Genomic DNA, 57,671 nt, shown 5'->3' with positions numbered 1-57,671 from the left:
TTTGGTTGGCTAAGTTTTGAATATCTTCTTTCAACTCAAACCCAATACCGTAAATTAAGCTATAGCCTTCACGAACCATACGGGTAATATTTGGAACGTAATCCTCTGGTGCATTGGATTGTGCATAATCAAATCCGTTTCCTTTCGATAGACCATGCTCTTCTCCCCATGCACTAATTCCTTCCCAAGCGGATTGGTTAAAGGATTTGTCATCTACCCCACCAATGTCCGTAACCATCGCAACGGAAAAATCAGATGAATCTTCACCTTCATTAGCGTTACTGTTGTCCGTATCGGCGGTTTCGTCACCGTTACCACTTCCGCAAGCGGCAAGTAGCGCCACAAGTCCCACAATCAATGTAATCCAAAACAACTTACTCTTTTTCATTGCAATGCCCCCTTATTCCTTTCTTTTCTCACAAAACAGTCATGATGGATGAATTTACTCACATATCTTTTTCTATAAATAGATTAATAGATATCGTAACCATTACTCGAAAAGATACTATGTCGATTCACCCTTGATGTCATACGTATCATGCCACAGTAACGTTGCAAATGAAAAGGTTTTCCACACAAAAAATAAGCAACAACCTGATTATTTATGACTACGCTTTCAAGGTTTTGTAAAAAAAATCAGTCTGTCCCTTATCAACAATCGATTATTTCAGTGATATATCGACCTTTTTCCTAAAAATCAACGAAATACTGAAAGCATTTACAACTGCGAGCATGCTACTAATGACATATGACGATTTTGTCATAAAATACTATATCACTATTAAGGTAATAAATAAATAGAAATGCTAAATTTTATTATTAAACTGCTATAAATGATCAATATTGAATCCATAGAATAAAAAATCAGGTCGCTAGCTCCACTACATCTTCATTCGATTAAATTCGAGTAAAGATGTAATAGGGCAGCTCCCTGACTCTTATCGTCCTTACACTGTAGGTGCTTGTTCCTCGGTTTCAGTATTCGACACTAGGACCGTGCGTGGCTTGCTGCCTTCGTAAGGCCCTACAATTCCTCTTGCTTCCATTGCATCAATTAGACGTGCAGCACGAGTATAACCGATGCGGAATCGACGCTGAAGCATCGATACACTTGCACTTTGAATTTCGATGACCAATTGGACGGCATCGTCATATAGTTCGTCATCCACCTCTTCGACGACTTCATTCGTATCCTCAGGAATCATTTCCTCTTGATAGGAAGCTTTCTGCTGATCAATACAATGATCAACCACTCGTTCTACTTCCGAATCTGATAAAAATGCCCCTTGGACACGGATTGGTTTAGACGATCCAACAGGGAGAAACAGCATATCTCCACGTCCTAATAGTTTTTCCGCTCCACCAGTATCCAATATCGTCCGAGAGTCCGTTTGAGAGGAAACACTAAACGCGATTCTAGATGGTATATTTGCTTTAATTACCCCAGTAATAACGTCTACCGATGGACGTTGAGTTGCGATGATTAAATGAATACCAGCAGCACGGGCCATTTGAGCTAGTCTTGTTATTGCATCTTCCACGTCACTGGAAGCAACCATCATCAAGTCAGCAAGTTCATCAACAATGACAACAATAAATGGAAGTTCCGGCTCTTCTTCTCCAGCAGTTTGATTATATTTGCGGATATATTCATTATAACCTTGGATATTTCTTGTTCCTGTTTCAGAGAATAAATCATACCTTCTCTCCATTTCTGCTACAACTTTCTTCAATGCGCGAGATGCCTTTTGTGGATCCGTCACAACTGGTGCAAGTAAGTGAGGAATACCATTATATACATTCAGCTCCACTTTTTTCGGATCAATCATCATCATTTTCACTTCATGAGGTTTTGTCCGCATTAATAAAGCCGTGATAATGCCATTGATACATACACTTTTTCCGCTACCGGTAGATCCTGCAATGAGCAAGTGCGGCATCTTGTTCAATTCGGTCAAAATGGCATCTCCAGAAATATCTCTTCCTAAAGCGACGAGTAGTTTCGATGACTTATTTCCCCATGTATCTTCCATAACTTCACGTAAAGAAACCATAGCAATATCTTTATTAGGCACTTCAATCCCGACTGCTGATTTACCTGGAATCGGTGCTTCAATACGAATATCCTTAGCTGCTAGAGCAAGAGCGATATCATCATGCAAGCCAACAATTTTGCTCACCTTTACTCCTGCTTCAGGATAAATCTCGTACTTAGTGACAGCAGGGCCTACATTTACTTTCGTAACTTTTGCTCTAACTCCGAAACTTTGGAAAGTCTTCTCCAAAGTTCTTACAGTTGCCTGCACTTGAGATTTATCATATTGTTGACTCGTTTGTTCTGGTTCATTAAGAAGGTCTAATGAAGGTAAGATATATTCAGGATTTTCACTTTCCACCTGTGAAAGAGCTGGTTCATCAATTTCATCTTCTTCCGTCGGTTCAGAAGTCTCCTTCACAGCTGGTGGAGCTTGCTCCTCTTTATAAGCTATCTCTGTAAAATCATTGATAAATGGTTCATGATCAGGCGTTGCGTCTTCTATATGCGGTTCAACAGCCAATACAGCTTCATCTTTTTTCTCTTTCTTATTCTTATTAACCGTACGCTGCTTATCTCTCAAACTAGAAAAATGCTTTTTGAAAAATTCTAGACACTTGGAAACCAAATCTCCAAGTGAAACATCTGTAATGAATAATAAGCCAATAATAATCGAAAAGATGGAGACGATAATGGTACCAGTATAAGAAAACAGGAAATATGTAAGTGCAAATAATATGGCACCAACCATTCCACCCCCAGTTTGACTGGATGGAACTTGTCCACCAATATACGATAGGAAAGAATCCCAAGTCGAAGCTAAGACTGAAATATTTTGATTCTCTCCTATGATTGGTTCATATATTTGAACATGTGTGACAAGTAAGACACCAGCAAACAATATATAAAACCCGACCATTTTTCTTGTAAAGTAATTAGGATATTTTCTTTTTATCAACAGAACAATTCCAGTTACAAATAGAAATACTGATGCCACAAAATACCATATACCAAAGAAAAAATGGAAAAAGTGTTCCAACCAACCTGGAATAGCTCCTTCACTAATCGCACTTGCTCCACTTCCAAAAATAGCTAAAAAGATATATAACAGACCTAATAATTCATATTTTAATAGTTTTGAGCTTTTCGTTGACTTTTTTCTCTTGCGTTTTCTTTTTGCCAACTCCTTCACCCCACATTGCTTTACTGATTTATAAAACCCTTACCTCAAATTTGGTAAGGGCTTATCAATTATCTCTTCCTATTATAGCATACTTTGCCAATTGATTTCTCTACTAATTATCAGAGATTGAATGATTAATGAAGCGGACTTCCAGGTTGATAATTTTCATTCAAGTAATCGCTAGGGTTGGATGAAATCAGCTGTGCTAATCTATATTCACCATTCGGATATTTGTCAATACAGAACATCTTTCCTTCATGGGTAACATAAGAGCGTTCAGGTTTAACTTCATCTTTATTTGCATACACTTCTTCTAACATAAGAGGCGTATATAGGATCACTGTAACAACCCCTTTTCATCCTGTTTATTTTCTTTAATCAATTCATTGATTTTCGCCAGTGCTTCTTTTATGCCACCTACCTCATCAATGAGCCCATGGGAAACCGCTTCTTTGCCTATAACATTTGTTCCAATATCTCTCGTCAAGTTACCTTTGGCGAACATTAATTCTTTAAAGGTTTCTTCTTCTATTTTGGAGTGGTTGATAACAAATTGGATGACACGATCTTGCATTTTATCCAAGTATTCAAATGTTTGTGGCACACCTATTACCAATCCAGTCAATCGGACCGGGTGGATCGTCATTGTTGCTGTAGGTACAATAAAGCTGTAATTGGTTGCGACCGCGATTGGTACCCCAATGGAATGACCCCCACCAAGTACAACAGAAACAGTCGGCTTGGACAAGGAGGCAATCATTTCTGACAGTGCCAATCCAGCTTCGACATCCCCACCCACTGTATTCAATAATACAATTAACCCTTCAATCTTTGGGTTTTGTTCGATTGCTACAAGCTGAGGCAGCAAATGCTCATACTTCGTTGTTTTATTTTGTGGAGGCAGCTGCATATGACCTTCCACTTGACCTATAATCGTTAATACATGAATATTCGAATCTCCTGCTTGTGGGACATTTGTTTGACCGAGTGCTTGAATCTTTTCCACTAACGTATCTGATGGGTTATTTTGTTTTTCTCCTGGATTTTCTTCTTTATTCATTCATACACACCCTCCACCTTTTAATGATTATCATTAGTATGTTCATTGATTACATATCCATGTATAACTCCTCAAAGAAACTAAAAAAGGACGTATGACCTTTCAGGTCACAAGTCCTTATCGATAAATAGGGATTTCCTCACTTAAACTGAACGTGTCATGTAAAGCGTTGACAGCAGTCGCCAAATTATTCTCATGCACTAAGACCCAAATCGTCGTATGGCTGTCTGCGGCCTGTAAAATTTGAATATCTTTCCTTGCTAGAGCAGATACTACCTTGGCAAGTATCCCAGGCATCCCACTCATACCCGCTCCGACAGCAGCCACTTTGGCGCAATCTTCTGTCACCTCAGCGTGGATATTCAACTTTTTAAAGATTTGCTTAGCATGACTTAAAATGGACACCGGGAGGGTGAATGCGATTTGATTTGGTGATAGATTAACAAAATCGATTGAAATCCCATGAGCGGCTAATGCTTTAAATATTTCCGTCATAGAGTATGTTGGATTTGCCCTTTTACTAATTTTTACTTGAGCAATTCCGGCCAAATGAGCAATTCCTGTAATTGGCTTATCCTCGATTTTAGCACTTTTCTGTAATGCCCTCTTACTTGAGATTAATGTACCCTTAAATCGTTTCGAAGTAGAACGGACATGAAGAGGAAGTTTTGCTTGCATGGCAATTTCTACTGCCTGTGGATGAATAACTTTAGCTCCTTGATATGCTAAATTACATGTTTCTGTATACGTGCAGTTTGGTAAAACCCGTGCAGAACTCACAATCTTTGGATCGGCTGTCATAATGCCATCTACATCCGTGAATATTTCAGCCTTAACTGCTCCTGTGGCGACGGCCAATGCTGCAGCTGTTGTGTCACTGCCTCCCCTTCCTATCGTGGTGATATCACCACTTTCGGTTTCCCCTTGAAATCCTGCCACTACAATACAATCATGTGTATCTAAGGCCTGCAAGATCCGCTTAGGGTTTACACTTTTTATTTTTGCATTTGTATGAGTGTCTGATGTAATAATACCTGCTTGGGCACCCGTAAATGCTGCTGCGTTTACTCCTGCTTCTTTTAATTCATTTGCTACAACTACGGCGGAAATGATTTCACCACAAGATAATAGAAGATCCAGTTCACGATCAGAAGATTTAGTATGAGGATAGTTTACTAATCCAAGTAGAGAGTCTGTTGCATAAGGTGTTGGTTGTTTACCGAGGGCTGATACGACGACGATTACTTTATTTTGAGTTTCAAGTGCATTTTTCACGTGATAAATTACATGTTTACGTATTTTTTTGCTTTGTAAGGAGGTACCACCGAATTTTTGTACTACAATTTGCATTGACACACCTCTTTCGTTAAATAACGCAGCTATAATTACTTTTCGTCTATATGATGAATGTAATTATAGCTGCCGTTTCAGTTCTTTATAACCAATTGTTTTTAACTAATGAATGAGCAATCTGCACAGTGTTTAAGGCAGCACCTTTTACGAGATTGTCAGATACAATCCATAAGTGGAAACCGTTTGATTTATCAGGGTCTCTTCTGACACGTCCAACAAAGACTTCATCTTTATCCGCTGAAGATAACGGAGTAGGATATACTTGTTCAGCAGGACGATCCTCCAAGATTACACCTGGTGCAGTTTCTAGGACTTTCCAGAAATCTTCAACTCTAACATTATCTTTATCAATTTCAATATATACGCTTTCCGCATGTGAAGTGAATACCGGTAAACGAACACATGTCGCTGCAACAGATAAATCTTCATCATGCAAAATCTTTTTCGACTCGTTGATCATTTTCCATTCTTCTAGAGTGTATCCTCCCTCGGAGAACACATCGATTTGCGGAAGTGCGTTAAATGCAATTGGGTAATGCTTTGCCTCAGATTTTACTGGCAATATGTTTGCTTCCATTGCATCACCATTAAGATGTTGTGCTGTTTGCTCTTCCAATTCAGCAATCGCTTGATCCCCTGCACCCGATACAGCTTGATAAGTGGAAACAATGATTCTCGAGAGTCCAAATGCGTCTTTGATCGGTTTTAATGCTGCGACCATTTGAATGGTGGAGCAATTCGGGTTTGCTATGATTCCTTGGTGGCTCTCGATGTCTTGTTCATTCACTTCAGGAACAACAAGAGGTACATTTTCAGCCATTCTGAATGCACTCGTATTATCTACGACAACCGCTCCACGTTGTACTGCTTCGTGAGCCAAAGCTTTAGATACAGACCCGCCAGCAGAAAATAATGCAATATCAACCCCGGAAAAACTTTCAGGAGTAGCTTCCTCAATTACATAATCATTATTAGCAAATTGGACAGTTTTTCCCGCTGAACGTTTAGATGCTAAAACCTTCAATTCATTCACTGGGAATTCAGTCTTCTCTAATGTTTCTAAAATTTTTGTGCCTACAGCTCCAGTCGCCCCAACAACAGCTATATTATAAGCATTTTTTACTGCCATTTCTGGTTTCTCCCTTCAATTGTACAAATTATTATATTATTATATTATTAGCTGTTAATTATAACATTATTTTCAACCAAATGAAATAAGAACAGGTTGAATCTGTTGTTTTTTTACAGCATATTCAACTGTATCAATAAGGGATGGCCAGTCTGCAACAAGGGAATTTGGCTTCTTATAAGGATCATCTTGACCGAATGGAACAAAAAATATATTTTTTGTCGCCATTAACTTCATGAGATTCATCCCATTCAAACCCAAAGCATCATTGGTGGAAACTCCTAAAACGACAGGTGAATCATTTCTTAATGTTGATTTAGCAGCCATTAAAACCGCATTATCGGTATGAGCATTCGCAAATTTACTCATTGAATTTCCTGTTAGAGGAGCAATTACCATACAATCCAGAGGATTCTTCGGTCCGAATGGTTCTGCTTCGACAATCGTGGACACAACGGGATTTCCTGTAATATCTTCCAGCTTTTTAATTTTATCCTCAGCTTTTCCATGCACAGTATCTGTCACTTTTACTGCATCAGTTATGAACGGATATACTTCAGCCCCTTCTTCAACCAACCGGGTAAGTTCCTTAAACACAAATACATGGGAATGATGAGATCCCGTAACACCAAATCCAATTTTCATTCCTGACAGTGTCATGCCAATCTCCTTCCTTCTAAAATCTGTATGATTACATTTGCTAATATTTTTCCTGATGTCTTTGGTGCGACGACTCCTGGAAGACTCTTTGCCAATATTGCTTTAATCCCCCGTTTATTTGCAAATTCAAAATCAGTGCCGCCGGGTTTTGATGCTAAATCAATAATAACTGTGTGGGCAGGCAACTTCTCTATCGCTTCTTGCTTAATGACGAGAGCTGGTATGGTATTGATTAAGATATCACAATTATCCAGATGTTCCGTCAATTGGTCCAAAGGTATAGCATGAAGATTCATTTCTGTGATTCTTGCGAGGTCACTTAGATGATGGGAAGCTACACTAACCTTCGCACCAAGACTTGAAAATTTGTTAGCGATTGTATGACCGATCCTTCCAAAGCCGGTCACCACCACTTTTGAAGAATGTATCGTGTAATCTGTATGCTCAATCGCCATCATGATCGCACCTTCTGCTGTCGGTATGGAATTGTAGATTGCTACGTCATCCCGGTTGAGCAAGGGTACGAGTTCTAATCCAACTTGTTCCGTTACTTCGGTTAAATAAGGATTTGCCATACCTGTAAAAATGATTGCTGATTTATCTAATTGTTTAAACCAATCCTCAGTCAATTGAATTGGCCGATCAGAAAAAACAGCCTCTATATTACCGTATTCATCCGTACCAGTAATCGGTAAAATGACAACATCAAGATCAGCAGGCTGGATCTCATTAAAATCAGTCTGTTTTAAACCTGTAAAGCTTTGTTCTAATTTATCGTAGCCAACTAGAACAATGGAAACGTTTGGCAATGCTTGCATCTGGCGAATTAATTCCAGATAGCGGGCATCACCACCAATTACAGCAATGAGTTGCTCCATTATTGCCTCTAACCTCCAAACATGATTTTCTCTATATAGAATATGATGATAGTAGTTTAGAGTGATTCCCAACCAGTCAATAAATAAAAAAAGGCTGATATCTGCCGATATCAGCCTAATTAGTCGCTGAGACTATCCGATTCCACTACAATCATATCTTCTCCAATCACTTTGATATTTCTCCATCGGATTAAGACTTCATCACTTTCCTTTTTCAATCCGAACCATTTATAACTTGGTACGATGAAAGCTTCAATCTGTCCGGTTTGTTCATCGATTTCCAAATCCGATTGGCCAAGCACCCCTAGTTTAACTCCTTGATTCACATCAATAATTTCTTTTCCACTGATTTCCTTAAAGCGCATGTCCATGACCTCCTCATTAATTTTATGCTCTTGTTGAGTAATTCATGAACATTTATCACTAAATTAGCTGTACCAAGTGAAAGACATTAAAAAAGCGAGCCAAATATTAGGCTCGCTGTAAATATGTACATTATTAATTTTGATCAGATGCAATAATCGCTGTAGCTGGCTTTGTTAGAAACACCTTGTCGATTACAGAACGTATAGAACTTTGAGAAACCCGATCAATTTCTTGAATCATTTCATCCAAAGAACGATGTTTCCTTAACAGCAGCTCATTTCTGCCATTCCTGCTCATCCTGCTATTTGTGCTTTCCAAACTTAGTACAAGATTTCCCTTCAGTTGTTCCTTACTATTATGTAATTCTTTATCTGTAATCCCTTTTTCCGTAAGTTGTTCTATCGAATCGGTAATCGTCTGTTTTAATTTATTTAATTGATCGTTACCCGTACCAGCATAAATTGTCAGCAATCCTTGATCGAGATAAGAAGTATGGTAAGAGAATACAGAATAAGCAAGTCCTTGCTTTTCACGAACCTCTTGAAACAGTCGGGAACTCATGCTTCCACCTAATATATTGTTGAGTATAATCAAACTATATGTTGATGGATCATTAATTGGCAGGCCTTCATAGCCTAAACAAAAATGCGCTTGTTCTGTATCTTTCTTGCGATTAATTGAATCCGCAACAAATACAGGTACCGCTTTACTATCATGTTGTTCGGCACCAGAAAAAGATCCAAAATATCCATCGATGGTGTGTATAAATGAATCATCAACATTTCCTGCAACAGAAATAACAATATTTTCAGGGGTATAGTGGGAATGTGTATACTCCCTTAATAGTTCAGGATTGAATGTTTTTAATTGTTTTTCTGAACCTATGATAGGAAATCCTAATGGATGATCACCAAAGGCTGCTTGCGCTAAGATATCGTGAACAATATCATCTGGTGTATCCTCATACATTTTAATTTCTTCATAAACAACTTTTTTCTCCCGCTCCATTTCTTCTTCATCGAATTTGGAGTTGAAGAACATATCAGCCAATATCTCTAGAGCCAGCTCCTTATGGGTGTCGAGAACCTTTGCATAGAAGCAGGTATATTCCTTTGCAGTAAATGCATTAATCTGCCCGCCAATAGAATCAAAGGCCTCCGCAATATCCTGTGCAGTCCGTTTCTTTGTTCCCTTAAATAACATATGCTCGATGAAATGGGCGATACCGTTATTTTCTATATTTTCATTTCGTGAACCGGTCAGTATCCAAATTCCTATTGTGACTGAACGAACGGTAGGGATACTTTCCAACACAATTCTTAGCCCATTTTTACTTTGATGTTTTTGAATCAATATTACTCCCCCTATATATCCTCCTAATTATCTTTCCGTACTGAACAGCGTATCGAGCCTCCCTAATCGATAATCCTTCTCTTTAAGGAGTGTGATTAATTCGCCTAGCCCTTCAGCAATGACTGGTGTTGGATGCATTAAAATAATGGCACCAGGGTGAACTTTGTTGCTTACTCGATTTATCATAACAGAAACAGAAGGTTTCTTCCAATCTATCGTGTCTGTTGTCCAAAGAACAGTCTCCATTCCTTCCTCGGCAGCAACCTTCACAACCTGATCATTAAAGCTACCGCTAGGCGGGGTGAAATATAATGGAGTATCATCGAGAATGGCCGTAAGGATCTCATTTGTTTGTTTGATTTGCGTCTGTATTTCCGATAAATTTATTCTAGCCATATCTGGATGGTTGTATGCATGATTTCCGATCAAATGACCTTTCTCAGCAATCATCTTCACTAGGTCAGGATTTTCTCTTGCCCATTTTCCTTCTATAAAAAAGTTTGCTTTAACCTTATGTTCCTGAAGGGTATTTAAAATAGCGGGTATATGTTCACCGCCCCAAGAAACATTTATCATAAAAGAAACCATCATCTTCTCTGGATGTCCACGGTAAATAGGTGATGGACCTAGATCTGCTAATGTCACACTCGGTTCAATTTGGTCAAATACAAGTAAGTCCTCATCAAATACTCCAGTTTCCTTCATTTTTTCATAGGATTGTTCAACATTAATTTTCCTTCCGTTCCTGCCTGGTGTCTTTTTCCAGACACGGTCAATATATGGTTCGGAAGGGGCTTCGTAATATTGTTCATCGTCCGCCTTTTCAACGAGTTCTTCATATAATGCGTCAGCGCTTAACTGAACTACCGGCAGTACATTCCATTGAAAGTCTTGAGGTTCTATTCTGAAGGCAGAAACTATGATGAGAATAAATAATAGTAGATTGACATACTTTTTATATGTTTGCATAATACCTCCCCCTGCACTCAATTTATGCTGTAATGGGACAAGGTATGCAAACACTAAAAAAAGAAACTGAAATTAATCAATCAGCTTCTTTTTATCTTGGGTAGAAAACGGGATTTCTATCCCATTTTCCGTTTATTCTTGATTAGCTTTTTCTTTTCTTTCTTTTTCTTCAAGAAGAACTGCTTTTCTTGAAAGGTTTACACGACCTTGGTTATCAATTTCTTTGACCTTAACAAGAATTTCATCACCAATCGATACGACGTCTTCCACTTTGTTGGTCCGTTCAATTTGAAGCTCAGATATATGGACTAATCCATCTTTTCCTTTAAATAATTCAACGAAGGCGCCGAATTTCTCAATACGCTTCACCGTACCAAGATACATTTGTCCTACTTCAACTTCACGAACAATATCTTCAATAATCTTTTTAGCTTTATCGTTCATAGTCTGATCGGTAGAAGAGATATAAATTTTACCGTCTTGTTCAATGTCGATTTTAACTCCCGTTTCATCAATGATTTGATTGATTTGTTTTCCACTTGGTCCAATCACATCACGGATTTTATCAGGGTTGATGGACATGGTCATAATTTTAGGTGCAAATGGTGATAGTTCATGCTTAGGTTGAGATATCGTCTCAAGCATTGATTTTAAAATTTGCATACGGCCATTTTTCGCTTGTTCGAGTGCTTCTTCTAAAATTTGTTGAGATAATCCTTCAATTTTGATATCCATTTGGAGCGCAGTAATCCCTTTCTCGGTACCTGCTACCTTGAAGTCCATATCGCCAAGAGCGTCTTCCATCCCTTGAATATCTGTAAGAATTGTATAGTCATCTCCAGTTTTTACAAGGCCCATCGCGATTCCGGCAACTGGAGCTTTGATAGGTACACCTGCATCCATTAGTGCCAATGTGCTTGCGCAAATACTCGCTTGCGAACTGGATCCATTAGATTCAAGTACTTCAGATACAAGTCTAATCGTATACGGGAAGTCTTTTTCAGAAGGAATCACTTTTTCTAGTGCTCGTTCACCTAAAGCTCCGTGTCCGATTTCCCTTCTACCAGGACCACGCATTGGACCAGTTTCACCTACACTATACTGTGGGAAGTTGTAATGGTGCATAAATCGTTTTGATTCTTCCAAGTCCAACCCATCCAATATTTGCACGTCACCTAACGCACCTAAAGTACAAACACTTAATGCTTGTGTTTGACCACGTGTGAAAAGACCTGATCCGTGAGTACGTGGCAATATAGAAACACGACTGGAAAGTGGGCGAATCTCATTTGGTTTTCTTCCATCAGGACGAATTTTTTCTTGAGAAATTAGACGACGAACCTCTTCTTTTACCATTTCATCAAGAATACTTTTTGCTTGTTCAAGGGTCTCTGCTTCCGTCTCCTCATCATACTTCGCTAAAATTTCGTCCTTCACCGCTTTAATAGCATCTTCTCGTTCATGTTTTTCCTTCACTTGAATAGCTGCAGTAAGTTTCTCTTTTGCTTCTTTTTCAAGTTCCTTACTCAACTCTTCATTCAGTTCAAATAACTCCACTTCAGATTTTTCAATCGTCAATTTGGAAATGATTTCTTCCTGAAATGCTACTAAACGTTTGATTTCTTCATGTCCGAACATGATTGCTTCAAGCATCACTTCTTCTGATACTTCTTCAGCTCCTGCTTCAACCATGTTGACGGCATCTTTTGTTCCAGCAACTGTCAGTTCAATATCACTTTTTTCCTGTTGCTCAACAGTAGGGTTAATAATGAATTTCCCATCAACTCGTCCAACTTGCACTCCAGCAATCGGTTCTTTAAAAGGAATGTTGGATATACTTAATGCAATTGATGATCCAATCATAGCAGCAATTTCTGAAGAACAGTCTTGGTCTACACTCATTACTGTACTGATAACCTGTACTTCATTACGATACCCATCTGGAAACAGAGGACGGATTGGACGGTCGATGAGGCGAGATGCAAGAATAGCCTTTTCACTCGGTCTTCCTTCCCGTTTAATAAAACCACCTGGAATTTTACCAACCGCATATAATCGTTCTTCATAGTTCACTGTTAGAGGAAAGAAAGGTAAGTCCTTTGGTTCCTTTGAACTTGTAGCTACTGCAAGCACCGAAGTATCTCCATAGTGGATCATCGCCGCTCCACCAGCCTGTTTTGCAAGCTCTCCTATTTCTACTCTGAACGTAGAGCCTGAAATTTCTGTGGAAAAAATTTGTTTTTCTTCTGCCATCTAATATAGTGCTCCTTTCAATACAACATCATCTTTAATGTATTAAATCGGAAAATCATCCGCTTTCCTAAAAACAGTCATTCTTACTCTAGAATAAACGATAGTAGTATGAGAATCAAACTGTAAGTCTATTCATGAGCCATCCATCAACTAATTTTAATTAAAAGAAAAAGCAGGATTTCTCCTGCTTTCTCTAAAAATATTATCGACGTAGACCAAGTTTTTGAATTAAATCGCGGTAACGTGTAACATCTTTGTTACGTAGGTAGTTTAATAGGTTACGACGTTTACCAACCATTTTAAACAGACCGCGGCGTGAGTGATGATCTTTCTTATGAACACGAAGATGCTCATTCAGTAGATTGATTTCTTCTGTAAGTACAGCAATTTGTACTTCAGGAGAACCAGTATCAGTTTCGTGAACTTTAAATTCATTGATCAGTTCATTTTTACGTTCTTGTGAAATCGCCATTGGGTCCACCTCCTATATCTTAAAATTAACCCCAGTCACCTAGCAATCGTCGGAGTTACGATTTGCCAAGAGATGGTTTATCTTTATCAGTATATCTTTCCTCGACAAAAAAATCAAGGTTTACACTTAAAAATAATTAGTGGAAATAATTTCGAATGTCAACTTCATCACGGGCTAGTTGTTCGATTAAGCTTTCAGCATCCGGGAACACCTGTTCCTCACGGATAAATTTATGCCATTCTATTTGTAATTCTTCCCCATATAAGTCGTTATTATAATCAAAGATATTCACTTCAACTGATAAATTACCTTGATCCTCTTTGAATGTCGGGTTTGTCCCGATACTTGCCATACCTTCATACACAGCGTTTTTATAAATGACTCTTACAGCATATATACCGATTTTAGGAAGTAAAGCATCTTCAACTATTCTTAGGTTTGCAGTAGGATACCCAAGATCTCTTCCTCGTTGTGCTCCACGTATCACGACGCTTGTGTACTTCAATGGCCTTTTGAGCAATTTATTAACTGTTTCAACATTTCCTTGTTTCAACAGTTCTCTGATACGTGTTGAACTCACCTTCTCGTCATCCAAGGTAACTTTATCGATAACAGTATAGTCAAATTTACCACGGGTATAGTCGGAAATATTCGTCATATTCCCTGACCCTTTATGTCCAAAACTATAATCAAAACCTGCTACAAGGTGTTTTATGTTCAAACCGATAATAAAATGATCGATAAATTCTTGCGGACTTAGCCCAGATAGTTCTTTATTAAACTCGATTATATATAATCTGTCCACATTCATCTTTTGCAGAATTTCTTGCTTTTCTCGCAAAGGTGTAATGTATTGCACATGTCTTGTTCCTTTTTTCAAGACAACCGATGGATGTGGGTGAAAAGTTATCACAGCACTTTCCATGCCGTTTTCTTGCGCGACTTGTACAGCTTTACCAATGACTTGCTGATGTCCTTTATGTATACCGTCAAAAAAACCTATGGCACATACGGTTTCGGGCATATCATCCACTTCAAAATGATGTGGATAAGTCAACTCGAATGTTCTCACGTCAATTCACCTACTTTTTATAAAGCTTTAAAGATCCGGACCGGTTTTATTTCATGCTCATTCTTTTCATGCAGTTGATAAATAGCTAACAATTCATCTTGATGCATCATAAGAAATGGATTGCTCTCCGGAATCTTATCTGGCATCGGTAACTTTTGTCCATATGAAATCTTTTGTTTTATATATTCATCCACTTCAATTTGTGATAAGTGATTCAATCCTGACACAATCGGCTGCAATAATTTTTGGAGTTTATCTTCCTCCTGAGCCTGATGGATATCATCGAATGTGTATGAACCGTCTTTATCGAAGCTTCCGGTTTTAATTCTTTCAAGAAAAGACATATGTGCGGGAAAACCGAGTTTTTTTCCGATATCAACACAAAGCGTTCTGATATAAGTTCCCTTTGAACATGTTACCTGAAATTTGATACTATGGTCCTCTTCATTAACCATTAATCGATCAATCGAATAAATATGGATGGTCCTTTTTGGACGTTCGACCGATTCGTTGGCTCGCGCATATTCATATAATTTCTTTCCATTCACTTTTACTGCAGAATACATTGGCGGGATTTGTATTGTGTCACCAAGGAATGATTGAAGCACTTTGTCGATCTGTTCTAGAGAAGGCATGGAATTTACTTCCGCTGTCTCTACTACTTCCCCATAGCTGTCTTCCGTTTCCGTTGTTTTGCCAAGTTGCACTTCTGCGATATATACCTTTTTCGTATCCATTAAATAAGGCACAATTTTAGTAGCTTGACCAATACAAATAGGAAGGACCCCTTCTACTTCAGGGTCTAAAGTTCCGGTATGGCCGACTTTTTTAGTTTTAAAGATTTTGCGTATTTTCATAACGCAATCATGGGAAGTCCAACCTCTTGGCTTCCATAATGGAAGGATTCCATCCATTTTATTCACTCCCATAACTCATATAAATAAAAAAGGGCAATGAAAAGTTCTGACTCTTCAAATCGAATAGTTGATCCTCATCTAAAACCATCTTTTAGGTGAGGACCAATCCATTTCGCAGTCTCTGCTTGAGAAAATAAGAACGAGGAGTCAGAATCTCCATTATTTATTCAGATCCCTGAGAATGGTTTCAATCCGGTTCCCATATTCATATGCTTCATCAAATTCAAAAAGGAGCTCAGGAGTTTTTCTGAGACGGATTCTTTTACCAATCTCCGAACGGATAAATCCCTTAGCTTTCGTGAGCCCAAGAAGTGTTTCTTGTTTCTCTTTATCCGTCCCTAATACTGAGATATAAATGGTTGCTTGTTGTAAGTCACCAGTAACTTCTACATCAGTCACCGTAACAAATCCAACTCTAGGATCTTTTATTTTTGCTGTTAAAATCTCGCCCAGTTCTTTCTTCATTTGTTCGGCAACACGATTGGCACGTAATTCAGACATGTTATCACCTCATTAGTGAATCATTTAATTATTTGAAGAGTTATAGTTTATCAACGGTAGTTATAGTGCGCTCCAGTTCTGGAAATTGATCTACAATCCTCAATACTTGTTGAATCACCTTCTCAGCATGATTCGAATTGGATGAGATAGTCACGATTCCGAACTTTGTCCGTTGCCATAAATCTTGATAATCTAATTCAGCTACAGCCACATTATGATCATTCGTCAATTTGGCAAACAATCTCTTCAAGATGGAACGCTTATCCTTCAGCGAATTCCCATCATAGAAAAAACATTCTACTTCAGCGTATAAAATCATGTACGTTTGATTTCCTCCATAATAAACGCTTCGATGATATCTCCTTCTTTGATATCGTTAAAGTTAGTGATTGTAATTCCACATTCATAGTTCTGTGCCACTTCTCGGACATCATCTTTAAATCGTTTCAATGCTTCGATTTCACCTTCAAATAAGACTACTCCGTTACGGATAATCCGAACACCGGCATCTCTTGTGATTTTACCATCGGTCACATAACTTCCAGCAATTGTACCGATACGAGATACCTTAAATGTTTCACGAACTTCCGCTTGTCCGATTACTTTCTCCTCATACTCTGGATCAAGCATTCCTTTCATCGCTGCTTCTATCTCTTCAATGGCTTTATAAATTACACGATGCAATCTCACATCAACTTTTTCTCTTTCTGCAGCGTTTCTTGCATTCACATCTGGTCTAACGTTGAATCCTATAATGATGGCATTTGATGCTGATGCCAAAATAATATCGGATTCTGTTATTGCTCCAACTCCAGTATGGATAATTTTAACTTTAACACCTTCCACCTCGATCTTCTTCAGGGATGAGGAAAGTGCTTCTGCAGATCCTTGTACATCTGCTTTAATGATAATATTTAAATCCTTCATATCACCTTGTTTGATTTGTTCGAACAAATCATCAAGACTGACTTTCGATTGGGCACCACGATTTTCAACAATGAATTTTTGTTGACGAGCTTCCCCAATTTGTCTTGCTTTTTTCTCATCTTCAAATACGAGGAATTGATCTCCGGCTTGTGGAACATCATTCAATCCTGTAATTTCAACAGGAGTAGATGGTCCTGCCACTTCTACACGGTTACCCTCATCATTAACCATTGCTCTTACACGGCCGTATGTGTTTCCAACTACGAGTGCGTCCCCAACATGCAGCGTTCCATTTTGTACAAGTAGCGTAGCAACTGGCCCTTTACCTTTATCAAGCTCTGCGTCAATAACAGTACCAGATGCATTGGCATCAGGATTCGCCTTCAATTCTTCCACTTCAGCAACAAGTAATACCATTTCAAGGAGGTCATCGATTCCATCGTGCTTGATTGCCGAGATATTAACAAATATTGTATCTCCACCCCAGTCCTCAGGTATCAACTCATATTCCGTCAATTCTTGCATGACTCGGTCTGGATTCGCTGTTTCTTTATCCATTTTATTCACAGCAACGATAATTGGAACCTCTGCAGCCTTCGCGTGATTAATTGCTTCAACGGTTTGAGGCATGACTCCATCATCCGCTGCAACAACTAAGATAGCAATATCCGTTACTTGTGCACCACGTGAACGCATGCTTGTGAAAGCTGCGTGTCCAGGTGTATCAAGGAATGTGATTTTCTTATCATTTACTTCAACTTGATAAGCTCCGATATGCTGAGTAATTCCCCCAGCTTCTCCTGCAGTTACCTTTGTTTGACGGATAGAATCTAAGGTCGTAGTTTTACCATGGTCAACGTGTCCCATAATAGTAACGACAGCTGGCCTTTCTTTTAGATCCTCTTCTTTTTCTTCTACTTTATACTTTTCAAAATCAGTATCTTCTAACACAATTTCTTTCTCGACTTCCACACCATATTCACTGCAGATCAATTCAATGGTATCGTCGTCCAAGTCCTGGTTTTTCGTAGCCATTACTCCCATGAACATGAGCTTTTTAATGATTTCAGATTCTTTCTTATGCAGCTTGCTTGCAAGATCACTTACAGTTAAAGTGCTGCTATATGTGATTTTGTCAGGTGTTAAATCAGGTGCAGGTTGAACTTGTTGCTGTCTGCCTCTCTGATTACCTTTTCTTCTCTTTTGATTATGATTTCGATTTCTGTTGTTGTTAGGTTTACTTTGCTTGTTTTGCTCTTTTTTCCCTGTCATTTGTTGGCTCCCTTTATTAATTTGTTTCTTCTCAGAAGACTTAGGCCGTTCAGATTTAGCCTGATTGGATTGTGAATTACTCTTCTGTTTAGTTTCTCCTTGGCTTTCTTGCGGGTTAAATTTTTTATCGAGTAACTTTATTGTATTCTCTGAAATTGTAGACATATGATTTGTTACTTCAACTTCCATATCTTTCAGATGGTTTATTACTTGTTTACTCGTCAAGTTATTCTTTTTGGCATATTCATATACACGCATTTTAGTCATACATTCACCCCCGAAATTGATTACCCAAAGAACGATTTAATTTTCTTTGCAAATCCTGCATCAAGAATAGCGATCGCAACCCTCTGGGATTTGCCTATTGCATGGGCTATTGTTTCCCGATCCTCATCCACAATGATATATGGAACCTTATAATAGGTGCATTTATCCGTTAATTTCTTTTTCGTTTGCTCACCGGTGTCTTTTGCAAGGATGACTAGCTTTGCTTTTTGACTTCGTACATCTCTTAATATTGCATCTTCACCAGTGGAACACTTGCCCGCTCGGAAGGCAAGTCCGAGTAGATTCAAATAATTTTTCATTCATTTGTCCCCACAAGTTTCCTTAACTCTTCATAGATTACTGGGTCAATTTCTGTGTTCAACACACGGGATAGGACGTTCGTTTTTTCTGCCTTATCAATTACTTCTAAACTTCCAGTCAAATAAGCACCCCGTCCGTTTTTCTTACCTGTCGGATCGACAAAAACTTCCCCTTCTTTATTGCGTACGATGCGGATCAATTCTTTCTTCGGCCGCATTTCACCTGTAACGACGCATTTTCTTTCTGGAATCTTACGTTTTGTTGCCATATTCTTTCCCCCTATTCAAATAAATCATTATCATTCATTGAATAAGTTTCGTCTTCCACGGTGTTATCTGTTTCTTCTGTTAATAGCCCTTGATTTCTAGCTTCCGTTTCACTCTTAATATCGATTTTCCAACCGGTTAATTTTGCAGCTAATCTCGCATTTTGGCCACGTTTACCAATAGCCAATGAAAGCTGGTAATCAGGTACGATCACCGTTGTCGCTTTTTCTTCTTCATTCACGATCACTTCAATTACCTTAGAAGGGCTAAGTGCGTTAGAGACATATACAACAGGATCTTCATCCCATTCCACGATGTCGATTTTCTCACCTTTCAATTCATCTACGATTGCTTGGACTCGCTGACCTCTTGGTCCGACACATGATCCAACTGCATCTACGTCCGGATTATCTGCATAAACTGAGATTTTCGAACGGTCACCAGCTTCTCTTGCAACCGATTTGATCTCTACTACTCCATCGTAAATTTCAGGGACTTCCATTTCAAATAGACGTTTTAAAAGTCCAGGATGCGATCTAGAAATATAAATCTGTGGACCTTTGCTTGTATTTTCAACCTTTGTGACATAAACTTTGATTCGATCATGGATATTGTATTCTTCTGTAGGCATTTGTTCAGCTTCAGCAAGTTTTGCTTCAATTTTACCTAAATTAATGTAAACGAATCTTGGGTCTTTACGTTGGATAATGCCTGTCATTACGTCATCTTCCCGATCAACGTATTCTGAATAGATCACACCGCGTTCAGCTTCTCTTACTCTTTGAGTTACAACTTGTTTAGCTGCTTGAGCGGCAATACGTCCAAAGTCCTTCGGTGTCACTTCAACCTCAATTACATCGTCAATTTCATAATTGGGGTCAATTTGTTTCGCTTCTGAAAGTGAAATCTCTTGTTGTGTATCCTCCACTTCATCGACAATTGTCTTTCTGGAGAATACCTTCATTGTTCCTTTTTCTTCATTAAGCTCTACGCGCACATTAGTGGCAGACTTAAAGTTTTTCTTATAGGCTGAAATTAAAGCAGCTTCAAGAGCTTCTATCAATATTTCCTTCTCAATGCCTTTTTCCTCTGCCAAAAATTCAATTGCATCAAACAACTGACTACTCACTTCATAATCCCCCTTATTAGAACATTACAGCTAATCTTGCTTTAGCTATTTTTTCATATGGTATGTCAATCTGTTTTTTCATTGTCTTCACTTTGTATTCAATGGTGAGCACATCATCTTCAAGTTTTTTTAAAATGCCCTCGTACGATTTCTCACCATTAATTGGTTCATACAACGTTACATAGACGTTTTTACCGACACTGTCAGCAATATCCTGTTTTGTTTTTAATGGCCTTTCAGCACCAGGTGAAGAAACTTCGAGAAAATAGGCCTCTTTAATCGGATCAGTTGCATCAAGCTTTTCACTGAGTTTTTCCGACACCATCCCACACTCTGTGATATCTACACCACCTGGTTTATCAATAAACACACGAAGGAACCAGTTTTTACCTTCCTTCACATATTCAATATCAACTAATTCCAAGTCATTTTCTACTAAAATTGGTTTAACAAGTTCTTCTGTTGTTTCAATTACTTTTGAACCCATCGTCATCCTCCTTCTACAAGCCTATATTCCTTATTATGTACAAGTTTAATCTTTTTCATATTTAAAGTGACAATATAAAACCCTAGCCTAATATAAAGGGGCTAGGGACAAAAATTAAAGAATAAGTTCTTAAGAAGAAGGAGTGGGTTATCACCCACTCCTTAAACGTTCAATCGATACTTTCCGAAAATTAGTATACCATAGGTAAAATATGTTTGCAAGTAGTCTACTGGAATATGTTAAAACAGAGATAATTGGTTCTTCTCTTCCATACCCTCCAAAGCACCATGCTGTTCTAGATACTCTAACACTGATTTTCCAATCCTGCTACGTTCCTGTAAATCTTCCTTGGATAAAAATTCTCCATCTTTTCTTGCTTCAACTATATTTAATGCAGCGTTTGTTCCAAGTCCATCTACAGCATTAAACGGAGGAAGAAGCGAGTCACCATCTACGATAAACTCAGTAGCACTTGAGCGGTACAAATCAACTTTTTGGAAAGAGAATCCACGTTCACACATTTCCAAAGCAACTTCTAACACGGTTAGAAGTGACTTTTCTTTAGGTGAAGCATCATTTCCTTTTACGGTTATGGATTCGATTCGTTGTCTAAGTGCTGCCGAACCTTTTATCATCGTATCAAGTTCAAAGTCGCTTGCCCTAACTGTGAAGTAAGCGGCGTAGAAAAGAATTGGATGATGTACCTTGAAGTACGCAATCCGGATCGCCATCAAAACATATGCAGCTGCGTGGGCTTTCGGGAACATATATTTAATCTTTTTACAGGACTCAACGTACCAATTCGGCACATCGTTCTTTCTCATTTCTTCAATCCATTCATCCTTGAGTCCTCTGCCTTTACGTACGGACTCCATGATGGTAAATGCTAAAGCTGGTTCTAACCCTTTTTGCATTAAATAAACCATAATGTCGTCACGACAACCAATTACATCTGACAACTCACATATACCATCATTAATCAATTCTTGCGCATTCCCTAACCATACATCGGTACCATGCGATAGACCTGAGATAATCAGAAGTTCCGCGAATGTGCTAGGTTTCGTATCTTCCAGCATTTGCCTTACGAACTTCGTACCGAATTCAGGCACCCCTAAAGTTCCTGTTTTACAATTGATTTGTTCTGGAGTCACTCCTAAAGATTCTGTACCCGAGAATATTTTCATCACTTCGGGATCATCTGTCGGAATGTCTTTTGGATCGATACCACTGAGGTCTTGAAGCATACGAATTACGGTCGGATCATCATGTCCCAGAATATCAAGCTTCAACAGATTCTCATCAATAGAGTGGAAGTCAAAGTGAGTTGTCTTCCATTCACTTTTTCTATCATCAGCTGGATACTGGATTGGAGTAAAATCATATATTTCCTTATCGTCAGGTACAACAATGATTCCTCCCGGATGTTGCCCAGTTGTCCGTTTTACACCGGTACAGCCCTGAACAAGCCTGTCAATCTCTGCCCGTTTAATTTTTAGATTATTATCATTCGCATAACCTTTCACATATCCATAAGCTGTTTTTTCTGCAACGGTACCGATTGTTCCCGCACGATAAACATAGTCTTCTCCAAACAGCTCTTTTGTATAGTTATGCGCCCTTGGTTGATAGATACCGGAGAAGTTCAAATCAATATCAGGCACTTTGTCTCCTTTAAAACCTAAGAAGGTTTCAAACGGGATATCTTGTCCGTCTTTAGCTAAATTTTCTCCGCATTCTGGACATGCTTTATCAGGTAAATCAAACCCACTCGCATAGGATCCATCGGTAATAAACTCATGATACTGACACGAAGGACATATATAGTGTGGCACTAATGGGTTTACTTCTGTAATTTCTGTCATCGTGGCAACGAAAGAAGAACCAACGGAACCACGTGAACCTACAAGATAACCATCATCCAATGATTTTTTCACCAGTTTATGGGAAATCAAGTAGATAACCGCAAATCCATTACCGATAATACTGTCTAATTCTTTCTCTAAGCGGTCTGTTACTATCTTTGGTAAATCTTCACCATAGATTTCCTTCGCTTTTGTATAACATAACTCCCTCATCTCTTCTTCAGCGCCTTCAATCGTCGGTGCAAATAATCCATCTTTTATTGGAGAGACATTTTCAAGGCGATCAGCTAATTCTTGAGTGTTGCTCACTACAATTTCATAGGCTTTCTCTTTACCAAGGAATGTAAAACAATTTAACATTTCATCCGTTGTCCGGAACGGAGTATTTGGCAATGAATGTCTGTTTAATGGGTTTCCAGCCTGTGAACGGATTAAAATTTGACGATATTGCTGGTCATTTTCATTCAAATAATGGACATTACCAGTTGCCACTACAGGCTTATTCAATCTACTTCCTAAATTTACAAGCTTTTTAATAATATCTATGATTTGTGCTTCATTTTGAACCAATTCTTTTTCAATTAAATGTGTGAAGTTCTCAGGTGGCTGCACTTCAATGTAATCGTAAAACTCGGCTACCTTTTCCGCTTCATCCTCAGATTTTTGCATCATTGTTTCGAAAACCTCGCCTTGGTCACAAGCAGTACCAATCAGTAATCCTTCACGATGACTTTCTAAAACAGAACGCGGGATACGCGGTACTCGATAGAAATAATTAATATGTGCATAAGAAACAAGCTTATATAAGTTTTTAAGACCTGTGTCATTTTGAGCGATAATTGTACAATGGAACGGACGCGAACGTTGGTAGGCATCTCCCTCACCCATATGATCATTTAACTTATTGTGGTTCGTTATACCTTGTTCAAGCAATTTATTTACTAATTTCCATGTCAAATATCCAGTTGCTTCAGCGTCATAAATTGCACGGTGATGTTGCGTCAATTCGATATCCAAATGCTTACATAATGTATTTAGACGGTGATTTTTCAATTGTGGAAGTAGAAATCTTGCAAGTTCTAATGTATCAATAACAGGATTTTCCACTTTCCCTAGTCCGATTTTCTCGAATCCCTGGTTAATGAATCCAATATCAAATGTTGCGTTATGGGCCACTAAAATATCTTCGCCCATCCATGTGTGGAAATCTTTTAAGACGTCGTCAACTTCTGGTGCGTCTTGGACCATTTCATCCGTAATGCCGGTCAGATTAATTGTTGTTTCTGATAGGGCATGATGGGGATTCGCAAAAGATTCGAAACGATCGACAATCTCACCTTGCTGTATCCTGACGGCAGCCAGCTCAATAATCGTATCGTATACAGCTGAAAGTCCTGTTGTCTCTACGTCAAAGACTACAAAGCTTGCTTCCTCCAATTCAATATCTTTCGGATTGTATGCAATAGGCACACCATCATCCACTAAGTTTGCTTCCACACCGTATATCACTTTTATACCGTGTTTTTTACTTGCTGCATAAGCTTCAGGAAAGCCTTGTACACCAGCGTGGTCTGTAATTGCCACAGCTTTATGTCCCCAATTTGCAGCTTGAGCAACTAATGCACTTGGCGATACAACCGCATCCATTTGACTCATCGTAGTATGGGCATGAAATTCCACCCTTTTTTCATCTTCGGGTGCAGTATCTTCCCGCTCTTTCACTTCTACTTGTTGAATATCATTCGCCATCATAGCTAATTCATTGGAGTACATATCTGTTTGAATGCTTCCTCGAGCCTTTATCCACATTCCCTTCTTGGCAGCTTTGAACTTTTCTGCATCTTCTTCCCCACGCGAGAACATTTTAATCTCTAGGGAATCGGTATAATCTGTCGCTTTCAAGATAAGCAGGCTTCTACCTGACCTCAGTTCTCTTATTTCACAGGAGAAGACATATCCTTGTATGGTAACTTTTCTTTCCTCGTCCTGAATATCTTCCATCGCCATAGGTTCATCAGGGATACGGTATCCAAGCAACAGAGGTTTATTTTCATCCTCTACACGGGCTTGATCACGTTTCTCCTTTTCTTTCACCGTTTTCATGACGATTTGTTTATCTTCCTGAGCAGTCTGCTCTCTAAACCGTTCAATTTCCACTAAGTTATTGTCCACTTTCAATTCAAGCAGCAAATGAGGAGCACCAATACTTGAGAAATATTCTTTCATCGCATCACTTAAACGGTTTTTTAAAGCCTGTGCTTCTGCTTCGTTTCTAACAGTTAACATAATCTTATTATTGTTTACTTCCGGTTTTTGTTGGGCGACTAACTCTCTATACGCAGGCGATAGTGGAGGTAGGTTTTGTAGAAAATCTTTCCAATAGCTTGTAAAATTATCTTCCGTTATATTTGTATTTCCAGTTTCTATCGTTAGATTCACTTTTGCGATATCTTGGAAAGCTTCGGTTAGTTTCAAACGGAAAACTTCATATACTTGAAAAGGAAGGATAGAATCTAAATATATATTAAAATGCCAGGCTCTAGTATTTTTTATCACTACTAATTTATTTAAAAAACTATTTGAAAAATGATCCATCATATCTTGAGGCATGTCTATCTGCTCAAGTAGGATATTCATTTTCTCACGTTTGGATAAATCCATTACTTCTCCTCCCCTTTGATAATAGTCCATTCTATATAATAAAAAGTAACACTTCTTCAGCGAGGTTTTGCATAGCCCACTAATGCGTAATAAAACCCTTGCTCTCTATTATAAGACAAGGGTTTCTGATTTTGTACCTTTTTAATTGAATTTGTCGTTTTGTGGGTTTTGCTTTGAACTTTCTATTGGAAGTATCGCCTTGTGGGGCCTCACCAATGCCTCTCATCCTCCAGGCGTCTTTGGTGTTTCGGGGCTTTTCCGAAATGTAACAATAGCCAAATTTAAATAATGCGATAACCATTCACTTATAAACTTTTTAAAACAAACTCTAGAATACATAGTCACTTTATATCAAATAAAATTCAATCATATTAATAATAGAATAACTGTGAGCAGTCCAAATACCTCGAGACTCCTGCGGGAGCAGAGGCCTAATGGAACCCACAGAGCGCTTGCGCTCGAAGAGGCTCCCCAGCCGCCCGCGGAAAGCGAGAGGTATTTGGACTGCGGACTGTGATAGAACCAATTACAAGAATAGGCGTTGGATGTCATTCCATGTTACGACAAGCATGAGTAGCATGAGGAATGCAAAGCCTACGAAGTGGAAAAGTCCTTCTTTTTCAGGTGGGACTGGTTTGCCACGTAATAATTCAATTCCCACAAACAATAATCTTCCACCATCAAGCGCCGGTAGAGGCACCAAGTTGATGACCCCTAAGTTTACACTAAGCATTGCTGTCCATAGTAAGAAATTCCAAAAGCCGGTTTGAACTATTTGATCAGTTGCATCATAAATCCCAACTGGACCTGATAATAATTCAATTGAAACCTGCCCTGTAACTAACATCATTAAATTTGTGAGTATTAGTTTTGTGGTATCGAAAGTACGTTCAAACCCATTTGTAATTGTACCAATGACAGACTTTTCATATGCAGGATATACACCTAGCTGTCCTATTTGAATCGGCTCACCAACTTCGTTTACCGATTCAACTTCATTCGGAATGACTACAATCTGCTCTTCTTGACTGTCTCGTAAAACGGTCATTTGCAATTCTGTAGATGGATTTTCCCGAATGATGGAAGTAAATTCCTCCCAAGTTGAAATAGGAGTATCATCAATACGGACAACTTCATCTCCAGTTACAAAACCCGCTTCATCTGCCGGGGAATCCTCAATAATTTCTCCCATTCGAGCTTCTTCCACCTGTGTCCCTTGAACAATACCAAGAATGATAAAAATAAAGATCGCAAGCAAGAAATTCATCATTGGACCCGCAAATAATTGCATTGCCCGCTGTCCAGGTGATTTGGAAGCGAATTGTCTGTTGTACGGAGCTATTTGAGTTTCTCGCTCATCCATAATAAAGAAAGCTTTTTCGTCCACCTGGAATGTAAGCTTCGTATCTTCATCATCAAGTTCATATCCCTCGATGATCAATTCATGATCCAAATCCACCCGTTCAACTTCAATAACTCTTGCGTGTGGATGCTTATCCTTATTATTTACAATAATCTTGTCTATTTTATTGTTCTCATTAAACTCAATTCCAATATGATGTCCAGGTTTTAATTCAATAATTTCAGGGTCTTCACCTGCAACACGCACATATCCACCTGCTGGAATGAGTCGTATGGTATACAATGTTTCATTTCTCGTAAAAGAAAAGACTTTAGGACCAAATCCGATTGCAAACTCACGAGCCAACATTCCGGCCCGTTTGGCAAAAATCAAGTGTCCCCATTCATGGACAAACACAAGCAGGCCAAACATAAAAATAAATGCGATAACTGTGGTCAAATGAAGCACCTCTCTCAATCTAAAATCTATTTCTTACTTCTTCAACTTACTCTATACTTTAATTGCATTTTTTTCATCTAAATGAATTGGATTAAATGTAAGAAAGGCAGAACAAAAAGCAGGCTATCGAAACGATCTAATATACCACCGTGTCCTGGCAGTAGTTTACCGGAGTCTTTCACTCCATAATTCCGTTTAAACGCAGATTCCACTAAGTCACCAACTTGTCCTACTATCGAGGCGAAAATTGATACGATGATGACAATAACTAGTGAATGGGGAAATGGCTGTATCAAATGGAAAATAACTGCAACTATTACAGCAGCAAGGATACCACCAATTGCACCCTCTACCGTTTTGTTCGGACTAATGTCTGGCCAAAGTTTCCTTTTCCCCAATGCCCTACCTACAAAATATGCACCTGTATCTGTTGCCCATATAATAAAAAATGCAAATAGAATATTGCTGAAGCCTTGTGTTCCCAGTCTTGTCTCAACCAAGAAATAAAAGCCTATTCCAACATATAATGTTGTCAACAGAACAAATCCTGCTTCATCAAACGTGAATTTATTGCGGACTAATACAGTATAAGCGAGTAGAAATAAAATAATGACAGTATATATGTCAGTTATCGATAGAAAACCTATTGGAAATATAGCTGACTGGTCCGGTAAAAGGATAAGCCATAATCCTATCATCCCTATAAGTCCCGGAATAGAAACGAGCGGGATGTGTCTCATCCGGAGCAGCTCCATTAATCCTATCGTTGCAATCAAATAAATAAATAGTGTGAACGGCAGGTCTCCAATGATTACAATTGGCAGGAATACAATTAATGCTAGTATTGCAGTTATAATGCGTTGCTTCATATACCTTTCATCACCTTAAATACCTCCGTAACGTCGTTTCCTTTTTTGATAATCCTGTATAGCTTCGTTAAATATATTTTCATCCATATCAGGCCAAAGTACATCCGTGAACCAAAATTCACTATATGCCAATTGCCAAAGCAAGAAATTGCTTAATCGTTTCTCGCCACTTGTACGTATTAGTAAATCTGGATCAGATAAACCATCCGTGTAAAGATATTTTGAAAACATTTCCTCATTTAATGAATCAAGTGTAACTTTGTTTCCATAAATATCGTCCATTATTTGTTTAATTGCTTGCATTATTTCGTATCTGCTACCGTAATTCAAGGCGAAATTCAGCAAAAGACCATCATTATCTTTTGTTTTGTTTTTTGCATATTGTACTGCTTTCTGTGTATGTGCAGGGAGTGCGTCGAAATCTCCAATCGTTTCCACACGAACGTTATTTTCCATCAACTCAGGAAGATAAACATGTAGAAATTCTTTTGGTAACTTCATGATGAAGTCGATTTCTGATTTGGGGCGATTCCAATTTTCTGTGGAAAAGGCATACAAAGTTAATATTTTAACCTTTGATTGATTTGCAGCCCGAACGACTTTCATGACTGCTTTCACACCTTCTTTATGCCCAGCTACCCTAGGTAATCCGCGTTGCTCTGCCCAACGTCCATTTCCATCCATTATAATGGCTACATGGTTTGGGACATTATCGGAAAAACTCACCATTGGGTTTCTTTGCTGCTTGCTTTTAATAAAAGGTATTTTCATAGACATCTCAGGTCCTCCGAATTTCTTGATTTCGTCATATCCTTTTAGATGCATAATGTAAAGGAAAGAAAAGACATTTCATATTTTGAACTTTATTTACCAATTATATGCGAGTATAGCCTATTTCATTATTCATATCAGAAAGAAGCGTTTCGATATATTATGTAAATCATTCTCATTATAACGGTTTACTCATAAGAATACAAAAGCCCCCTTTATCAAAAGAGGGCTATTTCAAATTTTACACGTTTTGCAACTAATAATAAAGTGTTATTGCGTTAAACTTCCATTATTTCTTTTTCTTTTTCTTTTGCAAGCTGTTCAATTTTTCCGATGAACTGATCGGTTTCTTTTTGCACATCATCTTGTAGTTTACGTAGTTCATCTTCGGTAATCTCAGATTGCTTTTCTAAAGCTTTTAATTGGTCATTTGCATCTCTGCGAATATTTCGAACTTGAACCCGTGATTCCTCAGCAAATTTCCCGACAACTTTCACCAGTTCTTTTCTTCGTTCTTCTGTTAGTGCAGGAATATTGATTCGAATGACATTTCCATCATTGGATGGTGTAAGTCCAAGATCTGCCTTTTGAATTGCTTTCTCGATTTCTCCAAGCGCTGTTTTATCATAAGGCGTTACAACTAGCAGACGAGCTTCCGGTGCTCCGACAGATGCAAGTTGATTCAATGGGGTAGAAGCACCATAATAATCAACAAACACACTGTCCAATAGGCTGGGATTCGCTCTTCCAGCTCTTACAGTAGCCAAGTTTCTGGAGAATGCTTGAACAGCCTGTTCCATTTTTTCTTTCATTTCTGTGAAAACAGTATTTGACATCGTCTTATTTCCCCCTTATTGTTGTTCCAATTGTTTCGCCTTCTACAACTTTCAGGATGTTCCCTTCTTCTGTAATAGAGAAGACGATTAAAGGAATATTATTATCCATGCATAATGATGAAGCTGTGGAATCCATTACCCCAAGCCCTTCATTTAACATGTCCATATAAGATAGTGTATCATATTTAACTGCATCTTTATTAATCAATGGGTCATCGGAGTAGACACCATCCACATTGTTTTTAGCCATTAAAATTACTTCCGCTTCAATTTCAGCAGCTCTAAGTGCAGCAGTTGTATCTGTAGAAAAATAAGGATTTCCTGTACCAGCGGCAAAAATGACAACACGCTTTTTCTCCAAGTGGCGAATTGCTTTTCTTCTTATGTACGGCTCTGCAACCTGGCGCATCTCAATGGATGTCTGGACTCTTGTTGGAATTCCAATTGTCTCTAGGCCGTCCTGTAATGCAAGTGAGTTCATAACCGTAGCTAGCATCCCCATATAGTCTGCAGACGCACGGTCCATTCCTACTTCACTACCGACTTTTCCTCTCCAAATATTGCCCCCTCCAACAACGATGGCAACTTCTACCCCAAGGTCTACAACCTCTTTTACTTGTCTCGCAATTGACCGGATAACCTTTGGATCTATTCCATTACCTTGGTCTCCACTCAATGCTTCTCCACTTAATTTCAACACAATTCTTCGGTACTTTGCTGTTGTCATAGTAACCTCCATAGCAATCGATATTATTATGAATGAATTACTCTAATTCATACGGTGTTGTATAAAAACATGGTAAAATAGGGAACGATACGTTCCCTATTTAAGTTTACTTTTTAATTTGGCTCATAACTTCTTCAGCAAAGTTTTCTTCACGTTTCTCCATACCTTCGCCTACTTCATAACGGACAAACGTCTTAACAGTTGCACCTTTATCTGCTACAAATTTCTTCACTTTAACATCTGGATCTTTAACAAATGCTTGTTCAACTAGAACGATTTGCTCAAAGAATTTACCAAGACGGCCTTCAACCATTTTCTCAACGATTTTCTCTGGCTTACCTTCATTTAGTGCTTGTTGTTTTAGAACTTCACGTTCGTGATTCACTTCATTTTCCGGAACATCTTCACGGTTTACATAACGAGGGTTGATTGCTGCTGCATGCATTGCTACATCTCTAGCAACTGCTTCATCATTTGTGTTTTCCAATACAGCAACTACACCAATTCTTCCTCCCATATGCAAGTAAGAACCGAAAACATCATTATCGGTTTTCTCAAAAATTGTGAAACGACGTAGAGAGATTTTTTCACCAATTGTAGAGATAGCACGAGTGATGACTGCTTCTAGTGTTTCGTCACCTTCAACTTTAGTTTCTAGTGCTTCTTCAACTGTTTCAGGCTTTTTATTTAATAGTGCTTTACCAATTTTTCCAAGTAACTCAAGGAACATTTCATTTTTCGTAACGAAGTCTGTTTCACAGTTTACTTCAAGTAAAACTGCTGTGTTGCCATCGATTTCAACATGTGTAAGACCTTCAGCTGCAATACGATCTGCTTTTTTAGCAGCAGATGCCATACCTTTTTCACGTAGAAAATCAATAGCTTTATCAATATCACCATTTGTCTCTTGTAGTGCTTTCTTACAATCCATCATACCTGCACCAGTTTTTTCACGAAGTTCTTTAACCATTTTAGCTGTAATTGCCATTGTTATATCCTCCTTCAAATCATAAAGTGAATCTTCTTTTAACCAGGTTCTACTTCCCCGTATTAACGGGCAATACTGAATGCTGTGGCTACTATGTATTTGTAGCATCTCCAAATATATTTGGAACTTACAGCCAGTTCACCTGAAACAAAGCTTTTTCTTTAAAAAAAGGTGATAAAAGGTAATTATCCTCTTATCACCCTCATCATTTTAAAAATTACTCTTGAGTTGAGGCTTCTACTTCAGCTTCCACTTCATTTTCTTTTTCTGTTGCTTCTTCAACTGGAGCTTCAACTTCTGCAGTTTCTTCACCTTGTTTACCTTCTAAAATAGCATCAGCGATTTTACCAGTCAACAATTTAACTGCACGAATTGCATCATCGTTAGCTGGGATCACATAATCAATTTCATCCGGGTCACAGTTTGTATCAACAATACCAATGATCGGTATATTTAATTTGTGCGCTTCTGCAATTGCAATACGCTCTTTACGTGGGTCAATAACGAATAAAGCATCTGGAAGCTTCTTCATTTCTTTGATTCCACCTAAGAATTTTACAAGACGTTCTTTTTCTTTTAGAAGAAGTGTTACTTCTTTTTTAGGAAGTACTTCAAATGTACCGTCTTCTTCCATTCTTTCAATTTGTTTTAATCGTTCGATACGTTTACGGATAGTCTCGAAGTTAGTAAGTGTTCCACCTAACCAACGTTGGTTAACATAGAACATTCCTGAACGGATTGCTTCATCACGAACAGAATCCTGTGCTTGTTTCTTTGTACCTACGAAAAGAACTGTTCCGCCATTAGCCGCTAATTCTCTTACATAGTTGTATGCTTCATCAACCTTTTTAACTGTTTTTTGCAAGTCGATGATGTAGATGCCGTTACGCTCAGTGAAGATGTATTTCTTCATCTTTGGATTCCAACGGCGTGTCTGGTGACCGAAATGTACACCAGCTTCAAGTAATTGCTTCATTGAAATTGCTGCCATTTTAAATTCCTCCTAAGGGTTTTATATTTTCCTCCGACCAGTTCATTTCCACTTATAGACCATTGGCAGTGGCACCTTACAAGTGAATCCCCAATCGTGTGTTTTGCCTTGCCTTCATTCGACAAGAGTTTTACACCAGAAATTAATATATCATAACTGGGGCGCGGAAGCAAGTTTATCTATAAAATAAATTTACTGATTATAAAGCTTTATAATCAATTCCGCCTCCGTTTTACCACAATTTAAGGTTTTTGCGATTTCCTCCACATTTTTTCCTGCGGCATATAATTGCAAAACTCGAGATTCTAGGGACGCTTCCACTTTATAACCAGAATCTGTACCCAATAGACGATCTATATCATCTTGTGGCTTCTCATTTTTTACAGGTACCCTCTGCTTATCCGAAGTTGATTCTTTCTTGATTTTTGATTGAATTTTCTTCTCTGACACAGGTTCCTTGTGATCTAATAATGCTTGCAGACGATTATTTTCCTCTTTAATTTCCGCTAAGGAGCGTTCCAGAGCTTGGACAATTTCATCAGAAGCAGTGTCGGATTCTGATGCCGGGATTTTTTTGACCAACTGGAAAATTGCCGCCAATGTGATTAAATGTAATAAAAAACTTATGATTAAAAGAAATGAAACCATATCAACGCCCCTTTAACCGTTATAGTCGATACGTTTTCCAAGAAAAGGATGCCTGGATGTTGCCCCTCCACTTTGCTTTCCGTATACATCTTGCTTTAAAGTATCAGAATTCTTTTCTAAAAAAGAATTGGTGTTTTCTAATTCCTGTATCCTGTTCCGTTTGATTTTATCCTCCTTGAGTTGCGAAGCTGTTAGGGTACTCTGAACATGTTCTCCTTGTTTATGCACTTGTTCTTGAATCTTACCTGAATCCTGCGTACGTGGTAATGCTACTTGCATTTCAATCGATTTTAGCCCCATTCCTCCACCGATCCTTTCCACTTACTGAACAAATCGTTTAGAACAATTGCTGAAGTTCTATTTCTTTCTGATATAAACTTAACTGAACATAATGATAATTGGAATGCATGATTCGCTTATATTTCCCGAAAGCCACAATAACATTTTCGTAAATATTATTTCTTACAGTTAAGCTTGATTTATTTTCGTCTCCTATATCAGCGTCCAATTCAGAAAGTCTTTCCTTTACACGATCAAGCTCCTCTGCAACCAGCTTCATAGAGTGCTTTTGCCGCAACTTCGAAATCCGGACCCTTGGATTCATTGGGTCTTTTACAGCCAGCTTGTCACCGAGTAATTTAAGTTTTAATTGCTTCTCTTCCAATTCTCGATGCTTTTTATTTAGGGATTCTATCGTATCTGCCATTATTTTATTTATCCCTAGATGAATTTCCGTCTTCGTATTTAATCTAGATCCGATATCTCTAGCTTCAATTGTTTTACCAGCAGATAATATTCCGCCTATAATATTCCCTTTTTGGGAATAAACATGACCGCATACTACACACTCGCTATGAAGGATGGAATTCTCGACGTATAGGTCCTTTCCAACTGATACTTTCGCCTGATTGATATATCCTATCTTTAGGTTATCCCCTGCCTGCAGGACCCCTTTATCTTGGCCGGCAATGCCCTCAGCAACATATATCGATCCTCCAGCAATAATTGTTGCCGCTTCCACCATGCCGAAAATTTTTATATCGCCTGCAGCTTTAACTGTGTAACCAGTTGGCACATCTCCATGAATAATCACGGTCCCTATAAAGTCAATATTACCGGTCTTCATCGATACCGTTTCGTTCACATGAAATTCAGGTAGTACTTGAATATGCTTCCCCTTTATACTGAATTGCCCATCTTCTGTAGCATAATAACAATTATCCAGAGCATTAAATACAACATTCTTCCCTGGTCTTAATACTACAGATTTCCCGGGAGGTGCTTTTACGACCTCCCCCATTACGTTCTTACCATCAATACCTGAAGTGGGTTCTGAAATTTTAGCCAGCTTTTGACCTTTCATCACCGAAGGAATTTTCATTACTTCTCGAAAGTTCCAGTTTTCACTTATCTGCATTTCTTGCTCTATATCCACAAGATATTCAATTTTACCGTCTATACCGTTTACAGGGGATAATCCTTTCGCAACGACAATAGGGTATTCCATGTCCGTCGGGTCCTCTGCCAACTGCGCGATTGCTTGATATTGGATACCGAACCTAACATTTGATGCAGTTAAAAAACTCTTCCAGATATCGATATCAACTTCCAACTTTTCCTCAAGCTCCAAAAACGGTTCCCTACAATCCACTTCCGCTATCATGTCTTTCTCTCTAAAATGAATTCGAAAATACTGCCGTAATCTTTCCAAATTGATTCCCCCAAGATAACGTTAATGCTCTGCAACCTTCGCTAGAATATCTTTCAGTTTATAAATTGCTTTTTTATGTATTTGTGAAATTCTAGAGGTAGTTAAATTTAATACTTCTCCTATTTCGGTCAATGTCAATTCATCGTAATAAAAAAGACTGATAACCATTTGTTCATTTTTATTTAGACTCTTCAAACCTTCTATCAGTTCTTGTTTTAATTCGTCTTTAGTCATGTTCTCTTCTGGAGAAGCTGCATTTACATCGGGAATGGTGTAACCAATACCTTCACTGAATTCTTGTTCTTTTTTCGGTTTTTCTTCAATTGATAATACATTTGAAAATAGAGCATCTCTGACAACGGATTCCACTTCATCTTCAGACATCTCTAAACGATTGCCAATTTCTTTTGATGTAGGTATCCGTTGTAATTCTTGTTCCAATTCCTGAGAAACCCGTTCAACTTTTTTCGCTTTTTCCCTTAAAGAGCGCGGAAGCCAGTCTTCCTTCCTTAAACCATCAATTATTGTTCCTTTTATTCGGAAGGAAGCATATGTATCGAATTTTAAGTTTCGCTCGAACTCAAACTTTTTAATTGCATCATATAGGCCGAGGAGACCAAAGCTTCTAATATCATCCTTACTCACATTGTTTGGTAAATGGCTGGAAATACGCTCTACATGATAATCAACTAAATATGTATAGTAATGAATGATTTCATTTAATGTCGCTTCATCTTCTTTTTCTTGCCACCGTTGCCAAAGTAACTGTTCATATGATGATTTTGAACTCATGGCTCTCCACTCCTTCCTAAATTCATGGATTGATCAAAACAGGAATCAAATTATTATTTCTTCCCTGTTTACTCTTCGGATTTTAAGTTTTGCAGTTGCTGGATCGAATTCTATTGTTCTCCCAATATTCCCTCCAACATCTTGAGCGATGACTGGAATCTTCAACTTATTCAACTCATTTAAGGACGCATCGATATTTCGAGGGCCAATACGCAATAAATCAGAACCAGAACTGAACTTAAACATTTCGGCACCACCAGCAATTTTCGCCTTCAAGGCATGCTTTCTAGCACCTATTTCTAATAAACGGTCCACCAGTACCGGTATAGCTGTATCTGCATACTTATATTCATTTATTGATTTTTGTTTTGTAACACTGGAATCTGGCAACAAAATATGGGCTAATCCCGCAACTCTCTTTTGTTCATCATAGATGACAATTCCTACACAAGATCCAAGTCCTAAAGTACGTATCGTATTTGGTTCCCTGACCGTATTCAAATCAGCTATCCCAACTCTAACAACCGTTCCGACCTTATTCATATTCTTTGATTCCTAGCGATGAAAATATTGTTTGCAGTGATTCTGGATGAGGTAACAAAAAAAGATTACCTTTCATGGTATTGTCACTATCTTCACTATTAACTTTTGAGTCAATTACAATTGCATAGTCTGAAACCTGCGAAATATCAATTAAACCATATGTAAGAATCGCTGCAGCCATATCTATACCCAAGTGCGGAACAGATGGTTGAAAATTCAGGTTTGTAAAATCAGAAAGAGCAGAAATATAAGATCCAGCAACTATATTCCCCACTTCTTCAAGTACAGAATAGTTAATTTTATTTGCGCTATTTTCATCCATTAAGGAAAATGTAGAATTATGTGTCATGGTTTGCACTAGTACTTCTGCTTCTTCAATGGAAAGAACAAAGAATACATGCAGAGGAGCATCACCAAAAACTCTAAAAAGAATCGCCACCACCGAAGCATCTGGACCACCGATTAAATCCATCATTTCATCAAATGTTACAATCTTTACTGTTGGAATAACCATATTGACCTTCTGATCTAACAGCTGTGATAAAGCCGTGGCAGCATTACCAGCTCCTATATTTCCAATTTCCCTTAAGGCATCAAATTGTATTGGAGATAAATTTTCATAGGTCATATCGCTCTTATCCTTCCGCTTTAACAGTCAATTGATGTTGTTCAGAAATAAGAACCTTTTCCAGGTTTAAAAGGATGATCAGTCGGTCATTTATTTTTACGACACCATCAATATAATCTACTGCTGCAGAACCTACAACTTCAGGATTCGGTTCGATACTGTCAACCGGCAAATCGATGACATCACTAGCCGCATCTACAATTATACCTACTTCCACCCCATTCACTGATACGATAATCATCCGCTGCTCTTCCGACACTTCCTTTTCTGCAATTCCAAATCGTAATCGAAGGTCGATGATAGGAATAACGACACCCCGCAAATTAATGACCCCTTTTACAAAGCTAGCTGTCTGGGGAACTCTTGTTATCGGATGCATTCTTTCAATCGCACCAACGTATTCTACAGGAAGCGCATATTCCTCATTTTGTAATTGAAATACTATTACCTTTTGATTTTCTAATAACGTATCTTCCATCTTTATCTGTCCTCTCTATGCTTTTACCGGCACCAAATACAGCTAACTAGCTCAAACCTTTCAAGTAGTGACCGATTTGGTTTAACGGCATTACTTCATCCACGAATTCGGTTTCCTTTGCAGCTTTAGGCATACCATAAATAACTGCTGTTTCCTCCGACTCGGAGATGGTGATCGCATCCTTGTCCATCCGTTTAATACTTCTGATACCCTCGGCTCCGTCACTACCCATTCCTGTCAGAACGATCGCTATTTTACAAGTCCGATTTAAAGTTGCAACAGAATCGAATAAAGCATCCACCGATGGACGATGATTATTTATAGGTTGTTCCTTGTTTAACTTGATGACATAACTTGTGCCAGCTTTTACAACAGTCATATGAAAATCACCAGGAGCGATATAAGCCGTACCTGCCCTGATAATTTCTCCGTTTACAGCTTCCTTTACATGAATACCTGATAAAGCGTCCAATCGGTCAGCCAGTGATTTTGTGAAATGCGGCGGCATATGTTGCACAATGAGAATTGGCATTGGATAATCCGCTGGTAAATCCTTCAAGATACGTTGGAGCGCTCTTGGTCCTCCAGTTGACGTACCGATTACAACGAAAGCATCTTTGGTTATATTTGGTGATGATTGTATCGTTAAACGATCAGGATTAACGAAACGTTTATTCATTTTACTTTGAGGGGACTGAAGAGTTGCATCTTTTGCCGCAATTACTTTAGAGATAATTTCTTCCTTAATCGATTCGATATCTAAGGAGATTTCCCCGGATGGTTTCATGATAAAATCAACCGCTCCGTTTTCAATAGCTCTAATTGTATTTTCGGTGCCACTACGAACCTCACTTGATAACATGATTACAGGTACAGGTGTCGTACGCATTATTTCTTCAAGTGCAGTTATACCATCTAATACAGGCATATTAACATCCATCGTTACAACATCAGGAGCCAGTTCTTTTACTTTACTAATACCATCCTCGCCATTCCTTGCTGTGCCAACGACTATCACACGTGGGTCACCTTCTAGAATATCTGTAAGCATTTTTCGCATAAAAGCAGAATCATCAATAACTAGTACACGAATTGGATTCATTAAATTTTACCTCTTAATAGATTTTTAAACCGGTCTAAAAATGCCGGTTGATAGGTTAATTGAATTTCATCACTATTGATAAGATAGTTGTCAGTCAATTGCCTTAAGGACTTTGCAGACGGCGCTTTTTTATTTAATAAAATATATGGAATTTGACGAATTACTGCTTCTGTTACATTTTTATCTTCCGGAATGATCCCTAAAGGATGAACTCTAATTTGCAAAAACTGTTGGACAACTTGCTGAAATTGTTTTAAACCGCTCCATTCATTACGGGATCGGGCACGGTTTAAAATAACATGTATTGGCATTTCCCCCCCATTGATTACAACTTGCTTTATCATGCTGTAAGCATCTGTAATCGAGGTCGGTTCACCAGTTGTGATAGTGATGCATTCATCAGCGGCAAGAATGAAGTATAAGCTTTCTTCAGTAACCCCTGCCCCCATGTCAAATATTATATAATCGTACACCTCTACCAGTTGCCTGTATTGTTCAAAAAAGAATTCCTTCTGTTGGTCACCCATTGTAATGAATTGACTTAATCCAGTCCCGCCAGCAATATATGATAAATTTCTTGGACCTTTTTCTAAAATCTCAAAGATAGATAGCTGGTCATTAAAAAGATCCACGATTGTTCTTTTCGGCTGCAATCCAAGTAGAATATTGATATTTCCCATACCAACATCCAAATCCACAATAACTACTTTCTTATCCCGATTTATCAATTCCAAAGAGAAATTCAAGGCGAAATTCGATTTTCCGACTCCACCTTTTCCACTAATGACAGCAATCGTCTTCGCCTGACTCTTTCTATATGAAAATGAAACACCCATTTTTCTTCGTAAATTTTCTGCCTGATCAGTCATTTTCCATTCTCCATTATCCATTCGCTTATACTTGCAGCAGTTGGTTGAACCAAATCATCTGGAACATCTTGTCCATTTGTCATATAGGCTATACCGATATTGTTCATCAAACTTATATTTAGAATACTACCGTATTGGCTGGTTTCATCGAGTTTGGTAAAGATTATTTCCTTCAGTGGAATCTCCTCGAACTGTATGAAAATATCTTGTAAATCCTTTGGCTTCGCAGTAAGAGATAACACCAAATAAGTGGCGATATGGTCTACGTTTCCCATCAGTTCTTTCAGTTGTTTGATATAGACAGGATTACGGAAGTTCCTACCTGCTGTGTCGACAAGGATAACATCATAGTTAGAAAGTTTTTGAATGGCTTGTTTGTAATCATCCACATTATAAGCAACCTCAACCGGGATATTAAGAATCCTGGCATAAATTTTTAATTGCTCAATAGCAGCAATTCGATACGTATCAGTAGTAATGAACGCCACTTTCTTCTGCTTTTTCAGCATAAGTTTAGCGGCAACTTTCGCAATCGTTGTTGTTTTGCCAACTCCTGTCGGTCCCACAAATTGTACAATTTTGTGTTTTCCGTTAATCCCCTCAGACTCCTTGTCTCTATATTTTTCAGCAATTACTCGTTTAACCTCTGCTTTTATTTCGTGTTGGGTCACTTCTTCTTTTTTACTTGCCAACAGTCGGACTGTATGTTGAATAATTTCATCAGCAAGCTTCGGATTGACTTCTTGGTCAATGAGCTGATGATAGGCTAGCTTATAATCTACCGGTATGTTTAATTCATTGTCAGCCGTTTCAAGTTTAATAACTTCCTTTAAGCTTCTGATTTCTTGAAGAATGGCAAGGTTAGAATCTACCTCTTCTTTTACTACAGGATTTATTGGAACTGTATCTGTTTTCCGATGCGTTGGTTCGTTCTTCGCATCTTTTATTAAGTCAGGATCTTTAGCTGCGATGACTTCTATTTTTTTCTTTTGAAACAAGCCAAGAAAACCTTTTTGTTTTATTTCTTTCGATTGAAGAATAACCGCATCCGATCCAAGATCTTTTCTAACCTCATTCATTGCTTCAGGCATGGAATCTGAGATATATTTTTTTACCTTCACGCAATATTCACCACCCCTAGACTTTGAACCTGCACATCTGGTTCTAGTTCATTATAGGATAAAACAATAACATGAGGAAGAAAACGGTCAAGCAACTGTTTCAAGTACATTCGAACAGCTGGTGAGCATAGTACAATTGCTGTTTCTTCCTGTAGTGAAACTTTCTCAGCTTCCTGATGTATGGTTGTAATAATTTCTTGCTGCTTATCTGGATCTAATGATAAAAAATTACCATGTTCGGTCTGCTGAATGTTCTCGGCAATCAGTTTCTCTACCTTTCCTGAAACAGTGATCACCGGCAGCGTCTTATCTTGTTTCATGTACTGTTTCGTAATTTGTGCAGATAAGGATTGTCTCACATACTCAGCCAGTAAATCTGTATCATTCGTCATTTTCGAAAAGTCAGCTAACGTCTCGAATATAACTGGAAGATTGCGGATGGAAACATTTTCTCTCAGTAACTTGGCAAGTACTTTTTGTACATCACCAACTGCGAGAGGCTCAGGCGTAACCTCTTCGACTAGTATCGGATGACTTTCTTTCAAGTGGTCAATAAGTTGTTTTGTTTCTTCACGGCCGAGCAATGTATGAGCATGACGTTTGATTACCTCTGTTATATGTGTAGAAACTACTGATGGAGGATCAACGACCGTATAACCTGAAAGTTCAGCCTCATCTTTAAATTCCTCGTTAATCCACTTTGCAGGCAAGCCAAATGCAGGCTCCTCCGTGTCAATGCCTTCAATCCCGTCGTCCTCCATATCAGGTGCCATTGCCAAATAGTGATCCAGCATCAATTCACCACCAGCAACTTCATTTCCCTTAATTTTCAGGCGATACTCATTTGGGTTCAATTGGATATTATCTCTGATTCGTACAACAGGTATAACCATTCCTAGTTCAATGGCCAACTGTCTGCGAATCATAATAATCCTTTCCAATAGGTCCCCACCCTGATTTGCATCGGCAAGCGGAATTAGTGCATAACCAAACTCAAATTCAATCGGATCCAGGTTAATTAAGCTGACCACATTTTCGGGGGCACGCAGTTCTGAGCTTTCTGCTTCATCCAGCTCATCTTCATCCAAATCAGTTGGAATATCAGGTTCTCTTTGCAGCATATAAGCTGTAAATGCTAGGACACCTGCTATCGTTGTTGTTAGAAAGAAATTAATCGGTGTTAACCCAAGTAGAAAAATCGTTCCGGCCGCTACATATAATAGCTTAGGATATTGAGTCATTTGAGTAACAACATCCGCACTTAGATTACTTCCGTCACTCGATCGTGTTACAACGATTGCTGTTGCTGTTGACATGAGCAATGCAGGAATTTGACTAACTAATCCGTCACCTACTGTCAGTCGGGTAAATAATTCAACGGATTCACCTATTGAGAGTCCCATCTGAACCATACCAATTATTATTCCAACGATAATATTGATTAAAACAGTGATAATGGATGCAATTGCATCTCCCTTAACGAATTTACTCGCACCATCCATTGACCCATGGAAATCCGCTTCTTTTTCAATTGTTTTACGACGCTCTTTAGCCTCTTGCTCCGTAATAAGACCAGCATTTAGATCTGCATCGACACTCATCTGTTTACCAGGCATCGAATCAAGAGAAAACCTTGCTCCTACCTCAGAAACACGTTCGGCACCCTTAGTAATTACAATAAAGTTGATAATAACAAGGATAATGAACACCACAAAACCAACAAGCGGATTATCTCCGATTACGAAAGAACCAAATGTTTCGACCACTCCACCAGCATCCCCTTCAGAAAGGATTGCTCTTGTAGTGGAAACATTCAAACCTAACCTGAACAAAGTCACCAGTAAGAGGAGGGTTGGAAAGACGGAGAATTGAAGGACATGCGTCGTATTCATCGCCACTAAAATTACTAAAAGCGAAATACTGATATTCGTAAGGATAAGTACACTTAAAACTCCTCCCGGAAGCGGGATAACTAGGATTAAAATTATTAAAATAACACCCATTAATACGGTTAAATCACGTGCCTTCATGTGTGATGTCTCTCCTCCAAAAATTACACTTTATTCTCTAATTGGTAAACATAAGCCAGAACTTCTGCTACAGCTTGATAAAATTCTTCGGGTATAGATTCCCCGATTTCAACCATGCCGTATAGAGACCTGGCAAGTGGTTTATCCTCTACGGTAACGACTTGATGCTTTTCAGCAATTTCTCTAATTTTAAGTGCGGTTCTATCCATACCTTTAGCTACTACATATGGTGCTAATGCCTTTTCTTCATCATATTTTAACGCTATTGCATAATGGGTCGGGTTGGTGATGACTACATCAGCTTCTGGCACTTCAGCCATCATACGTCTGGTAGCCATCATACGCTGTTGTTCTTTAATCTTAGATTTGATGAGTGGGTCACCCTCCATATTTTTATACTCATCCTTTATATCCTGTTTTGACATACGCATATTTTTTTCAAAGTCATAGCGCTGATATAAATAATCGAGTACTGCCAAAAATAAAAGTGCCGCCGTAGCAGCAAACCCCATAATGATAGCTATCCGGCCAAATAATGACAAAGCATTCTCAGCATTTTTAAATATAAGCATGAGCACTTCATCTTTATACAACCAAATGACAACAAAGGTGATTGTACCAATAAACGTGATTTTTAATAATGATTTTAACAATTCCACTAACGCTCTTACAGAAAAAATCCGCTTAGCACCTTGAATTGGATCCAATCTCTTCAAATCAAATTTAAGCGGCTCCGTCGACAATAAGAAGCCCCTGGTTTGAATTAAATTTGAACTGATTCCGGCAATGATTGCAAGCAGCATAATAGGCGCAAGGATTTTTGCTGCCTCCAAACTTGCCCCATTGAATACATAAGCAACAGATTCACTCGTAACATCCCAGTGTATCAAGTTCGTGAATGCTTCAATAAATAATAATGTCATCGTCTCCAACATAAAACCGCCAAAAATGAACAGAGCAAACAAACAAAATGTCAACAAGATAACGGTATTTATATCCTGACTTTTTGCGACTCTTCCTTTTCTCCGCTCATCCTGCCGTTTTTTCGGGGTCGCTTTTTCGGTTTTTTCACCTGAAAAAAACTGTAGATCCATCTTCAATTGCATCTATCAAGCACCCCCGAATATTTGCAGTAATCCGCGCATTGCTCGAAACATTGTTCCGAATAAATTCTCTATCGCAGTAATGTATAAAGATAGGAAAATTAAAATCGCTACAAAGCTCACTAGTATTTTCAATGGCAAACCAACAACAAACACATTCAGTTGTGGGACAGTACGAGCAATAATCCCTAGAGCGATATCAACAAGAAATAATGTACCAACAATAGGGATTGCCATTTGAAAAGCAATAATAAACATATAGTTGAAAGATTGTATAATGAATTCTGTAATCGAGCCATCTTCAAACGGGATGAACGCATCGATTGAAATAAACTGATAACTTGTAAATATCCCATCAATTATTAAGTGATGACCATCCACTGCTAATAAAAATAATAAAGCAATCATATAGAAGTATTGTCCAGTCAGTGGACTTTGTGCACCAGTCTGGGGATCGACCACATTCGCAATCGCAAACCCCATTTGAAAGTCAACAAACCCACCCGCAACTTGAATGGCGGACACAATAATGAATGCAAGCAGTCCTACGAGCAGCCCCACAAGTGCTTCCTTAACAATCAAAAAAATATATGTATGGTCAAGTACAAATAAAGTTGAATCTATTGTTTGGAACAAAATTAATGCTAAAAAGAAACTGAAACCAATACGGAATGGTAATGGAATCGTCCGATAAGAAAACAATGGAACAACTAAGAAAAACGACAATAATCGCACAAACACGAGTAAAAATATCGGTAACCGATTTATATCTATCAATTCTAACAACATCTTCTAACCTACTAATGCATTTAAATTTTGAAATATGTCGGCAGCAAATTCAACCATGGTTGATAACATCCAGGGACCAAAAAATATGAGTCCAATCAAAACTGCCACTATTTTTGGTATAAATGCTAACGTTTGTTCCTGTATTTGTGTTGTCGCCTGAAAGATACTGACCAAAAGCCCAACCGCTAAAGCAAGGATGAGCAACGGCCCTGTAACAAGTAATACCGTATAAATGCCTCGCTCAGCCAACGCTAAAACAAGTTCGCTCGACATTTGAAACACCTTCTTTTAGAAATATACAAGCTAAAATCCACTTAACAAGGAATGCGTAATGAGATACCATCCATCTACCAGTACAAATAACAATATCTTAAAGGGTAGTGATATCATTACAGGTGGCAGCATCATCATCCCCATTGACATCAATATACTCGCAACTGCAATATCAATAACTAAAAATGGGATGAAAATCATAAAACCCATTTGAAATGCTGTTTTCAATTCACTTATTGCAAAAGCAGGAATTAATGTAGTTAATGGTATATCCTGAATGGTCTCCGGTGGTTCAGCACCGGAATAGTTTAGAAATAAAGCAAGATCCTTTTGACGAGTATGTTGCGCCATAAACTCCTTCATCGGTACACTAGCATTCTCGTATGCCTCATCCAAAGAAATTTCTTCAGAAAATAAGGGATCAAGGGCGTCATCATATACTTCAGAAAAAGTAGGTGCCATAATAAAAAAGGTCAGAAACAATGCCAAACCAATCAATACTTGATTGGGTGGCATTTGTTGAGTAGCAAGACTCGTTCGGACGAATGATAGAACAATGATAATCCTTGTAAAACTGGTCATTAATATTAGAATTCCAGGAGCTAAAGAAAAAATAGTCAGTAAGAGGATTAATTTAACGGATGTAGCTACATTCGTTGGGTCCGAACTTGAAAATATATCTATGAATTCATTCATTCTCGATCTTCCTTGCGCCTATCAATGATAGTTCTACGATTTTTTTGCAGGCGATTCAGCTCCTGTTGAAAAAGCTTATTAAAAGGCTTTTCTTTATTACCACTAGTCTTTTTATGTTGAAATACTGAAGAAACTATATTCTTAGCACTCATTTCCAAAGATTGTTCTTCCCTAGCCTGCCTCGCCTGCATAATTTCTTTTATAATACTTTGATCTTCAACTTCTTCTAATAAAGTGACATTTTCTCCAACACCAATTAAATAGATTCGGTCGCCTAACCGGACTAATTGTACAGATTTATTTTGACCGACAGAAATTCCGCCAACATTTTCTAGACTATTGATTTGGTTACCAATCTTATTTCTCCGTTTTAAGAAGTACAATGATGCATAAATTAGACCAAGTACGAGCAATAAAGCGAATACTAACCTTACGAGCTCAAAAAACAAGGAGCCGGGCTCCTCCTCCTGTAAAACAACTGTCTGATCTTGTTCTTCCTCATCGATGAGTGGTTCTTCACAAGATTCCGGTTGCTCTAAACATTCATTTACATAATCTACCTCAGCTTGGATAGAGACGGGCTCAATGAAAGACAAAAAACTTACAGCCAATAAAATTACAAAAAGCTTTAATACATTCTTCATTTAACAGTGATCTCTATCCTAATGCCTTTTGAATAGCTTCCAATACACGATCTGCCTGGAATGGTTTAACAATAAAGTCTTTCGCACCAGCTTGGATTGCATCAATTACCATTGCTTGCTGTCCCATAGCAGAACACATGATGACAACTGCATCTGGGTTGATTGTTTTAATTTCCTTTAAAGCTGAAATTCCATCCATTTCAGGCATGGTAATATCCATCGTCACTAAATCTGGCTGCAGTTCCTTGAATTTCTCCACTGCTTCTCTTCCATCTTGAGCCTCTCCTACAACCTCATAGCCATTTTTTGTAAGTATATCTTTTATCATCATACGCATAAATGCTGCATCATCGACAATTAAAATTTTCTTAGACATCTAAATTCCTCCTAAAAATCAAGTTATTTTAATTTCATTATTCGATCAGATTGACTAATAATATCTGTTACCCGTACTCCGAAATTTTCCTCAATGACAACGACTTCGCCTTCTGCAATCAACTTGCCATTAACCAAGATATCAACTGGTTCACCTGCAAGTTTATCTAACTCAACAATGGATCCTTGAGATAAGTCAAGAATATCTTTGATGGTTTTCTTTGTCCTGCCTAGTTCGACCGTCACTTTAAGAGGAATATCCAATAACATGTTCAAATTACTTTGTTCGTTGCTGGATAATTGTGTTGGTTCAAATTCTGCGAATGTCGCCTGTTCAATTGATGCATCTTGCTGATTGTATGTATTACCTAGAAATTGAGGTTGATTCCTCTTGTTATCAACACGATCATCAAAGGATTCCCGATCCATAAACGTGGAATCAACTTGTTCATTGGATTCTATTGATCTATCTGGTATTTTGACAGGATTTTCTACAATAGTTGTAGCTGCAGTTTCCTCTTGCACAGGTATGTCGATCGGCTCCGAATCTCCTGTATCCAACAACTGATTCACTAATTCTTTAGCAAAGCTAAGAGGAATCAACTGCATCATATTTGAATCAATCAGGTCACCTACGATAAGCCTGAAAAACACTTTTACATATACATCTTCTTGAAATATTTCTTTTGCATCACTTTCAATTGTACCTTCAATAATTGTTGGTGGAGAAATATCGACTGTTTTATTAAACACGGTCGACATACTTGTTGCTGCAGTTCCCATCATCTGATTCATCGCTTCTTGAACTGCACTCAAATATATTTCTGGTAAAGATTCATCTGGGTTTGTGCCATCTCCTCCGAGCATAATATCTGCAATTATTGCAGCATCTCTAGCTTTTATAACGAGTACATTTCTTCCACTGAATCCTTTTGTATAATCGACCTGAATACTAACAGGTTGAAAAGTTAATTCACCTGCTAATTCATCCTTTTCAATAATACTAACGGAAGGAGTAGTGATTTCGACTTTCTGGTTAAGTAAAGTGGAAAGTGCAGTAGCAGAACTTCCAAATGAAATATTCCCAATTTCACCGATTGTATCAATCTCTATGTCTGATAAGTGTATAGATGGTTCTGCTTCGTGGTTTTTATCATTTTCTGTACTTATATTTAATAATGCATCAATTTCATCTTGAGATAACATACCGTCATTCATGGGTGTTTACCCCCTTTTCAATTTCTTCCAATATTTGTACGGCTATTTTTTTCTTTAGTTGACCAGGTTGTACATAAAACTTAGGTTCTTGATTAATCGTCAAAGTTAGTGGGTCACCAATTTGTTGCTCTAGAGAAACAACATCATTTATGCCCAGCTTTAAAAATTCATTAATGGTTATTCTTGTTTCGCCTAATATTGCTTGAACATCTACTTTCGTTGTTTGGAGATTGCTGCTAAGCTTTTGAAAAGCTTCCTCATCTCGTTCATCAGTCGTGTTATCCATCCAATAGTGGGCAGATAATTTAGGAATGATTGGCTCTAATAATGTGTGTGGAATACATAAATTAATCATTCCTGAAGCTTCTCCGATTTCGGCAGACATAGATACGACAACTACTGTGTCATTAGGTGCCACCATTTGAATAAATTGTGGATTTTCTTCAAATTCTTCGAGTACTGGGGATACATCTACGAGTGAGGACCATGCCTCTTTTAACGTCCCTGTTGCCTTTTCAAATATCTGATTTAATAGTATCTTTTCAATTTCAGTGAGGCTTTCCGTTTTTGTCACTGAAGTCCCCTTACCACCAAGGATACGGTCTAGCAATGCGTATGCAACATTAGGGTTGATTTCAATGACCATGCTCCCTTTAAGTGGTGACATACTATAAATGTTCAACACGGTTAAAGATGAAATCGAGCGGATAAATTCCTCATATGGCACTTGGTCCACCGATTCTACACCAATATGTACGTAAGTGCGTAACTGTGAAGATAGGAAAGTTGTCAACATTCTCGCATAGTTTTCATGGATTCTTGAAATACTGCGAATCTGATCCTTTGAAAACCGTAACGCCCGTTTAAAGTCATATACACGGATTTTCTTTTCCTCTTCTTCTTTTTTTAATTCTTCTGCATCCATTTCACCTGATGTGATTGCAGAAAGTAATACATCAATTTCATTTTGAGAAAGAATTTCCTCCATCTTGTAACCTCACCTCCAAGCAGGAGCCTTTTACTGCAATATCTTATTAATGGTATAGACTTCCGTAACGGCACCATCAACCATCACTTCATTAAGTCTATCTTTAATAGTTGCTTCAAGTCCTGTTAAACCTTCTTTGAAATCTTCTTCGTTCATAACGGCCAACTCTTTAATTAAAATATTTACTAATTGAAAGTCCCGTTTACTAACTTCAGCGTGAGCGTCTTTTCCATCTGTCAAAATCTGAAATTGAATTCTGACAAAAGTACCGTCCTGCAAGTCTGTAGTAATTTCCGGGGTTTGATAGGAATATTCGACAATCTCATCAATCGTCAATTCTTTTTCGTCATCTGCCCCTTCTACATTAAGAATAACAATAATGAATGCAATGGCAGCAATTAATAGGATAGCTAACGATGTCATCATAATCTTTACTAATTTACTCATTCTGGTCACCTACTTGTTTATATACCTGTTGCAGGCCAATTTCTTTATAATAATTTTGAATCAATACGAGCACTTCTTCAGGCGGATTTTGAACGATTACTTTCTTGCCATTGATTAAGGTGATCGTCGTATCTGGCATCGCCTGGACCTGCTCAATTAAAAGTGCGTTTAAAGAAAATAAATCGCCGTTCAACTTCTTCAATTGAATCATAGATTTGGGCGGGAGTGCCTATACAGTTCAAGCACTCCCTACCTCCTTATTATCGTTTTAGATTTACTAGTTCTTGTAGAATTTCATCAGACGTGGTAATTATTCTCGAATTCGCTTGGAAACCACGTTGTGCAGAGATCATCTCTGTAAACTCTTCTGCTAAATCAACATTGGACATTTCTAAAGAATTGCTGATTATTTGTGATGAAGTACTTTCTTCAGGCAGTACTCTTTCAACTCCACCAGAGTTTTGCGACTCTCTATATAAATTATTTCCTTCTTTCGTTAGGCCAGTTGGGTTCGCGAAGTTGGCAAGTCCAATTTGCCCTGCTACTTGATTCTCCCCGTTGGCATCAATGTAATTAACCGTTCCATTTGTTGAAATATTGAAACTTTGTGCATCTAACGGAATACGAAGCACACCCGGAGCATTACTGTCGACAGGATTCCCATCCACATATTCGAAACCTACTAAATACATACCTTCTGAGTTTACAATAAACCCACGGTCATCCAAGTAAAAGTTACCAGCTCTTGTATAAAAACGGTCTTCTACTTGTGCTGTATTTCCACCGCCGGCAGCATCAAAATTGATCGGAACAAAAGTATTTCCCGCACCATTTGGGGTTTCAACAAGCACAACTTCAAACATCCCATCTCCCTGAATGGAAAGGTCTAGTGGATTGTTTGTTGTTTGACGAAACCCTTGTGTATGAATGTTATTAATCGTACCTAATTGTGCCCCTAGTCCAATCTGAGAGGAGTTCACACCACCACGCGCACCAGTCGATCCTTGTGCACCCGATGCTGTTTGACTCATCATTTCTTGGAACGTAACTTGTCCTTTCTTAAAACCTACTGTACTAACGTTTGCAATGTTGTTCCCGATGACATCCAATTTAGTTTGGAAGTTTTTCATACCTGAAATTCCAGCATACATTGATCGTAACATTTTTCATTTCTCCTTTAATTGTTGTCAATTTGATTAGCTATTTCTATCTGTCCATAGCTATGAAGGCTTCCTTTACAGGTCCAGCCTACTCATCAATTAGAATGGTACCGTTAATATTCGTGAATATTCGGCTATCATTCTCTCCACGGTCCATAGCGGTTACCACTGTATTATTTTTTGCACTGATTAATAGACTTGCATTATTCAAAACAACCAGTGAATCGGTGACGCCTTTCTGTCTAGCTTCATTTACTTTTTCGCCAATCGTGTGCCAAAGCTTTTCAGGAATATCGATATTCCGCTCACGAATCCGCTCTGATGCATGCTTGCTTATCTTAAGTGGATGTTGTTCATTTAGAACTTCCCTAAATGTAATACTCGGTTGTTTTTGCTTTGACGGAATGGAAGTGGGAAAATGTACTGCATGCTTTGGTACTTGATGTATCCGATGGTCCATACCATTCACATCCTTTTAATTCTTATTCGTTTCCCTTGCTTTTCACTGTTATCACTGCATCCGCGTAAATCTTATCACCGTTCTCTAATTCTAGAATAGCCCAACCATCCTTTTGGCTCACAGCTATCACTTCACTTGTTTTGTTTTCTGAAGCTTCTTCTGGAGATGCTAGATTTTCCTTTTCATAAGAAACAACTTTTCCAATCATATGGCTATATTCAATTACTGGTGAAATCAATTGACTTTGCACTAGCATTTCAATCGAATTCGTCATATTCATGATTTGCTCAAGGGAAGAAAGTTGTGTCATCTGAGCTACCATTTCTTTACTATTCATTGGATCCGTTGGATCCTGTTGCTGCATTTGAGCCATCAATATTTTCAGAAAACCTTCTTTATCAAGTTGTGGCTTGGGTTCCCTTGTTTTTGTTTGATTAGTTAAGAATAATGACGGATCAATTTTATTCATGGATTTCACCTACACTTTTTCATTGAGAATTAATTCTTCAAACATTTGGGAGAAAGATTGTTCTTCATCTTTATCTTCATCTTTAGATGCTGATTGGTGACTCGATGACTGTTCTTCATGTTGATTATCTTCTTCATACTGATTCTGTGCTTGTTGAGTCACATTATCTTGCCTTTCAACTACGACCTGATGTGGTGCAAACATATGCCTTAATTGCTGCATGTTGCCCTCTAACATCTCTTTTGCCATTTTAGTTGTAACCATAATCTTAACAATGATTTCACCATTTACTTGTGTAAATCGCACCATCATTTCACCAAGATTGGCAGGTCTTAACATAATTGCTAATTGTCCTTTAGGCTGTTGAAGAGCAACCTTATTCGCATCAATCAAGCGATTGAATTGCTCGATAAACGATTCAGAAGCTAACTTACCTTGAGTTCCAACAGCTTGTGGAAGTTGGATGACATGTTGTTCAACGTTGGATATTGGAAGTTGAGCAGGTACTATGTTGTAGGAATTTGAAACTTTTTGGCTATTGGCACCTAATATTTTCCCTAACCAACGAATCACATCTGTGGTTGTTACTTCTGATTCCAATGCATATATATTCTTAGTATGTAGATTAGTTTTTTGTTGGTATAGTTGGACAAGTTCTTGCCAAACACTCTTAAATGGAGTATTGCTCTCTTTCAACGACAACTGAGAAATACCACCACTTTTACCGTCTATTTGTTGCCAAGCTTCCAAATATCGAAGTAACTTAGGTGCAAGAGTTTCAATATCAGACTCGTCCCTAATCTGACTTAAAGCCTGCTCGATTTGTGTTAAAAGTTGAGCCACACTCTCCTCATTTGGTATTCCTATAGCTTGACTATTAATCTGACTGATACTTAACGGTATTAGAAGACTATCATCCATACCGTTTTTGCTACTATCATTGAATAGACTGGAGAACTGCTCGATTGGGTCAATAAATTCTTCCTGCTCTACCTCAGGTATCGATCTGAAATAAGTTAGAATTTGTTCTACTAGCTCCCCTTTATTAACTCCAGATAGACTCTCTTCTTCCTTTTTCTCTGAAGACAAATAAGACTCTATTAAACTAATCAGGTTATTAACATTCACTAAAGACTCACTATGTGACTCTCCTAGTACTTCCTTTAAATCAAATAAAATCAATTGAAATTCCGCTTCCTCAAGCTCCATTAACTTTGAACGGAAGTTGCTTAACGGATCTGTCTCGACCGTATTTGTAGCAACTCGTGATATAGATTGATTACTATTCTTTCCCGATAACTTTTCATCAAGTAAATGATGGAAGTTTGACGTTTGAGATTCGCTTTCTACAGTCATTGTCGTTTGCTTCTTTTTATTTATAGAAGCAGTCACCTCTCCCGTTGGCCAAAATAACATTTTCGCTTGAATTGTATTCACCTCCCCTCAAAATTCATTCAGTTAATTTAGCATTTCACTTGCAATATTAGCTGCAAGTTCAGCATCCATCGCTTCTAAAATACCACCACGCACGTCGTCGGAAAGTTCTTTAAGAATGAGTATAACTTCTTCTTGAGTCATATTGCTGAGTATATCTGCTGCTCTAACTGGTTTCATTTCCTCAAAGGTTTTTGCAAGGTTTTTAAGCGATACTTCACTTTCAATTTCCTCACTATCACCGTCTACATGATTCTCAGACTCATAGCGGGAAATGGTTGCCTCTTGTTTGGTTAATTCAGTCTCTAACTCTTCAATTGTTGCCTCTAAGTTTGTGTTGAGCGTGTTCAATTGATCAAGCTCTTCATTTCTCGATTGTAGTTCTTGGTTCAAACGCTCTAGCTCTTCCGCTAATTGGTCTTCTTCTTGACTCGTGACCAAATGAGATATTACTGGTGTATTGCTCCCTGTTTTCTTTACCCAGTCCACGATATTAAACCCTGAAAAACTTAAGATAACTGCAATAATAATCGACACTATTATCAGCGGGATAACTATCGCAAATAAAAACCAGAGTATCGGGTTCATTTTCTTTTTTTCTGTTTGCTTTTTCGACGTCATTCTGTTCACCTATTTTTATTACTTAAATATTGGTTAATCGAAATTTCATCTAAAAAGGCTTTTTCCTTTTTAACCAATTCATTAAGTTCTTCTTGTTTTCGCTTATCAATAATCGTTTCAAATTTTTTAACTTCTATGTATGCATCAGATAAAACCTGTTGGTTCTTTTCCATTTGGTTTCTAGCAAAATGTACTTCACGTTGAAGCATATTTATTTCAGTATTTAATTTTTCGATATATGCGATTTGTTCTTTAATTCTCTCAATCGGTGTCGCTTGTTGAATAAATTCATCATATGACGCCTCTGCCGACTCTTTCTTTTTCAACAAGTGATATAGTTTTGTAGCGACCTCTTCAAAAGCTTCCTGGGAAGATAAAAATGCTTTCTGCGCAATTTTTTTCTCGTTTTCCCGTATGTGCAGCACTTTAGTTAATGAAACTGTTTGTGACATTAGGACGTTCCTCCATTAATAATTAGACGATACAACGTGTCTATCGCTTCCTCTAAAGTGATAAATTCATGAATATCTTGCTGTAAAAAATGTATGATTTTTGGATAATAATTTATTGCTCGATCAATTTCTTGGTTGGAACCTTTTTTGTAAGCACCGATATTTATTAATTCACTATTTTCTTCATATACTGCCATTATCGCTCGTATTTCTTTTGCGATCTCATTATGCTTGGCATTTGCTATTTGATTCATTACACGACTTATGGACTTTAATACATTTATTGCCGGATACTGGCCACGTTCAGCAAGTTTACGGTCCATTACAAAGTGACCATCTAGTATTCCGCGCACCGCATCAGCAATCGGTTCATTCATATCGTCACCATCCACAAGGACAGTATAGAAAGCTGAAATGGCACCTTTACTATTTGTCCCAGTCCGTTCCAGTAATTTGGGAAGGATTGAAAAAACAGAAGGGGTATATCCCTTTGTAGTCGGTGGCTCGCCAACTGCAAGACCAACCTCCCGTTGTGCCATCGCTACCCTAGTCACAGAATCCATCAATAGGTTCACTTGCAACCCTAGATCACGGAAGTACTCACTGATTGCTGTGGCCGTATAAGCTCCTTTTATGCGCATCAGTGCGGGTTGATCGGAAGTAGCAACGACTACAATCGATTTCTTTAATCCTTCCGGTCCCAAGTCTTTCTCAATAAACTCACGTACTTCCCTGCCCCGTTCACCGATTAACGCAATAACGTTTATATCTGCATTACTATTTCGAGCAATCATTCCAAGTAATGTACTCTTACCTACACCACTCCCGGCAAACAAACCAACCCTTTGACCTTTCCCCATCGTTAATAGCGTATCAATTACCTTTACACCTACTTGATTAACTTCATATATGGGAGGGCGTTCCAAAGGGTTTGGCGGGGTTTGCTCTGTCATATATGTAGATAAGCCACTAGGCAATGTAGAACCATCCAGAGGCTTCCCTAAAGAATCCACAACCTGTCCTATCAAGCCTCTACCTACTTTAATTGTTAAAGGCTTACCGGTTGATTCAACTAAACAACCTGGACCGATTTCGGTTACTTCGCTATAAGGCATTAGGATGATATTTTCATTATTGAATCCAACAACTTCTGCCAGTATTGGTTTCCGTTTTTTAGTAGCTGAATGAATAAGACATACTTCACCAATATTTGCCTCTGGTCCTTGGGACTCAATCATAATTCCGACAACTTGCGATACTTTTCCGTATCGTTTATAAGGGTCTGTTTTGTCAATTGTGAGAAGATAATCTTCAATCATCATTGTTCTTTCTCCATTACATATTCTTTCAATGCGAGACGGATTTCTTCAAGTTGAGTGTCAACAGAAGCATCAATTTTACCAAATGGATGTTCTATCACACAACTATGTTCTTTTAATTCATCATTAATATATAATGATAGCTTCGTCTCTTTGCCTAATGACCGTTTAAGCTCTTCCTTTTGTTCTAAAACTGTGTGGTAATTTACAGGATGTAAATATATTGATACTACTGGTTGATTTTTAATTTCTCGAAGGGCAGCTTGTACAATTGGTACAAAGCTGCTTGGGTCATCTTGTAGCTTGCCAACTAAAATCTTTTCCGCCGTATGAATAGCCAGGTCAATGATCATATTCTCCGTTTGTTCCAGTGTTCGTTGATAGTCCACTTTTACAAGGTCGACGATGTCATTTACCTCTGTAATTAAATTCTGGTATACTTCCCTGCCAGATCGCTCTCCTTCTTGATAGCCAATTTGGAACCCCTGTTCTCTTGCTTTATCAATCAACTGACTTTTCTCGATATGCCAATTTTCTTTTTCCGCTTCTATTTCAGATTGAACATTCTCAAGCAATGCTTTCTGCTGTTGTTCAATTTGTAGGAGTTCTCTTTTTAGTTGTTCAAGTTCAGCTGAAGTCTTTTTTATTTCATCCTCAGGGTTTGTTTCATTCATACTTTTTCTGATTTGTTCAATCGGTTTGATTTTTATTTCTCTACGAGGGAGCTCATTGTTTCTCAATTTAGACAATGATATCGTCCCCCCCACCCCTTGCGATAACAATTTCACCGATATCTTCTAATCTGCGGATGGTTGATACAATATTGGTTTGTGCTTCTTCCACATCTCGTAAACGGACTGGTCCCATATATTCCATTTCTTCTTTAAATGTTTCCGCCATTCGTTGTGACATGTTATTAAATATAATATCTTTAACTTCTTCACTAGCAACTTTTAGTGCGAGACGTAAGTCATCATTTTCCACTTCACGAATCACTCGTTGAATAGCCCGGTTATCGAGAATGACGATATCTTCAAACACGAACATCCGCTTCTTGATCTCCTCAGCAAGATCTGGATCTTGGACTTCTAAAGTATCAAGAATGGTTCTTTCTGTACTACGGTCGACTCCATTCAACACTTCGACAACCGCTTGGATTCCACCAGTCTGTGTGTAATCCTCTGTTAATGATGCTGACAAATTACTTTCAAGTACACGCTCTACCTGACTGATGATTTCAGGTGAAGTAGAATCCATTGTTGCGATTCTTTTTGCTACATCAGCTTGCATTTCTTGTGGTAATTCAGAAAGAATCTGACCTGCTTGTTCAGCGTCCAAGTAAGATAATACTAGTGCAATGGTTTGAGGATGTTCATTTTGGATAAAATTAAGTACTTGTTGTGGATCAGCTTTTCTTGCAAAGTCGAATGGTCTTACTTGTAAAGAAGAGGTAAGACGGTTAATGATGGAGGCAGCCTCCTGTTTGCCAAACGCTTTTTCCAGCACCGTTTTTGCGTATCCGATCCCGCCTTGAGTGATAAAATCTTGAGCAACTGCAATTTGATGAAATTGCTCAATGATCTCGTCCTTCATCACTGAATCCACTTTTTTCACAGAAGAAATTTCTAAACTTAATTTTTCAATTTCTTCATCCGTCAAATGCTTATACACTTGTGCGGAGACATCGGGACCAAGGGAAACTAATAAAATCGCCGCTTTCTGTTTCCCACTGAGTTTATGTCTTGCCATTAACAATTTCCTCCCTAATCTTCACCAATCCAACTTCTTAATAACTTCGCAAAGTCTTCCGGTTTCTCCTGAGCAATTTTTTCTAATTGTTTTCTTCGGACAATTGACTCATCCTCTTTTTGTTGAGGTAAATCTGGCACATCTTCCGAAAACTCATTAAGTGAAATTTCTTCAACTACTTCCTCAGTCTCCCCTCGGCGACTACGAATAAGAAGGAAGATTAATAGAATGATAAGTACTAGTAATATCCCTGCCACTATATATACCCATGTCGGTATGGCCGGCGATTCCGTTTCTTCCATAACCGGATTACCACTAAATTCTTGAAATACGATTGAATACTTATTATCTGTTTCCACTTCTCCATAAGTTGTGTCAATTGACGTGCTGACAATAGATTCTAGAATAGATCCTATGCCTTCTTCTACATCACTCTGTTCCTGTAAAGTTAAGAACTCAGTTTCTTCCCCGTTAACATCTTTCACGTTGTCCACGGCAACTTGAATTCCCAAGTCACGAATTTTGTACGGACTTTCTACAATTTCTTTCCGTATACGATTGAATTCATAATTGATCATCTCTTTGTCAAATTCATAATCTCCATTATCGCCAGAAGCCGCACCAGGATAATTTGGTACATCATCCTCTCCCGCGCCTACTGTACCACCTTCTGGAGGATTCCCAGTGTAAGATTCTTGGATAGTTTCTAAACTGACAGGCAACCCTTCCATATTTTCAATATCTACCGGCTCAACTAGTTCTTCAACTCGGTTTTCTTGTGTAAAATCAATATCTGCGGTAACCGATACAATAATGTTATCTAGTCCTACCATCGCACCTAGCATTTGTTGCAGTCTACGTTGAATATCTCGCTCAACATCCTTCTTCACGGTTTGTTGATATGTATGTGAATTTTGTGTTGCATATTGAGATGTGCTATTCAGATCAAAGTACTCAAAGTATTGGTTCATAATCCCGATATTTTCTTCCGTAAGATTAGGAACTGCTTTTGAAACCAAATGATAGAGCGCACGTATTTGATGTTCCTCAAATTGATAACCTGGTTGAGTATGCAGTACAATGGCAGCTGATGTTTCTCCTGCATTGTCGCCAACAAACACCGTTTCTTCCGGAAGATTGATCATAACTTCTGCTTTTTGAATACCTTCGATG

61 protein-coding genes (2 of these 61 running past the window's edge) are annotated in these 57,671 nt (G+C 38.2%); all 61 read right to left on the bottom strand.

The features are described 5' to 3' along the window. A protein-coding gene (locus ACFSBH_RS08765; RefSeq protein ID WP_251510625.1) for a BMP family lipoprotein crosses the window boundary here: on the bottom strand, nucleotides 1–388 show its beginning. The gene continues 716 nt to the left of window position 1, outside the view; 388 of the gene's 1,104 nt are visible here — the first part of the coding sequence; the start codon lies at nucleotides 386–388; the stop codon falls past the left edge of the window. A 559-nt stretch (nucleotides 389–947) separates the two neighbouring features. Further along, the gene (locus ACFSBH_RS08760) at nucleotides 948–3,218 is read right to left on the bottom strand and encodes a DNA translocase FtsK (protein WP_251510628.1); all 2,271 of its coding nucleotides are present in this window, start codon (nucleotides 3,216–3,218) and stop codon (nucleotides 948–950) included. 134 nt (nucleotides 3,219–3,352) lie between these two features. Then, the gene (locus tag ACFSBH_RS08755) at nucleotides 3,353–3,559 is read right to left on the bottom strand and encodes a YlzJ-like family protein (protein WP_251510629.1); all 207 of its coding nucleotides are present in this window, start codon (nucleotides 3,557–3,559) and stop codon (nucleotides 3,353–3,355) included. Further along, nucleotides 3,556–4,278, bottom strand: a complete 723-nt coding sequence (locus ACFSBH_RS08750) for a ClpP family protease (protein ID WP_251510632.1) — start codon at nucleotides 4,276–4,278, stop codon at nucleotides 3,556–3,558. The genes ACFSBH_RS08755 and ACFSBH_RS08750 overlap by 4 nt, the downstream gene beginning before the upstream one ends. A gap of 117 nt (nucleotides 4,279–4,395) precedes the next feature. Beyond that, complete coding sequence (gene dapG / locus ACFSBH_RS08745; protein WP_251510635.1) at nucleotides 4,396–5,628, bottom strand: aspartate kinase; 1,233 nt, start codon at nucleotides 5,626–5,628, stop codon at nucleotides 4,396–4,398. Nucleotides 5,629–5,713: 85 nt separating this feature from the next. Further along, nucleotides 5,714–6,760: an aspartate-semialdehyde dehydrogenase gene (locus ACFSBH_RS08740; RefSeq protein WP_251510647.1), complete on the bottom strand. Its 1,047-nt coding sequence runs from the start codon at nucleotides 6,758–6,760 to the stop codon at nucleotides 5,714–5,716. A 72-nt stretch (nucleotides 6,761–6,832) separates the two neighbouring features. Continuing rightward, entirely contained in the window at nucleotides 6,833–7,420 is a 588-nt protein-coding gene (gene dpaB, locus ACFSBH_RS08735) for a dipicolinate synthase subunit B (protein WP_251510648.1), read from the bottom strand. After that, on the bottom strand, nucleotides 7,417–8,298 hold the full coding sequence (dpaA, locus tag ACFSBH_RS08730) for a dipicolinic acid synthetase subunit A (protein WP_251510649.1): 882 nt from the start codon (nucleotides 8,296–8,298) through the stop codon (nucleotides 7,417–7,419). Before dpaA ends, dpaB begins: the two co-directional genes overlap by 4 nt. 119 nt (nucleotides 8,299–8,417) lie before the next feature. After that, nucleotides 8,418–8,663 (bottom strand): YlmC/YmxH family sporulation protein, encoded by a 246-nt coding sequence (locus ACFSBH_RS08725; RefSeq protein ID WP_251510650.1) that lies wholly within the window; start codon nucleotides 8,661–8,663, stop codon nucleotides 8,418–8,420. Between the two features lie 133 nt (nucleotides 8,664–8,796). Next, complete coding sequence (locus ACFSBH_RS08720; RefSeq protein WP_251510651.1) at nucleotides 8,797–10,017, bottom strand: M16 family metallopeptidase; 1,221 nt, start codon at nucleotides 10,015–10,017, stop codon at nucleotides 8,797–8,799. 27 nt (nucleotides 10,018–10,044) lie between these two features. Further along, on the bottom strand, nucleotides 10,045–10,986 hold the full coding sequence (locus ACFSBH_RS08715; protein WP_251510658.1) for a polysaccharide deacetylase family protein: 942 nt from the start codon (nucleotides 10,984–10,986) through the stop codon (nucleotides 10,045–10,047). 132 nt (nucleotides 10,987–11,118) lie between these two features. Beyond that, nucleotides 11,119–13,239, bottom strand: coding sequence for a polyribonucleotide nucleotidyltransferase (gene pnp, locus ACFSBH_RS08710; protein WP_251510666.1), 2,121 nt, complete (start codon nucleotides 13,237–13,239; stop codon nucleotides 11,119–11,121). 202 nt (nucleotides 13,240–13,441) lie between these two features. Continuing rightward, nucleotides 13,442–13,711 (bottom strand): 30S ribosomal protein S15, encoded by a 270-nt coding sequence (gene rpsO / locus ACFSBH_RS08705; RefSeq protein ID WP_251510675.1) that lies wholly within the window; start codon nucleotides 13,709–13,711, stop codon nucleotides 13,442–13,444. A 136-nt stretch (nucleotides 13,712–13,847) separates the two neighbouring features. Next, nucleotides 13,848–14,783 (bottom strand): riboflavin biosynthesis protein RibF, encoded by a 936-nt coding sequence (gene ribF / locus ACFSBH_RS08700; protein WP_251510677.1) that lies wholly within the window; start codon nucleotides 14,781–14,783, stop codon nucleotides 13,848–13,850. 17 nt (nucleotides 14,784–14,800) lie between these two features. Further along, complete coding sequence (gene truB, locus ACFSBH_RS08695) at nucleotides 14,801–15,697, bottom strand: tRNA pseudouridine(55) synthase TruB (RefSeq protein ID WP_379597090.1); 897 nt, start codon at nucleotides 15,695–15,697, stop codon at nucleotides 14,801–14,803. Between the two features lie 162 nt (nucleotides 15,698–15,859). Continuing rightward, a complete protein-coding gene (rbfA, locus tag ACFSBH_RS08690; protein WP_251510682.1) occupies nucleotides 15,860–16,201 on the bottom strand; it encodes a 30S ribosome-binding factor RbfA in 342 nt (113 codons plus the stop codon). Nucleotides 16,202–16,241: 40 nt separating this feature from the next. Beyond that, nucleotides 16,242–16,520 (bottom strand): DUF503 domain-containing protein, encoded by a 279-nt coding sequence (locus ACFSBH_RS08685; RefSeq protein WP_251510684.1) that lies wholly within the window; start codon nucleotides 16,518–16,520, stop codon nucleotides 16,242–16,244. After that, nucleotides 16,517–18,667: a translation initiation factor IF-2 gene (infB, locus tag ACFSBH_RS08680; protein WP_251510686.1), complete on the bottom strand. Its 2,151-nt coding sequence runs from the start codon at nucleotides 18,665–18,667 to the stop codon at nucleotides 16,517–16,519. Before infB ends, ACFSBH_RS08685 begins: the two co-directional genes overlap by 4 nt. Before the next feature lie 20 nt (nucleotides 18,668–18,687). After that, entirely contained in the window at nucleotides 18,688–18,987 is a 300-nt protein-coding gene (locus ACFSBH_RS08675; protein ID WP_251510689.1) for a YlxQ family RNA-binding protein, read from the bottom strand. After that, nucleotides 18,984–19,256: an RNase P modulator RnpM gene (rnpM, locus tag ACFSBH_RS08670; RefSeq protein WP_251510692.1), complete on the bottom strand. Its 273-nt coding sequence runs from the start codon at nucleotides 19,254–19,256 to the stop codon at nucleotides 18,984–18,986. The genes ACFSBH_RS08675 and rnpM overlap by 4 nt, the downstream gene beginning before the upstream one ends. Before the next feature lie 11 nt (nucleotides 19,257–19,267). Beyond that, complete coding sequence (gene nusA, locus ACFSBH_RS08665; RefSeq protein WP_251510694.1) at nucleotides 19,268–20,383, bottom strand: transcription termination factor NusA; 1,116 nt, start codon at nucleotides 20,381–20,383, stop codon at nucleotides 19,268–19,270. 16 nt (nucleotides 20,384–20,399) lie between these two features. Continuing rightward, nucleotides 20,400–20,870 (bottom strand): ribosome maturation factor RimP, encoded by a 471-nt coding sequence (gene rimP / locus ACFSBH_RS08660; RefSeq protein WP_251510696.1) that lies wholly within the window; start codon nucleotides 20,868–20,870, stop codon nucleotides 20,400–20,402. Between the two features lie 239 nt (nucleotides 20,871–21,109). Beyond that, nucleotides 21,110–25,396, bottom strand: a complete 4,287-nt coding sequence (locus tag ACFSBH_RS08655; protein ID WP_251510698.1) for a PolC-type DNA polymerase III — start codon at nucleotides 25,394–25,396, stop codon at nucleotides 21,110–21,112. Between the two features lie 526 nt (nucleotides 25,397–25,922). Next, nucleotides 25,923–27,197 carry an RIP metalloprotease RseP gene (gene rseP, locus ACFSBH_RS08650; protein WP_379597084.1) on the bottom strand — a complete coding sequence of 425 codons (1,275 nt, stop codon included), beginning with the start codon at nucleotides 27,195–27,197 and terminating at the stop codon, nucleotides 25,923–25,925. A 77-nt stretch (nucleotides 27,198–27,274) separates the two neighbouring features. Then, nucleotides 27,275–28,066, bottom strand: coding sequence for a phosphatidate cytidylyltransferase (locus tag ACFSBH_RS08645; RefSeq protein ID WP_251510704.1), 792 nt, complete (start codon nucleotides 28,064–28,066; stop codon nucleotides 27,275–27,277). Between the two features lie 15 nt (nucleotides 28,067–28,081). Next, a complete protein-coding gene (locus tag ACFSBH_RS08640; RefSeq protein WP_251510706.1) occupies nucleotides 28,082–28,843 on the bottom strand; it encodes an isoprenyl transferase in 762 nt (253 codons plus the stop codon). A gap of 272 nt (nucleotides 28,844–29,115) precedes the next feature. Beyond that, nucleotides 29,116–29,673: a ribosome recycling factor gene (frr, locus tag ACFSBH_RS08635; protein ID WP_251510708.1), complete on the bottom strand. Its 558-nt coding sequence runs from the start codon at nucleotides 29,671–29,673 to the stop codon at nucleotides 29,116–29,118. 4 nt (nucleotides 29,674–29,677) lie between these two features. Beyond that, nucleotides 29,678–30,400 (bottom strand): UMP kinase, encoded by a 723-nt coding sequence (gene pyrH / locus ACFSBH_RS08630; RefSeq protein ID WP_251510710.1) that lies wholly within the window; start codon nucleotides 30,398–30,400, stop codon nucleotides 29,678–29,680. Between the two features lie 106 nt (nucleotides 30,401–30,506). After that, on the bottom strand, nucleotides 30,507–31,388 hold the full coding sequence (tsf, locus tag ACFSBH_RS08625; RefSeq protein WP_251510713.1) for a translation elongation factor Ts: 882 nt from the start codon (nucleotides 31,386–31,388) through the stop codon (nucleotides 30,507–30,509). Nucleotides 31,389–31,605: 217 nt separating this feature from the next. Next, nucleotides 31,606–32,379 carry a 30S ribosomal protein S2 gene (gene rpsB, locus ACFSBH_RS08620; RefSeq protein ID WP_379597080.1) on the bottom strand — a complete coding sequence of 258 codons (774 nt, stop codon included), beginning with the start codon at nucleotides 32,377–32,379 and terminating at the stop codon, nucleotides 31,606–31,608. 192 nt (nucleotides 32,380–32,571) lie between these two features. Next, nucleotides 32,572–33,027 carry a DUF6115 domain-containing protein gene (locus tag ACFSBH_RS08615; RefSeq protein WP_251510718.1) on the bottom strand — a complete coding sequence of 152 codons (456 nt, stop codon included), beginning with the start codon at nucleotides 33,025–33,027 and terminating at the stop codon, nucleotides 32,572–32,574. A 12-nt stretch (nucleotides 33,028–33,039) separates the two neighbouring features. Then, complete coding sequence (locus ACFSBH_RS08610; RefSeq protein ID WP_379597078.1) at nucleotides 33,040–33,306, bottom strand: hypothetical protein; 267 nt, start codon at nucleotides 33,304–33,306, stop codon at nucleotides 33,040–33,042. A 58-nt stretch (nucleotides 33,307–33,364) separates the two neighbouring features. Then, on the bottom strand, nucleotides 33,365–34,738 hold the full coding sequence (locus ACFSBH_RS08605) for a DUF342 domain-containing protein (RefSeq protein WP_251510722.1): 1,374 nt from the start codon (nucleotides 34,736–34,738) through the stop codon (nucleotides 33,365–33,367). A gap of 21 nt (nucleotides 34,739–34,759) precedes the next feature. Then, nucleotides 34,760–35,530, bottom strand: coding sequence for a FliA/WhiG family RNA polymerase sigma factor (locus ACFSBH_RS08600; protein ID WP_251510725.1), 771 nt, complete (start codon nucleotides 35,528–35,530; stop codon nucleotides 34,760–34,762). 45 nt (nucleotides 35,531–35,575) lie between these two features. Then, nucleotides 35,576–36,073: a chemotaxis protein CheD gene (locus ACFSBH_RS08595; protein ID WP_379597075.1), complete on the bottom strand. Its 498-nt coding sequence runs from the start codon at nucleotides 36,071–36,073 to the stop codon at nucleotides 35,576–35,578. Beyond that, on the bottom strand, nucleotides 36,066–36,701 hold the full coding sequence (locus ACFSBH_RS08590) for a chemotaxis protein CheC (protein ID WP_379597074.1): 636 nt from the start codon (nucleotides 36,699–36,701) through the stop codon (nucleotides 36,066–36,068). The genes ACFSBH_RS08595 and ACFSBH_RS08590 overlap by 8 nt, the downstream gene beginning before the upstream one ends. A 7-nt stretch (nucleotides 36,702–36,708) precedes the next feature. Beyond that, entirely contained in the window at nucleotides 36,709–37,179 is a 471-nt protein-coding gene (locus ACFSBH_RS08585; protein ID WP_251510731.1) for a chemotaxis protein CheW, read from the bottom strand. A gap of 46 nt (nucleotides 37,180–37,225) precedes the next feature. Further along, nucleotides 37,226–38,281 (bottom strand): protein-glutamate methylesterase/protein-glutamine glutaminase, encoded by a 1,056-nt coding sequence (locus tag ACFSBH_RS08580; RefSeq protein ID WP_251510733.1) that lies wholly within the window; start codon nucleotides 38,279–38,281, stop codon nucleotides 37,226–37,228. Next, nucleotides 38,281–39,150 carry a MinD/ParA family protein gene (locus ACFSBH_RS08575; RefSeq protein ID WP_251510735.1) on the bottom strand — a complete coding sequence of 290 codons (870 nt, stop codon included), beginning with the start codon at nucleotides 39,148–39,150 and terminating at the stop codon, nucleotides 38,281–38,283. Before ACFSBH_RS08575 ends, ACFSBH_RS08580 begins: the two co-directional genes overlap by 1 nt. Further along, nucleotides 39,147–40,271, bottom strand: coding sequence for a flagellar biosynthesis protein FlhF (gene flhF / locus ACFSBH_RS08570; RefSeq protein ID WP_251510737.1), 1,125 nt, complete (start codon nucleotides 40,269–40,271; stop codon nucleotides 39,147–39,149). The genes ACFSBH_RS08575 and flhF overlap by 4 nt, the downstream gene beginning before the upstream one ends. Continuing rightward, a complete protein-coding gene (gene flhA / locus ACFSBH_RS08565; protein ID WP_251510739.1) occupies nucleotides 40,268–42,301 on the bottom strand; it encodes a flagellar biosynthesis protein FlhA in 2,034 nt (677 codons plus the stop codon). Before flhA ends, flhF begins: the two co-directional genes overlap by 4 nt. Nucleotides 42,302–42,324: 23 nt before the next feature. Beyond that, nucleotides 42,325–43,407, bottom strand: a complete 1,083-nt coding sequence (flhB, locus tag ACFSBH_RS08560; RefSeq protein WP_251510741.1) for a flagellar biosynthesis protein FlhB — start codon at nucleotides 43,405–43,407, stop codon at nucleotides 42,325–42,327. A 3-nt stretch (nucleotides 43,408–43,410) separates the two neighbouring features. After that, nucleotides 43,411–44,190 carry a flagellar biosynthetic protein FliR gene (fliR, locus tag ACFSBH_RS08555; RefSeq protein ID WP_251511104.1) on the bottom strand — a complete coding sequence of 260 codons (780 nt, stop codon included), beginning with the start codon at nucleotides 44,188–44,190 and terminating at the stop codon, nucleotides 43,411–43,413. A gap of 6 nt (nucleotides 44,191–44,196) precedes the next feature. Then, nucleotides 44,197–44,466: a flagellar biosynthesis protein FliQ gene (fliQ, locus tag ACFSBH_RS08550; protein WP_251510743.1), complete on the bottom strand. Its 270-nt coding sequence runs from the start codon at nucleotides 44,464–44,466 to the stop codon at nucleotides 44,197–44,199. Nucleotides 44,467–44,496: 30 nt separating this feature from the next. Then, a complete protein-coding gene (gene fliP / locus ACFSBH_RS08545) occupies nucleotides 44,497–45,162 on the bottom strand; it encodes a flagellar type III secretion system pore protein FliP (RefSeq protein WP_379597069.1) in 666 nt (221 codons plus the stop codon). Continuing rightward, nucleotides 45,159–45,806, bottom strand: a complete 648-nt coding sequence (gene fliO, locus ACFSBH_RS08540) for a flagellar biosynthetic protein FliO (protein WP_251510747.1) — start codon at nucleotides 45,804–45,806, stop codon at nucleotides 45,159–45,161. Before fliO ends, fliP begins: the two co-directional genes overlap by 4 nt. A 13-nt stretch (nucleotides 45,807–45,819) precedes the next feature. After that, entirely contained in the window at nucleotides 45,820–46,182 is a 363-nt protein-coding gene (locus ACFSBH_RS08535) for a response regulator (RefSeq protein WP_251510749.1), read from the bottom strand. Between the two features lie 23 nt (nucleotides 46,183–46,205). Beyond that, nucleotides 46,206–47,399: a flagellar motor switch phosphatase FliY gene (gene fliY / locus ACFSBH_RS08530; RefSeq protein WP_251510751.1), complete on the bottom strand. Its 1,194-nt coding sequence runs from the start codon at nucleotides 47,397–47,399 to the stop codon at nucleotides 46,206–46,208. Then, the gene (fliM, locus tag ACFSBH_RS08525) at nucleotides 47,392–48,387 is read right to left on the bottom strand and encodes a flagellar motor switch protein FliM (RefSeq protein ID WP_251510753.1); all 996 of its coding nucleotides are present in this window, start codon (nucleotides 48,385–48,387) and stop codon (nucleotides 47,392–47,394) included. Before fliM ends, fliY begins: the two co-directional genes overlap by 8 nt. Nucleotides 48,388–48,417: 30 nt before the next feature. Continuing rightward, nucleotides 48,418–48,834, bottom strand: coding sequence for a flagellar basal body-associated protein FliL (gene fliL, locus ACFSBH_RS08520; RefSeq protein WP_251510755.1), 417 nt, complete (start codon nucleotides 48,832–48,834; stop codon nucleotides 48,418–48,420). Further along, nucleotides 48,827–49,045: a flagellar FlbD family protein gene (locus tag ACFSBH_RS08515; protein ID WP_251510757.1), complete on the bottom strand. Its 219-nt coding sequence runs from the start codon at nucleotides 49,043–49,045 to the stop codon at nucleotides 48,827–48,829. The genes fliL and ACFSBH_RS08515 overlap by 8 nt, the downstream gene beginning before the upstream one ends. Nucleotides 49,046–49,094: 49 nt before the next feature. Continuing rightward, on the bottom strand, nucleotides 49,095–49,997 hold the full coding sequence (gene flgG, locus ACFSBH_RS08510; RefSeq protein WP_379597065.1) for a flagellar basal body rod protein FlgG: 903 nt from the start codon (nucleotides 49,995–49,997) through the stop codon (nucleotides 49,095–49,097). Between the two features lie 85 nt (nucleotides 49,998–50,082). Further along, nucleotides 50,083–50,454: a TIGR02530 family flagellar biosynthesis protein gene (locus tag ACFSBH_RS08505; RefSeq protein WP_379597063.1), complete on the bottom strand. Its 372-nt coding sequence runs from the start codon at nucleotides 50,452–50,454 to the stop codon at nucleotides 50,083–50,085. Between the two features lie 22 nt (nucleotides 50,455–50,476). Beyond that, complete coding sequence (locus tag ACFSBH_RS08500; protein ID WP_379597061.1) at nucleotides 50,477–50,923, bottom strand: flagellar hook capping FlgD N-terminal domain-containing protein; 447 nt, start codon at nucleotides 50,921–50,923, stop codon at nucleotides 50,477–50,479. A gap of 9 nt (nucleotides 50,924–50,932) precedes the next feature. Beyond that, nucleotides 50,933–52,339 carry a flagellar hook-length control protein FliK gene (locus ACFSBH_RS08495; RefSeq protein WP_379597059.1) on the bottom strand — a complete coding sequence of 469 codons (1,407 nt, stop codon included), beginning with the start codon at nucleotides 52,337–52,339 and terminating at the stop codon, nucleotides 50,933–50,935. Between the two features lie 42 nt (nucleotides 52,340–52,381). Further along, nucleotides 52,382–52,978 (bottom strand): MotE family protein, encoded by a 597-nt coding sequence (locus ACFSBH_RS08490; RefSeq protein ID WP_379597057.1) that lies wholly within the window; start codon nucleotides 52,976–52,978, stop codon nucleotides 52,382–52,384. A gap of 5 nt (nucleotides 52,979–52,983) precedes the next feature. Beyond that, nucleotides 52,984–53,430, bottom strand: a complete 447-nt coding sequence (gene fliJ, locus ACFSBH_RS08485; protein ID WP_379597055.1) for a flagellar export protein FliJ — start codon at nucleotides 53,428–53,430, stop codon at nucleotides 52,984–52,986. Continuing rightward, the gene (fliI, locus tag ACFSBH_RS08480; protein ID WP_379597053.1) at nucleotides 53,430–54,752 is read right to left on the bottom strand and encodes a flagellar protein export ATPase FliI; all 1,323 of its coding nucleotides are present in this window, start codon (nucleotides 54,750–54,752) and stop codon (nucleotides 53,430–53,432) included. Before fliI ends, fliJ begins: the two co-directional genes overlap by 1 nt. Further along, nucleotides 54,749–55,498 (bottom strand): flagellar assembly protein FliH, encoded by a 750-nt coding sequence (gene fliH, locus ACFSBH_RS08475; RefSeq protein WP_379597051.1) that lies wholly within the window; start codon nucleotides 55,496–55,498, stop codon nucleotides 54,749–54,751. The genes fliI and fliH overlap by 4 nt, the downstream gene beginning before the upstream one ends. Then, nucleotides 55,491–56,498, bottom strand: coding sequence for a flagellar motor switch protein FliG (gene fliG / locus ACFSBH_RS08470; RefSeq protein ID WP_251510776.1), 1,008 nt, complete (start codon nucleotides 56,496–56,498; stop codon nucleotides 55,491–55,493). The genes fliH and fliG overlap by 8 nt, the downstream gene beginning before the upstream one ends. A 14-nt stretch (nucleotides 56,499–56,512) precedes the next feature. After that, on the bottom strand, nucleotides 56,513–57,671 hold the 3' portion of the coding sequence (gene fliF, locus ACFSBH_RS08465) for a flagellar basal-body MS-ring/collar protein FliF (RefSeq protein WP_251510778.1). The gene runs 443 nt beyond the window's last position; 1,159 of the gene's 1,602 nt are visible here — the last part of the coding sequence; its start codon lies beyond the right edge, outside the window — the gene reads right to left on this strand; it ends in the stop codon at nucleotides 56,513–56,515.

Origin of the sequence: Oceanobacillus luteolus (assembly GCF_042678205.1) — a bacterium.
Lineage (GTDB): Bacteria > Bacillota > Bacilli > Bacillales > Amphibacillaceae > Oceanobacillus > Oceanobacillus luteolus.
Note: the sequence above shows the minus strand (reverse complement) of the source record. Positions and strands in the feature narration are given on the sequence as shown.

Bases quoted from the DNA above. Each gene is read 5' to 3' on its own strand.
- pyrH (WP_251510710.1), bottom strand. From the start codon at position 30,400: ATGACAACAGCAAAGTACCGAAGAATTGTGTTGAAATTAAGTGGAGAA.
- fliM (WP_251510753.1), bottom strand. From the start codon at position 48,387: ATGGAGGAAATTCTTTCTCAAAATGAAATTGATGTATTACTTTCTGCA.
- flgG (WP_379597065.1), bottom strand. From the start codon at position 49,997: ATGTTACGATCAATGTATGCTGGAATTTCAGGTATGAAAAACTTCCAA.
- dpaB (WP_251510648.1), bottom strand. From the start codon at position 7,420: ATGACACTGTCAGGAATGAAAATTGGATTTGGTGTTACGGGATCTCAT.
- truB (WP_379597090.1), bottom strand. From the start codon at position 15,697: ATGGATGGAATCCTTCCATTATGGAAGCCAAGAGGTTGGACTTCCCAT.
- fliP (WP_379597069.1), bottom strand. From the start codon at position 45,162: ATGAATGAATTCATAGATATATTTTCAAGTTCGGACCCAACGAATGTA.
- fliI (WP_379597053.1), bottom strand. From the start codon at position 54,752: ATGATGATTGAAGATTATCTTCTCACAATTGACAAAACAGACCCTTAT.
- ACFSBH_RS08535 (WP_251510749.1), bottom strand. From the start codon at position 46,182: ATGTCTAAGAAAATTTTAATTGTCGATGATGCAGCATTTATGCGTATG.
- dpaA (WP_251510649.1), bottom strand. From the start codon at position 8,298: ATGGAGCAACTCATTGCTGTAATTGGTGGTGATGCCCGCTATCTGGAA.
- infB (WP_251510686.1), bottom strand. From the start codon at position 18,667: ATGACTAAAATGCGTGTATATGAATATGCCAAAAAGAATAACTTGACG.
- tsf (WP_251510713.1), bottom strand. From the start codon at position 31,388: ATGGCAATTACAGCTAAAATGGTTAAAGAACTTCGTGAAAAAACTGGT.
- ACFSBH_RS08500 (WP_379597061.1), bottom strand. From the start codon at position 50,923: ATGAATAAAATTGATCCGTCATTATTCTTAACTAATCAAACAAAAACA.
- ACFSBH_RS08610 (WP_379597078.1), bottom strand. From the start codon at position 33,306: ATGCAAGTAGCATTACCACGTACGCAGGATTCAGGTAAGATTCAAGAA.
- flhB (WP_251510741.1), bottom strand. From the start codon at position 43,407: ATGCAATTGAAGATGGATCTACAGTTTTTTTCAGGTGAAAAAACCGAA.
- ACFSBH_RS08740 (WP_251510647.1), bottom strand. From the start codon at position 6,760: ATGGCAGTAAAAAATGCTTATAATATAGCTGTTGTTGGGGCGACTGGA.
- rpsO (WP_251510675.1), bottom strand. From the start codon at position 13,711: ATGGCGATTTCACAAGAACGTAAAAATGAACTGATCAATGAATTTAAA.
- ACFSBH_RS08600 (WP_251510725.1), bottom strand. From the start codon at position 35,530: ATGAGTTCAAAATCATCATATGAACAGTTACTTTGGCAACGGTGGCAA.
- rnpM (WP_251510692.1), bottom strand. From the start codon at position 19,256: ATGGCAACAAAACGTAAGATTCCAGAAAGAAAATGCGTCGTTACAGGT.
- ACFSBH_RS08645 (WP_251510704.1), bottom strand. From the start codon at position 28,066: ATGAAGCAACGCATTATAACTGCAATACTAGCATTAATTGTATTCCTG.
- ACFSBH_RS08490 (WP_379597057.1), bottom strand. From the start codon at position 52,978: ATGACGTCGAAAAAGCAAACAGAAAAAAAGAAAATGAACCCGATACTC.
- ACFSBH_RS08580 (WP_251510733.1), bottom strand. From the start codon at position 38,281: ATGAATCCAATTCGTGTACTAGTTATTGATGATTCTGCTTTTATGCGA.
- pnp (WP_251510666.1), bottom strand. From the start codon at position 13,239: ATGGCAGAAGAAAAACAAATTTTTTCCACAGAAATTTCAGGCTCTACG.
- ACFSBH_RS08685 (WP_251510684.1), bottom strand. From the start codon at position 16,520: ATGATTTTATACGCTGAAGTAGAATGTTTTTTCTATGATGGGAATTCG.
- rpsB (WP_379597080.1), bottom strand. From the start codon at position 32,379: ATGGCAGCAATTTCAATGAAGCAATTACTTGAAGCTGGTGTACATTTC.
- ACFSBH_RS08655 (WP_251510698.1), bottom strand. From the start codon at position 25,396: ATGGATTTATCCAAACGTGAGAAAATGAATATCCTACTTGAGCAGATA.
- frr (WP_251510708.1), bottom strand. From the start codon at position 29,673: ATGTCAAATACTGTTTTCACAGAAATGAAAGAAAAAATGGAACAGGCT.
- ACFSBH_RS08750 (WP_251510632.1), bottom strand. From the start codon at position 4,278: ATGAATAAAGAAGAAAATCCAGGAGAAAAACAAAATAACCCATCAGAT.
- ACFSBH_RS08590 (WP_379597074.1), bottom strand. From the start codon at position 36,701: ATGACCTATGAAAATTTATCTCCAATACAATTTGATGCCTTAAGGGAA.
- ACFSBH_RS08495 (WP_379597059.1), bottom strand. From the start codon at position 52,339: ATGTTATTTTGGCCAACGGGAGAGGTGACTGCTTCTATAAATAAAAAG.
- fliY (WP_251510751.1), bottom strand. From the start codon at position 47,399: ATGAATGACGGTATGTTATCTCAAGATGAAATTGATGCATTATTAAAT.
- fliQ (WP_251510743.1), bottom strand. From the start codon at position 44,466: ATGTCGAGCGAACTTGTTTTAGCGTTGGCTGAGCGAGGCATTTATACG.
- ACFSBH_RS08715 (WP_251510658.1), bottom strand. From the start codon at position 10,986: ATGCAAACATATAAAAAGTATGTCAATCTACTATTATTTATTCTCATC.
- ACFSBH_RS08675 (WP_251510689.1), bottom strand. From the start codon at position 18,987: ATGAAAAATTATTTGAATCTACTCGGACTTGCCTTCCGAGCGGGCAAG.
- fliJ (WP_379597055.1), bottom strand. From the start codon at position 53,430: ATGTCACAAACAGTTTCATTAACTAAAGTGCTGCACATACGGGAAAAC.
- ACFSBH_RS08505 (WP_379597063.1), bottom strand. From the start codon at position 50,454: ATGGACCATCGGATACATCAAGTACCAAAGCATGCAGTACATTTTCCC.
- dapG (WP_251510635.1), bottom strand. From the start codon at position 5,628: ATGCAAATTGTAGTACAAAAATTCGGTGGTACCTCCTTACAAAGCAAA.
- rimP (WP_251510696.1), bottom strand. From the start codon at position 20,870: ATGGGTTCAAAAGTAATTGAAACAACAGAAGAACTTGTTAAACCAATT.
- ACFSBH_RS08515 (WP_251510757.1), bottom strand. From the start codon at position 49,045: ATGATTCAATTGAAGAAGTTGAACGGCGATTTATTTTCTTTAAACGCA.
- ACFSBH_RS08585 (WP_251510731.1), bottom strand. From the start codon at position 37,179: ATGGAAGATACGTTATTAGAAAATCAAAAGGTAATAGTATTTCAATTA.
- ACFSBH_RS08575 (WP_251510735.1), bottom strand. From the start codon at position 39,150: ATGACTGATCAGGCAGAAAATTTACGAAGAAAAATGGGTGTTTCATTT.
- ACFSBH_RS08615 (WP_251510718.1), bottom strand. From the start codon at position 33,027: ATGGTTTCATTTCTTTTAATCATAAGTTTTTTATTACATTTAATCACA.
- rbfA (WP_251510682.1), bottom strand. From the start codon at position 16,201: ATGTCTGAATTACGTGCCAATCGTGTTGCCGAACAAATGAAGAAAGAA.
- ACFSBH_RS08640 (WP_251510706.1), bottom strand. From the start codon at position 28,843: ATGTCTATGAAAATACCTTTTATTAAAAGCAAGCAGCAAAGAAACCCA.
- fliO (WP_251510747.1), bottom strand. From the start codon at position 45,806: ATGAAGAATGTATTAAAGCTTTTTGTAATTTTATTGGCTGTAAGTTTT.
- fliG (WP_251510776.1), bottom strand. From the start codon at position 56,498: ATGGCAAGACATAAACTCAGTGGGAAACAGAAAGCGGCGATTTTATTA.
- flhA (WP_251510739.1), bottom strand. From the start codon at position 42,301: ATGAAGGCACGTGATTTAACCGTATTAATGGGTGTTATTTTAATAATT.
- fliL (WP_251510755.1), bottom strand. From the start codon at position 48,834: ATGAGTAAATTAGTAAAGATTATGATGACATCGTTAGCTATCCTATTA.
- ACFSBH_RS08595 (WP_379597075.1), bottom strand. From the start codon at position 36,073: ATGAATAAGGTCGGAACGGTTGTTAGAGTTGGGATAGCTGATTTGAAT.
- ACFSBH_RS08725 (WP_251510650.1), bottom strand. From the start codon at position 8,663: ATGCGCTTTAAGGAAATCAGTGGAAAAGAAATTATTGATGTGAATCAA.